The sequence below is a fragment of the Bdellovibrio bacteriovorus str. Tiberius genome (assembly GCF_000317895.1).
Taxonomy (GTDB): domain Bacteria; phylum Bdellovibrionota; class Bdellovibrionia; order Bdellovibrionales; family Bdellovibrionaceae; genus Bdellovibrio; species Bdellovibrio bacteriovorus_F.
Window position 1 is genome coordinate 2,583,127 of the sequence record NC_019567.1, and the last position, 57,012, is coordinate 2,640,138.

At 50.5% G+C, this 57,012-nt stretch carries 55 protein-coding genes (2 of these 55 cut by a window edge); 30 read left to right on the forward strand and 25 right to left on the reverse strand.

Going from position 1 to position 57,012, the window contains the following annotated elements; all coding sequences use genetic code 11:
- Nucleotides 1–604, forward strand: the end of a protein-coding gene (locus BDT_RS12270) for a hypothetical protein (RefSeq protein ID WP_015091566.1). The gene continues 1,046 nt to the left of window position 1, outside the view; only the last 604 of its 1,650 coding nucleotides appear in the window; its start codon lies off the left edge, out of view; its stop codon occupies nt 602–604.
- Here BDT_RS12270 and BDT_RS12275 read toward each other — a convergent pair.
- Nucleotides 601–969 (reverse strand): DUF1304 domain-containing protein, encoded by a 369-nt coding sequence (locus BDT_RS12275; RefSeq protein WP_041577776.1) that lies wholly within the window; start codon nt 967–969, stop codon nt 601–603. The genes BDT_RS12270 and BDT_RS12275 overlap by 4 nt on opposite strands.
- A 186-nt stretch (nt 970–1,155) precedes the next feature.
- On the opposite strand from BDT_RS12275, the gene BDT_RS12280 reads away from it, so the two are divergent.
- Nucleotides 1,156–2,322, forward strand: coding sequence for a bifunctional 2-methylcitrate synthase/citrate synthase (locus BDT_RS12280; RefSeq protein WP_015091568.1), 1,167 nt, complete (start codon nt 1,156–1,158; stop codon nt 2,320–2,322).
- Nucleotides 2,323–2,518: 196 nt separating this feature from the next.
- On the opposite strand, the gene BDT_RS12290 is transcribed toward BDT_RS12280, so the two are convergent.
- The gene (locus tag BDT_RS12290; RefSeq protein WP_015091569.1) at nt 2,519–3,091 is read right to left on the reverse strand and encodes a hypothetical protein; all 573 of its coding nucleotides are present in this window, start codon (nt 3,089–3,091) and stop codon (nt 2,519–2,521) included.
- Between the two features lie 120 nt (nt 3,092–3,211).
- Here BDT_RS12290 and BDT_RS12295 point away from each other — a divergent pair, with 120 nt between their 5' ends.
- Nucleotides 3,212–4,294, forward strand: coding sequence for an alkaline phosphatase D family protein (locus BDT_RS12295; RefSeq protein WP_015091570.1), 1,083 nt, complete (start codon nt 3,212–3,214; stop codon nt 4,292–4,294).
- Here the strand turns inward: BDT_RS12295 and BDT_RS12300 are convergent, their stop codons facing one another.
- The 3 genes from BDT_RS12300 to BDT_RS12310 form a co-directional block, all read right to left on the reverse strand.
- Nucleotides 4,295–4,879: an alpha/beta hydrolase gene (locus tag BDT_RS12300; RefSeq protein WP_015091571.1), complete on the reverse strand. Its 585-nt coding sequence runs from the start codon at nt 4,877–4,879 to the stop codon at nt 4,295–4,297. It abuts the gene before it with no gap.
- Between the two features lie 103 nt (nt 4,880–4,982).
- Nucleotides 4,983–5,372, reverse strand: coding sequence for a group III truncated hemoglobin (locus BDT_RS12305; protein WP_015091572.1), 390 nt, complete (start codon nt 5,370–5,372; stop codon nt 4,983–4,985).
- Between the two features lie 69 nt (nt 5,373–5,441).
- Nucleotides 5,442–6,401 (reverse strand): hydrogen peroxide-inducible genes activator, encoded by a 960-nt coding sequence (locus tag BDT_RS12310; RefSeq protein ID WP_015091573.1) that lies wholly within the window; start codon nt 6,399–6,401, stop codon nt 5,442–5,444.
- A gap of 199 nt (nt 6,402–6,600) precedes the next feature.
- Here BDT_RS12310 and ahpC point away from each other — a divergent pair, with 199 nt between their 5' ends.
- The 3 genes from ahpC to BDT_RS12325 all read left to right on the forward strand — a co-directional run bounded on the left by ahpC (nt 6,601) and on the right by BDT_RS12325 (nt 11,029).
- Complete coding sequence (gene ahpC, locus BDT_RS12315) at nt 6,601–7,167, forward strand: alkyl hydroperoxide reductase subunit C (protein ID WP_015091574.1); 567 nt, start codon at nt 6,601–6,603, stop codon at nt 7,165–7,167.
- A 181-nt stretch (nt 7,168–7,348) separates the two neighbouring features.
- Complete coding sequence (ahpF, locus tag BDT_RS12320) at nt 7,349–8,914, forward strand: alkyl hydroperoxide reductase subunit F (RefSeq protein WP_015091575.1); 1,566 nt, start codon at nt 7,349–7,351, stop codon at nt 8,912–8,914.
- 135 nt (nt 8,915–9,049) lie between these two features.
- On the forward strand, nt 9,050–11,029 hold the full coding sequence (locus tag BDT_RS12325) for an alpha/beta hydrolase family protein (RefSeq protein WP_015091576.1): 1,980 nt from the start codon (nt 9,050–9,052) through the stop codon (nt 11,027–11,029).
- 56 nt (nt 11,030–11,085) lie between these two features.
- Here BDT_RS12325 and BDT_RS12330 read toward each other — a convergent pair whose 3' ends face one another.
- Nucleotides 11,086–11,442, reverse strand: coding sequence for a VOC family protein (locus BDT_RS12330; RefSeq protein WP_041577782.1), 357 nt, complete (start codon nt 11,440–11,442; stop codon nt 11,086–11,088).
- A gap of 26 nt (nt 11,443–11,468) precedes the next feature.
- Between BDT_RS12330 and pepN the strand changes: the two genes are divergently transcribed.
- Complete coding sequence (gene pepN / locus BDT_RS12335) at nt 11,469–14,087, forward strand: aminopeptidase N (protein WP_015091578.1); 2,619 nt, start codon at nt 11,469–11,471, stop codon at nt 14,085–14,087.
- A gap of 391 nt (nt 14,088–14,478) precedes the next feature.
- On the opposite strand, the gene folE is transcribed toward pepN, so the two are convergent.
- Both folE and BDT_RS12345 read right to left on the reverse strand, forming a co-directional pair.
- Nucleotides 14,479–15,207 (reverse strand): GTP cyclohydrolase I FolE, encoded by a 729-nt coding sequence (gene folE / locus BDT_RS12340; RefSeq protein ID WP_015091579.1) that lies wholly within the window; start codon nt 15,205–15,207, stop codon nt 14,479–14,481.
- 65 nt (nt 15,208–15,272) lie between these two features.
- Entirely contained in the window at nt 15,273–15,950 is a 678-nt protein-coding gene (locus BDT_RS12345) for a PilZ domain-containing protein (protein ID WP_041577784.1), read from the reverse strand.
- A gap of 79 nt (nt 15,951–16,029) precedes the next feature.
- Here BDT_RS12345 and BDT_RS12350 point away from each other — a divergent pair, with 79 nt between their 5' ends.
- Nucleotides 16,030–17,193: a hypothetical protein gene (locus tag BDT_RS12350; protein WP_235046113.1), complete on the forward strand. Its 1,164-nt coding sequence runs from the start codon at nt 16,030–16,032 to the stop codon at nt 17,191–17,193.
- 9 nt (nt 17,194–17,202) lie between these two features.
- On the forward strand, nt 17,203–17,844 hold the full coding sequence (locus BDT_RS12355; RefSeq protein WP_015091582.1) for a hypothetical protein: 642 nt from the start codon (nt 17,203–17,205) through the stop codon (nt 17,842–17,844).
- 35 nt (nt 17,845–17,879) lie between these two features.
- On the opposite strand, the gene BDT_RS12360 is transcribed toward BDT_RS12355, so the two are convergent.
- From BDT_RS12360 to BDT_RS12385, 6 genes are all read right to left on the reverse strand, one after another.
- Nucleotides 17,880–18,359 carry a YceI family protein gene (locus BDT_RS12360; RefSeq protein ID WP_015091583.1) on the reverse strand — a complete coding sequence of 160 codons (480 nt, stop codon included), beginning with the start codon at nt 18,357–18,359 and terminating at the stop codon, nt 17,880–17,882.
- Nucleotides 18,360–18,411: 52 nt separating this feature from the next.
- A complete protein-coding gene (locus BDT_RS12365) occupies nt 18,412–19,425 on the reverse strand; it encodes a hypothetical protein (protein ID WP_015091584.1) in 1,014 nt (337 codons plus the stop codon).
- A gap of 92 nt (nt 19,426–19,517) precedes the next feature.
- On the reverse strand, nt 19,518–20,777 hold the full coding sequence (locus BDT_RS12370) for a hypothetical protein (protein WP_015091585.1): 1,260 nt from the start codon (nt 20,775–20,777) through the stop codon (nt 19,518–19,520).
- A 10-nt stretch (nt 20,778–20,787) separates the two neighbouring features.
- Nucleotides 20,788–22,200, reverse strand: coding sequence for a hypothetical protein (locus BDT_RS12375; RefSeq protein WP_015091586.1), 1,413 nt, complete (start codon nt 22,198–22,200; stop codon nt 20,788–20,790).
- Between the two features lie 25 nt (nt 22,201–22,225).
- On the reverse strand, nt 22,226–22,903 hold the full coding sequence (locus tag BDT_RS12380; protein ID WP_015091587.1) for a hypothetical protein: 678 nt from the start codon (nt 22,901–22,903) through the stop codon (nt 22,226–22,228).
- Nucleotides 22,904–22,906: 3 nt separating this feature from the next.
- Nucleotides 22,907–24,652 (reverse strand): hypothetical protein, encoded by a 1,746-nt coding sequence (locus tag BDT_RS12385; protein WP_235046114.1) that lies wholly within the window; start codon nt 24,650–24,652, stop codon nt 22,907–22,909.
- Nucleotides 24,653–25,157: 505 nt separating this feature from the next.
- Here BDT_RS12385 and BDT_RS12390 point away from each other — a divergent pair.
- Together BDT_RS12390 and BDT_RS12395 are read left to right on the forward strand one after the other, a co-directional pair.
- Nucleotides 25,158–26,000, forward strand: coding sequence for an outer membrane beta-barrel protein (locus BDT_RS12390; RefSeq protein ID WP_148278822.1), 843 nt, complete (start codon nt 25,158–25,160; stop codon nt 25,998–26,000).
- Nucleotides 26,000–27,643: a BNR-4 repeat-containing protein gene (locus BDT_RS12395; protein WP_015091590.1), complete on the forward strand. Its 1,644-nt coding sequence runs from the start codon at nt 26,000–26,002 to the stop codon at nt 27,641–27,643. The genes BDT_RS12390 and BDT_RS12395 overlap by 1 nt, the downstream gene beginning before the upstream one ends.
- 51 nt (nt 27,644–27,694) lie before the next feature.
- Here the strand turns inward: BDT_RS12395 and BDT_RS12400 are convergent, their stop codons facing one another.
- Nucleotides 27,695–28,495 (reverse strand): S1 family peptidase, encoded by an 801-nt coding sequence (locus BDT_RS12400; RefSeq protein WP_015091591.1) that lies wholly within the window; start codon nt 28,493–28,495, stop codon nt 27,695–27,697.
- A 226-nt stretch (nt 28,496–28,721) separates the two neighbouring features.
- Here BDT_RS12400 and BDT_RS12405 point away from each other — a divergent pair, with 226 nt between their 5' ends.
- From BDT_RS12405 to BDT_RS12415, 3 genes are all read left to right on the forward strand, one after another.
- Complete coding sequence (locus BDT_RS12405) at nt 28,722–29,390, forward strand: hypothetical protein (RefSeq protein ID WP_015091592.1); 669 nt, start codon at nt 28,722–28,724, stop codon at nt 29,388–29,390.
- Nucleotides 29,391–29,547: 157 nt separating this feature from the next.
- Nucleotides 29,548–31,263, forward strand: coding sequence for a DUF2785 domain-containing protein (locus BDT_RS12410; RefSeq protein ID WP_041577788.1), 1,716 nt, complete (start codon nt 29,548–29,550; stop codon nt 31,261–31,263).
- A complete protein-coding gene (locus BDT_RS12415) occupies nt 31,263–31,778 on the forward strand; it encodes a hypothetical protein (protein ID WP_015091594.1) in 516 nt (171 codons plus the stop codon). Before BDT_RS12410 ends, BDT_RS12415 begins: the two co-directional genes overlap by 1 nt.
- A gap of 52 nt (nt 31,779–31,830) precedes the next feature.
- On the opposite strand, the gene BDT_RS12420 is transcribed toward BDT_RS12415, so the two are convergent.
- Entirely contained in the window at nt 31,831–33,339 is a 1,509-nt protein-coding gene (locus BDT_RS12420; protein WP_235046115.1) for a flavin monoamine oxidase family protein, read from the reverse strand.
- Between the two features lie 31 nt (nt 33,340–33,370).
- Here BDT_RS12420 and BDT_RS12425 point away from each other — a divergent pair, with 31 nt between their 5' ends.
- The 4 genes from BDT_RS12425 (at nt 33,371) to mgtE (ending at nt 39,064) form a co-directional block, all read left to right on the forward strand.
- On the forward strand, nt 33,371–34,000 hold the full coding sequence (locus tag BDT_RS12425; protein ID WP_041577790.1) for a 2OG-Fe(II) oxygenase: 630 nt from the start codon (nt 33,371–33,373) through the stop codon (nt 33,998–34,000).
- The gene (locus tag BDT_RS12430; protein ID WP_015091597.1) at nt 33,997–35,790 is read left to right on the forward strand and encodes an ABC transporter ATP-binding protein; all 1,794 of its coding nucleotides are present in this window, start codon (nt 33,997–33,999) and stop codon (nt 35,788–35,790) included. Before BDT_RS12425 ends, BDT_RS12430 begins: the two co-directional genes overlap by 4 nt.
- Nucleotides 35,783–37,645, forward strand: a complete 1,863-nt coding sequence (locus tag BDT_RS12435; RefSeq protein ID WP_015091598.1) for an ABC transporter ATP-binding protein — start codon at nt 35,783–35,785, stop codon at nt 37,643–37,645. The genes BDT_RS12430 and BDT_RS12435 overlap by 8 nt, the downstream gene beginning before the upstream one ends.
- 75 nt (nt 37,646–37,720) lie before the next feature.
- Nucleotides 37,721–39,064 (forward strand): magnesium transporter, encoded by a 1,344-nt coding sequence (gene mgtE / locus BDT_RS12440; RefSeq protein ID WP_015091599.1) that lies wholly within the window; start codon nt 37,721–37,723, stop codon nt 39,062–39,064.
- A 93-nt stretch (nt 39,065–39,157) separates the two neighbouring features.
- On the opposite strand, the gene BDT_RS12445 is transcribed toward mgtE, so the two are convergent.
- Nucleotides 39,158–41,032 carry a S8 family serine peptidase gene (locus tag BDT_RS12445; RefSeq protein ID WP_015091600.1) on the reverse strand — a complete coding sequence of 625 codons (1,875 nt, stop codon included), beginning with the start codon at nt 41,030–41,032 and terminating at the stop codon, nt 39,158–39,160.
- A gap of 169 nt (nt 41,033–41,201) precedes the next feature.
- Between BDT_RS12445 and BDT_RS12450 the strand changes: the two genes are divergently transcribed.
- Together BDT_RS12450 and BDT_RS12455 are read left to right on the forward strand one after the other, a co-directional pair.
- Entirely contained in the window at nt 41,202–41,813 is a 612-nt protein-coding gene (locus tag BDT_RS12450; RefSeq protein WP_015091601.1) for a DUF502 domain-containing protein, read from the forward strand.
- A complete protein-coding gene (locus tag BDT_RS12455; protein ID WP_015091602.1) occupies nt 41,813–43,219 on the forward strand; it encodes a hypothetical protein in 1,407 nt (468 codons plus the stop codon). The genes BDT_RS12450 and BDT_RS12455 overlap by 1 nt, the downstream gene beginning before the upstream one ends.
- Nucleotides 43,220–43,254: 35 nt before the next feature.
- Here BDT_RS12455 and BDT_RS12460 read toward each other — a convergent pair whose 3' ends face one another.
- Nucleotides 43,255–43,800 (reverse strand): hypothetical protein, encoded by a 546-nt coding sequence (locus BDT_RS12460; protein WP_015091603.1) that lies wholly within the window; start codon nt 43,798–43,800, stop codon nt 43,255–43,257.
- Nucleotides 43,801–43,876: 76 nt separating this feature from the next.
- Nucleotides 43,877–44,641 carry a YoaK family protein gene (locus tag BDT_RS12465; RefSeq protein ID WP_015091604.1) on the reverse strand — a complete coding sequence of 255 codons (765 nt, stop codon included), beginning with the start codon at nt 44,639–44,641 and terminating at the stop codon, nt 43,877–43,879.
- An 81-nt stretch (nt 44,642–44,722) separates the two neighbouring features.
- Here BDT_RS12465 and gcvH point away from each other — a divergent pair, with 81 nt between their 5' ends.
- Nucleotides 44,723–45,109 carry a glycine cleavage system protein GcvH gene (gcvH, locus tag BDT_RS12470; RefSeq protein WP_015091605.1) on the forward strand — a complete coding sequence of 129 codons (387 nt, stop codon included), beginning with the start codon at nt 44,723–44,725 and terminating at the stop codon, nt 45,107–45,109.
- Nucleotides 45,106–45,531, forward strand: a complete 426-nt coding sequence (locus tag BDT_RS12475; protein ID WP_015091606.1) for a Fur family transcriptional regulator — start codon at nt 45,106–45,108, stop codon at nt 45,529–45,531. Before gcvH ends, BDT_RS12475 begins: the two co-directional genes overlap by 4 nt.
- Nucleotides 45,532–45,583: 52 nt before the next feature.
- Here BDT_RS12475 and BDT_RS12480 read toward each other — a convergent pair whose 3' ends face one another.
- The gene (locus tag BDT_RS12480; RefSeq protein ID WP_015091607.1) at nt 45,584–47,125 is read right to left on the reverse strand and encodes a M17 family metallopeptidase; all 1,542 of its coding nucleotides are present in this window, start codon (nt 47,123–47,125) and stop codon (nt 45,584–45,586) included.
- Between the two features lie 117 nt (nt 47,126–47,242).
- Between BDT_RS12480 and BDT_RS12485 the strand changes: the two genes are divergently transcribed.
- The 5 genes from BDT_RS12485 to BDT_RS12505 all read left to right on the forward strand — a co-directional run bounded on the left by BDT_RS12485 (nt 47,243) and on the right by BDT_RS12505 (nt 50,215).
- Nucleotides 47,243–48,211 (forward strand): endonuclease/exonuclease/phosphatase family protein, encoded by a 969-nt coding sequence (locus BDT_RS12485; protein ID WP_015091608.1) that lies wholly within the window; start codon nt 47,243–47,245, stop codon nt 48,209–48,211.
- A gap of 51 nt (nt 48,212–48,262) precedes the next feature.
- Nucleotides 48,263–48,652: a Co2+/Mg2+ efflux protein ApaG gene (gene apaG, locus BDT_RS12490; RefSeq protein ID WP_015091609.1), complete on the forward strand. Its 390-nt coding sequence runs from the start codon at nt 48,263–48,265 to the stop codon at nt 48,650–48,652.
- 115 nt (nt 48,653–48,767) lie between these two features.
- Nucleotides 48,768–49,076, forward strand: a complete 309-nt coding sequence (locus tag BDT_RS12495) for a hypothetical protein (RefSeq protein WP_015091610.1) — start codon at nt 48,768–48,770, stop codon at nt 49,074–49,076.
- Nucleotides 49,048–49,614, forward strand: coding sequence for a GNAT family N-acetyltransferase (locus BDT_RS12500; protein WP_015091611.1), 567 nt, complete (start codon nt 49,048–49,050; stop codon nt 49,612–49,614). Before BDT_RS12495 ends, BDT_RS12500 begins: the two co-directional genes overlap by 29 nt.
- A gap of 160 nt (nt 49,615–49,774) precedes the next feature.
- The gene (locus BDT_RS12505) at nt 49,775–50,215 is read left to right on the forward strand and encodes a pseudoazurin (protein ID WP_015091612.1); all 441 of its coding nucleotides are present in this window, start codon (nt 49,775–49,777) and stop codon (nt 50,213–50,215) included.
- A 231-nt stretch (nt 50,216–50,446) separates the two neighbouring features.
- Here BDT_RS12505 and pdxH read toward each other — a convergent pair whose 3' ends face one another.
- The 5 genes from pdxH to BDT_RS12530 form a co-directional block, all read right to left on the reverse strand.
- Nucleotides 50,447–51,037, reverse strand: coding sequence for a pyridoxamine 5'-phosphate oxidase (gene pdxH / locus BDT_RS12510; protein ID WP_015091613.1), 591 nt, complete (start codon nt 51,035–51,037; stop codon nt 50,447–50,449).
- Between the two features lie 3 nt (nt 51,038–51,040).
- Nucleotides 51,041–51,736, reverse strand: a complete 696-nt coding sequence (locus BDT_RS12515) for an FKBP-type peptidyl-prolyl cis-trans isomerase (RefSeq protein WP_041577794.1) — start codon at nt 51,734–51,736, stop codon at nt 51,041–51,043.
- 103 nt (nt 51,737–51,839) lie between these two features.
- A complete protein-coding gene (gene mnmH, locus BDT_RS12520) occupies nt 51,840–52,979 on the reverse strand; it encodes a tRNA 2-selenouridine(34) synthase MnmH (protein WP_015091615.1) in 1,140 nt (379 codons plus the stop codon).
- Nucleotides 52,969–54,021, reverse strand: a complete 1,053-nt coding sequence (gene selD, locus BDT_RS12525) for a selenide, water dikinase SelD (RefSeq protein WP_015091616.1) — start codon at nt 54,019–54,021, stop codon at nt 52,969–52,971. Before selD ends, mnmH begins: the two co-directional genes overlap by 11 nt.
- Nucleotides 54,018–54,263: a twin-arginine translocase TatA/TatE family subunit gene (locus tag BDT_RS12530; RefSeq protein WP_015091617.1), complete on the reverse strand. Its 246-nt coding sequence runs from the start codon at nt 54,261–54,263 to the stop codon at nt 54,018–54,020. Before BDT_RS12530 ends, selD begins: the two co-directional genes overlap by 4 nt.
- 92 nt (nt 54,264–54,355) lie before the next feature.
- Between BDT_RS12530 and BDT_RS12535 the strand changes: the two genes are divergently transcribed.
- The 3 genes in view from BDT_RS12535 to BDT_RS12545 are tightly spaced (at most 35 nt apart) and all read left to right on the forward strand, a layout consistent with a single transcriptional unit that may run on beyond the window.
- Entirely contained in the window at nt 54,356–54,766 is a 411-nt protein-coding gene (locus tag BDT_RS12535) for a hypothetical protein (protein ID WP_015091618.1), read from the forward strand.
- 35 nt (nt 54,767–54,801) lie between these two features.
- Entirely contained in the window at nt 54,802–56,919 is a 2,118-nt protein-coding gene (locus BDT_RS12540) for an LTA synthase family protein (RefSeq protein WP_015091619.1), read from the forward strand.
- Nucleotides 56,900–57,012, forward strand: the start of a protein-coding gene (locus tag BDT_RS12545) for a response regulator transcription factor (protein ID WP_015091620.1). The gene runs 574 nt beyond the window's last position; 113 of the gene's 687 nt are visible here — the first part of the coding sequence; it begins with the start codon at nt 56,900–56,902; its stop codon lies beyond the right edge, outside the window. Before BDT_RS12540 ends, BDT_RS12545 begins: the two co-directional genes overlap by 20 nt.

Genomic DNA, 57,012 nt, shown 5'->3' on the forward strand with positions numbered 1-57,012 from the left:
CGGCAACATCCACTACAAGCGCCGTCAGTTCTTCAAAACCGCACAAGGGAAAGTGGATGATATCTCTGACAAAAAATACAAAGAACTTCTGGCGAAGCCTGCGAATACGTTGACCCCGGCCGAGCAGGAAGTCCTTAGCGCCATCAGACAAAGTGGAGTTTCTTTGAAAGTCATGCTTTTGAAGGACAACGACGGCGGCTTTGACATGAACACGGCGAAAAAATACGCCCTTATTGCCGATGTCAAAAAAACGTCTGCGACCTATGATTCCTGGAAGGACAACGCGGATCTGTTCCTGAATGCGACTATGGTGGTGCGCCACTTCAGTCCGAAAACTTATAAAGGTGTGATGCATCTTTATGGACAGGTCTTTGGAACACCGGAATCCCAAGTTGCGATGGAAACGTATTTCCGCAACTCCCTGCAGTTCACGGCGGCGGAATACAAGATCTTCAAAAACAATTTACTCAGCTTGTACCGCGCTCTTTACAAGAACTGCAAAAGCGGAAACCTGTTCCTGGATTTGGATATGAAGGATTACTTCTCAAATAATCCGAATCCGGTGCTGACGACAACACCGGGTGTGTGTGAAGGGCAATTCTAGATAAGGAACGGCCCCAAGGCGATGGCCGCTGGTACGATCTGCACCAGCGCTGCCCGCCACAACCGACGTGACGACAGAATCAGCACAAAACCCGCAGCAATGATGGACACCAAGCCGTAAATCACCAGTGTGGTGCCTGCGGCCTGGGTGACCTCCCCTGTTCGCAAATGCAAACCGAGCAAAATCGCCACCGCCAAAAACAAGTTATAAAAGCCCTGATTAAAGGCCATCAATTTGGTGGTCGCAGCTTCCGCTTCTGTGACGCCGAAAGTCTTATTGGTCCTTTTACGCCCCCAAAGCAGGCTTTCTAAAGCAAAAATGTACACATGAATAAGTGCCGGAACGAGAGCAAATGATATTTCCATACTTAAAGTGTGCTTAACCCCGGTGGACTTCGTCAATCCCGCCGCTGCGCAAAGTAGAGTCCCTGCACCAACTCTTGACCGGCTTCGGGCGCCGCGCTAGCTTTGGTCGTTAATCATTAGCAATATAACGCACCGATTCCTGAATACTTTAGGACGTCGCCTGCGCGGATTTCGCCGGAGGAAAAAATGGCTGAGTATATCAATCCAGATTATGTTCCAGAACCAGAGAAAATGAACGTTAAAAAGGGTCTTGATGGCGTTGTTATGGATACGTCTTCTGTATCCAAAGTAAACCCTCACACCAACTCTTTGATCTATCGCGGTTACCCGGTTCAAGACCTGGCTGAAAACTGCTCTTTCGAAGAAGTGGCTTTCTTGATGTACAATGGCGAGCTGCCAAATGCAGGTCAACTTGCTGAGTTCTCCAAAAAAGAACGCGCTTCCCGTGAAATCTCCACAACTTTGTTGAACGTGATCAAAGCACTTCCACAAAAATGTCATCCAATGGATTCCATCCGTACAGCGGTTTCCTTCCTGGGCGCTGAAGATGCACGTATCTGGGATGCTTCCCCTGCAACGAACATGGACAAAGCCATGATGTTGCTTGCGAAAATCCCGACAATGGTTGCAGCGGACTACCGCTTCAAAAAAGGTTTGGATTTCATTCCACCTAAATCTGATTTGTCCATCGCTGAAAACTTCTTCCACATGTGCTTCGGTAAAGTTCCACAAAAAGAAGTTGTTAAAGCTTTCGACGTTTCATTGATCCTTTACGCTGAACACAGCTTCAATGCTTCCACGTTCACTGCACGTGTTGTGACTTCCACTCAGTCTGACATCTACTCTGCAACTGTTGCAGGCATCGGTGCCCTGAAAGGTCCTTTGCACGGTGGCGCGAACGAAATGGTTATGCACATGATGAAAGAAATCGCTGATCCTGCAAAAGCAGAACAGTGGATGCTGGATGCTTTGGCTCAGAAGAAAAAAGTCATGGGCTTCGGTCACCGCGTTTACCGCTCTGGCGATTCCCGCGTTCCAACCATGAAAAAGTACGCTCAAGTTATGGCTGACGTGACTGGCGAACAAAAATGGATGCAGATGTACACGGCTTTGGAAAAAGTCATGGTAGACAAGAAAAAGATCTACCCGAACCTGGATTTCCCAGCGGGTCCTGCTTATTACATGATGGGCTTTGAGATCGACTTCTTCACACCGATCTTCGTAATGGCTCGTACCACTGGCTGGTCTGCACACATCATGGAGCAAACTGCTGACAACCGCATCATCCGTCCTCTTTCCGAGTACGTGGGTGCTGAACAGCGCAAAGTGACTCCAATCAGCGAGCGCAAATAGTTTTTAACCACAAGTTAAAACGAAAAAGGGAGCCTTCTGGCTCCCTTTTTTTTATTCCCAAGCATAACATAAAGGATGGTCAAAAAGGTCCTTATGCAAGGCGGAGGGGGTTCTCTGAAACGGAGGCGTGCTTCTAGCACGTCGGAGAGAAAGAGGTCCCCCGACAACGCAGTCAGAAGGGCCTTTTTCACCATCCTTAATTCAGAGCGATCATTTTGGAATCGTAGCGCATTCTTTCTTCATTATAGTCCGCCAGCGTTCGCTCGGCTTGGGCCGCGAAAGCCGGATCTTCACTGGAATGTTCCAGCGTTGTGCGGGTCGTATTCACGGACAGTACATAGTCACTTTTTCGAATCAGATTCTGGAAATCAAATTCATACAGTTTTTTGAACTGCCCGTGACTGGAGCGACGAAGCTTCATCAGCTCGGTCATGGCCTGCAGATGGCCCAGTACGCGTTGCGAGTATTCGTCCTTCACCATATCGAAATCGATATTCTTCTGCCAGCGCTGGAACGCACCCATCGAGGCAATCTGCAGATAGCGGCCGATTTGCAAATCAAGGCCTTCAGCGGATGTTTTGGCTTTATTCAAACCCAGCAGCAGCTTTTGTTTGGATGCCAATCCATGTACAGCGGCGCCCTTTGTCGGCTGTCTCACGGTGAGACTTTTGCGCTGAAGTGAAGCTAATGACAGTTCACCTGCCAGAAGGGTCAGCCCCACAAAGAAAATCGCCAGAGTTCTGCTGTAAAGTTTCATTTTATTCGTCATACCAAAGAATCAATACAAGGCCCGTGCCGTGTCTGAAATTGAGACAAAAGAAGGTTGCCAAAAACGCCGGGGTTTATTGAAATACCCCTGAACTGTTTCAAGGAGACTCAAGTGAAACGAATGCTGCTGCTGACCCCCGCTTTGACGCTGATTCTTTGCGCCTGCGCCCATACAAACAACGAAAAGAAAACTTCCCTCCATGGCACCGTGGTGCAGTCCTCCAGCAGCTATGTTTCCAACCTTCCTGCACGCGGGATTGATTATTCCGCCAAAATTGAACGTGTGGCTTTTGGTTCCTGCGCGAACCAGGATGAACCGCAGCCGATCTGGAAAACCATCGCTGCCACTCATCCGGATCTGTTCCTGTTCACAGGTGATAACATCTATGCCAGCTGGTCAGGACAGCAGCCCATCGCCGAACAGTACCGCAAGCTGGATCTGGTCCCGGAATACCGCGCGGTTCGCGAAAAGGTTCCATTCATGGCGACCTGGGATGATCACGATTTTGGCCAGCGCGACGGTGGTGTGGATTGGACCGGCAAAGATGCCGCCCGTCGTGATTTCATGAACTATTGGACCTACACCCGCAACAGCATGCCGCTGGAGCAAGGTGGCGTTTATCACAGCAAAATCATCGGACCGAAAAAACAAACGGTTCAGGTGATCATGCTCGATACTCGTTATTACCGCAGTCCACTGAAAGAACGCCCGGGTTTCGAAGGCAAAGCCATGAATTACATCCCCCAGGATGAGGGCACCATTCTGGGCCAACATCAGTGGGAATGGCTTGAAACCCAGTTGAAACGTCCCGCCGATGTGCGCTTTATCGTCAGCAGCATTCAGCTGATTGCCAACGATCCGCAATTTGAAAAATGGGGGAACTTCCCAAAAGAGCGTCAAAGATTCTTTGATCTGGTAAAATCCACGCGTGCCAAGAACGTGATTGTCATCAGCGGCGACCGTCATATTGCTTCCATCGCAAAAACAGACCTGAACGGTTACGGTCCGATTTACGATGTTACGGCAAGCTCCTTGAATCGCCCGAACAAATACCCGGATTCAGACACTCACTATGTGGGGGCGACCTATAATCAGGAAAACTTCGGCCTGGCCGAAATCGACTGGAAAAAGAAAACCGTCTCCCTGCAGATTCGTGACATGGACAGCAAGGTTGTGAACTCTGTCGAAATCAAATTGAAATAGCTATTTATCCGAAACACTCCAGTCTTGTCTGCCGGCGGATTCCTGCGAAGGGCCGCCGTTAAACAAGGTGCGAGCCCACAGGACAATTTCGTCCACTGCTGAATCCAGATGAGTTTCATCCACCACTTGCGTCGGAATATCCAGATGATCCACGGCCAGATTACGGCTGTCATCCATGGCACTTTCCACAACCACCAGTCCTTTTAGGCTGCAACCTTCCTGACAGACTTGCGCCAGATATTCGGCCCCGACACTGACGCCCACACCGATGATGCGTTCTTTATCGACACTCGCATGGCTTTCCAAAAAATCCAGCGCCGCGCGAATATCCTGCAGGCGTTTACTGGGTGACTCCCACGGCTGCGGAGCCTGTTCATCTTCACTGAAATAGTTGTGATCCATGATCAGGGTGATAAAACCCTCGGCGCTGACTTCTTTGGCCAGCTTTTCGGTCACCTGGGCGGTGGCCCCGGTCATAGAACCTTCAAACAGACAAGCCGCAAAAATTTCGGAAGAATCCTCAGGCAAAAACAGAGTTCCTTCCAGCATGCGACCTTGCGAAGTGAAATTGACAGTGAGCTTCATGGCGAACCTCCCGCTGTCTTTAAAAATAAATCGAGCTTGCGAAAGGCACACAGATATTCAGGCTAAATTGCCGTAAAACAGCAGACGAACCAGACGGAGGTCTTTACTCCAGACTGAGCAACTGCAAATTGATCATAAAATTACGCGCAATACGATAGGCGCGCTCTTTGGCTTCGTTGGCTTTCAGTCCCACGAAATGCTCATCAACGGTTTCAACAAAAAGTCGCAACCACTGCTCAAAGTGCCCGCGCTCCAGATTCAATTTCGTATGCGGAGGAAACGGACGGCCGCGATAGGTGTCTTCGCCTAACAGCAGATCACTCCAGAAATTATATAACTTCGGCAGATGCTCATCCCAGTCTACTTTCGCCACATCCGTAAAAATCGGGCCGATATAACCATCAGCGCGAACCTTCGCATAAAAGCTGTCCACCAGGAGCATGACATCCTCGCGGGTTTCCAGGGGTTTTCGTTCTTGTGTCGGTGTGCTCATATATTTGTTCCTGCAAAAATTCTTTTTAACACAATCTCCTCATGCGGAACATCCACCGAGGGGCTGTAGTTATGCAATCGGAAGAACATCCAGATCCTTGGGACGGATCTTGCGCAGTTCTTCCGGAATCGATTTTAAGATCGCTTCGCCCAAAGCCTCAATCAGTTCGTTTTTATAATGTTCGCGCCTGTACACCAGACCGATTTCGCGCGCCGGGATCGGGCGTTCAAAGGGCACCAGCTGACTGCGGTCGCCCAGATGCTCGGTCGCCAGATGCGGCAGCAGCGTATAGCCGCCATACAAGTCGACCAGATTTTTCAAAGTTTCCAGACTGCCGCTTTCAAATTTGTAGCGACGCCCCTGCCCTTTGCCTTTTCTTACCGAACAAATATCCAGCACTTGATTGCGCAGACAGTGGCCTTCCTCCAGCAGCCAGATGTCGTCCATCCCCAGGCTCTGGTATTTGATCTTTTTCATGTGCGCATATTCGTGATTCTTTTCACACAGAACATAGAAGGGTTCATAGTACAAAGGAAATTCAAACATCTTCGGCATCTGGGTCGGAGTCGCCAAAACACCGACGTCGATTTCATCCCCGTTTAAAGCCTCAAGAATCTGGTCCGTCTGCATCTCGCGGATATTCAGATCCACTTCCGGGAACATTTCTTCCACCACCGGCAAAAGTCGAGGCAAAAGGTATGGAGCCACCGTCGGAATGACACCAATAGACAAGCTTCCTTGTTTAGCGCCTTTTTGTTCATGCTGAATAATACTCTCAATTTTTCTGGACTCAAAAAGGACCGTCTGAATTTGGGATATCAGTTTTTTACCCATGTGTGTCAGTAAAATGGGTTTTTTGGAGCGGTCAAAGATCACGACGCCCAGATCCTCTTCCAGCTTCTGTATTTGCATGCTGAGCGTAGGCTGAGTAACGTGGCAGGCCTCTGCCGCCTTGGCAAAATGACCGTGCTTATGGACAGCCATGATGTATTCCAGCTGCGTCAAAGAAAAGTTCACTTTTGGGCTCATAAAAGGGCTCCTTGGGGTCCATTATGCCGCAATAGACAAAATCTATCAATGCATATTATTAATCGATTTCCCTAAAAACTGTTGATCACTTAATCTCAAAGACGAAAGATGTCCACTAACAACTAAACCTGCTGGTGGACCTGAATTTTTATTTAGGCCCTAAGGCCACAACCTAACCACTTTATTCGAAGGAGAATAAATGCAAACTATCATCAACACGAAAGTGCCAGATTTCAAAGTTCAAGCTTTCCACCACGGCGATTTCAAAACCGTGACTCAGAACGACCTTAAAGGCAAATGGTCCGTTTTCTTCTTCTACCCTGCGGATTTCACATTCGTATGCCCGACTGAGTTGGGTGACATGGCTGACAAATACGCTGAATTCCAAAAAATCGGCGTGGAAGTTTACGGCGTTTCCACTGACACTCACTTCACTCACAAAGCATGGCATGATGCTTCTGAGACAATCAAAAAAATCAAATACCCAATGTTGGCAGACCCTACCTTCCAATTGACTCGCGCATTCGGCGTGCACATTGAAGAAGAAGGTTTGGCTTACCGTGGTACTTTCCTGGTGAACCCGGAAGGTAAAATCGTATTGGCTGAAGTTCAGGACAACGGTATCGGCCGTAACGCTGATGAATTGTTCCGTAAAACTCAGGCAGCTCAATACATCGCTGCAAACCCAGGCGAAGTTTGCCCTGCGAAATGGACTCCAGGCAAATCCACTCTGAAACCAGGTCTTGATCTGGTTGGTAAAATCTAAATTTTAGATTTTCCAAACGCGAGTCCCCGCCTATGGCGGGGACAAGCCTACAACCGCGAAACAGAAATTAGCTGAAAGTTGTAAATGCAAGGCGGGAGAAGGAAGCCGTACTCCTGTACGGCGACGCCGACCAACGCCGCAGTTGCACCTTTCAGGTAATTTCCCCCCGAACGGAGGTCCCATGCTAGACTCTTCTCTTCTTGAACAACTAAAATCTGTCTTTGGCGCCTTGGAGAATACTGTTGAGCTTGTCTATGAAAACAGCTCTCACGAGGATCAAAAAGATCTTTTGGACATGCTTCAAAGTGTGGCCAGCACATCAGACAAAATCACGCTGACTCAGAATGCGTCTGGCACTTCGCCGATGCCTCAGTTCCGTATTGACTACAAAGGCAAACACACGGGCATCGTGTTCAAAGGCATTCCCGGCGGTCACGAGTTCACTTCGTTGATTCTGGCGATCCTGAATACGGATGGCAAAGGCAAGCTTTTGGACAGCGTGATCGCGGACCGCGTTCGTCGTCTGAATAAAAATATCACTGTTCAATCTTACATTTCTTTGACCTGCGAAAACTGTCCTGAAGTGGTGCAGGCTCTGAATCAGATCGCTTTGATTCACGGAAGTCTTCGTCACGAAATCATCGACGGTGGCTATGTTCAGGACGACATCAAGTCCCTGGGCATTCAAGGCGTGCCAAGTCTGGTGGCGAATGCAAAAATGTTCCACTCCGGCCGTATTCAGCTTTTGGATCTGGTCAGCAAACTGGAATCCACCTTTGGCGTCGACGCCAATGCAGCACCATCCGAGCCTGTGAACAAAAATCTGGGTCACTTTGATGTGCTGGTGATCGGTGGCGGCCCGGCGGGGGCATCCGCTGCGATCTATACAGTTCGCAAAGGTCTGTCCACGGCCATGATCACCGAAAAAATCGGCGGTCAGGTGCAGGAAACCAAAGGCATCGAAAATCTGATTGGTGTGACTTACACTGAAGGCCCGGCTTTGGCGGCTCAACTGAACCAGCACATCGCCAGCTATCCGGTGAAGGTTCTTGAAAACCGTCGCGTGAAAAAGATCCACACTGAAAACAAGGTCAAAGCCATCGAACTTGAAAGTGGCGAACACCTGACTGCAGATTCGATCATCGTCACCACGGGGGCGAAATGGCGCGAACTGGGTGTTGAAGGTGAAAAAGAATACCTGGGCCGTGGCGTGGCTTACTGCCCGCACTGTGATGGCCCCTTCTATAAAGGCAAAAAAGTCGCTGTGATCGGCGGAGGAAACTCGGGCGTGGAAGCGGCGATTGATCTGGCCGGCATTGTTCGCGAAGTCGTGGTGTTTGAATACAACGATCAGCTGAAAGCCGACAAGATCCTGGTTGATAAACTGAAGTCCCTTCCGAATGTGTCTATTGTGACCAGCGCCAAGACTGAAAAAGTCATCGGTGATGGCTCCAAAGTTCAGCAGATCCAGTATCTGGATCGTTCCCTCAACAAAGAGGAGAAAATGGATCTGGACGGCATTTTCGTGCAAATCGGCCTGGTGCCGAACAGCCAGTTCCTGAAAGAAACCGTGGAGCTGACCAAGTTCGGCGAAATCATCGTCGATGAAAAAGGTCGCACTTCAGCCAAAGGCATTTACGCTGCCGGAGACGTCACCACGACGCCCTACAAGCAGATCGTGATTGCCATGGGTGAAGGCGCGAAAGCGGCGCTCGCAGCCTTTGAAGACCGTATGTATCACTCTTAGTTTTAACCAGAACGTTCCTGTAAAATCCATGGGCCCCACCCTCTTGGGGCCCATTTTCCATTTCTGCGCAAAGCATCTCTCTTGACTCCGATGACGCCTGACCTACGATAAGTCTGCAAAACAGGAGTCCATTTAATGAAAACAGCATTGAAAATGCCACTATTAGCAGCTCTGGTTTTTTCCATGAGTGCCTGCCAAACCCTGAACAAGAAGGAAGCCGTGAACGCAGAATACATTCCGCGCGAAGTTCTTTTTGGAAATCCCGACATCACCGGGATCAAGATCAGCCCTGACGGAAAATACGTCACTTATCTTTCCGCCCACAAGGGTGTACTGAATATCTGGGCTCAGGAATTCGGCAAGCCGGAAACGGCAAAGCCTGTCACCCACGACACCAAACGCGGCATTTTCAGATACAATTGGACTTACACTCCGGGAATTCTGACCTTCGCTCAGGACGTTGCCGGTGATGAAAACTTCGGCCTGTACACCCTGAATGTCTCCACTGGCGAAATCACTGAAATCACCAAGCCTGGCAAGGTCACTTCCCAGATTGCTGAAACCAGTCATCTGCGCCCGCAGGAAGTGGTCATCATGACCAACGAGCGTGATCCAAAGTTCTTTGATTACAAGATCCTGAATCTGACAACCAAAGCCACCACGGATCTTTTCACCAATACCGAAAACTATGCCGGGATCATGTTCGACAAGAACTTCCACCCGATCATCGCCAGCCAATCGAACAAAGATGGTTCTTCCACAATCTTCCTGTGGAACGCCGGCAGCAAAAAGTTTGTTAAAAAGACTGTCGTCCCATTCGAAGACAGCATGACTTCTTCCGCAGTGGACGTTTCTCACGATGGCAGCAAAGTCTATTTGCTGGACAGCCGCAAACGGGACAAAGCCGCTTTGATCGAATGGGATATCAAGTCTGACCAAAGCAAAGTGGTTGCCTCGGACGAACGCTCGGATATTCAGGGTTTGCAAATGCATCCCCAGACCGGAAAACTTCTATGGGCGTCCTCTTACTATCTGAAACGTGATATCCAGTTCTTCGACAAGGACTTCCAGAAACACTTTGAAGGGATTGAGAAAAAGCTCAACACCGAAATCAATGTGACCTCCATGAGCCTTGACGGAAATCAGTGGGTTCTGTTTGCAGATTCTACCGACAAACCTGTGGCGTTCTATTTCTATGACGCCAAAACCGGAACTTTAAGTCAGCCTTTGTATCACACCAAAGCCATGATTCCTTACGGCAACCGCCTGAGCGCCATGGAAGCTATTGAGATCCCATCCCGTGATGGCTATCAGCTGGTGTCCTATCTGACTCAAGCCCGCAAGCCGGCTGGCAAATCCCTGGTTTTGCTGGTGCATGGGGGTCCTTGGGGCCGCGATGACTATGGATACAATCCTTATCATCAGTGGCTGGCGGATCGTGGGTATAATGTACTGAGCGTGAACTTCCGCGCCTCGACAGGTTTTGGGAAAAAGTTCCTGAATGCGGGCGACAAACAATGGGGCCGCAAAATGCACGACGACCTGATTGACGCCGTCAACTGGGCTGTTAAAAATGACTATGCCGATCCGAAACAAATCGTGATCATGGGCGGATCCTATGGTGGTTATGCCGCGTTGGCGGGTGTAACCTTCACTCCGGACACTTTTGCTGCCGCGGTGGATATCGTGGGCCCGTCCAATCTGGAAACTTTGCTTGCCACAGTTCCGCCGTACTGGGAAAGCTTCCGCGCGAATCTTTACAAGCGCGTGGGCGATCCGACGACAGCGGCTGGCAAAAAGCTTTTGAAAGAGCGCTCTCCGCTGACTCATGTGGATAAAATCAAAAAACCACTTTTAATCCTTCAAGGGGCCAATGACCCGCGCGTGAAAAAAGCGGAAGCTGATCAGATCTATAACGCCATGGTGGCTAAAAAGATTCCGGTGGAATATGTATTATTCCCTGATGAAGGACACGGTTTTGCCAAGGCTGCCAACAACATGGGGGCTAACGCAATCACCGAGGAATTCCTGCAAAAATACCTGAAAGGACGCCTGGAGCCGATTGAGGCTCAGGTCAAAGCCTCTTCAGCGCAAATGATCACTACGCCTCAGTAATTCCCTGAAGAAGGCCTGAAAGCAAAAGCCCCGGTTTCCGGGGCTTTTTTTTGTTTTTATAATTCGCAAAGTTCTATGGAATGCCCGTCGGGATCCAGCACGATGGCCTTTTTGCCATCAGGCATGTCTGTCGGGTCTAATATGCACATGGCACCGGGAACTTTGACAAGTTCCTGCACGGTTTTCTCCAAATCCGTAATCTTAAAACCCAGCTGCAGGCTTGGAATCTGAGATCTTTGAGGATTTTGGATGTTGTACAGTGAAAATTCGACGCCGTTATGAACGGCTCTGTGAACTTCACTCCCTTTATCAACTTTTGACGCTGTAAATTGAAAGCCGATAATTCGATAAAAACCCAGCATGCCCTGTAGCTGCGTGGTGTTTATTGTGATAGAAGTGAATAGCAAACTCATCCGTCTATTATCTGAACCGAGGCCGTATGAAACAAGAAAAAATTTATCTTAAAGACTATAAATCCCCTGCCTTCACGGTAGATTCCATTAACCTCGACTTCAATCTGAACGAAGACTTTTGTCGAGTCGTGGCAAAATCCCAGGTTCGCCGCACCCACCTCGGTGAGATGCGCCTGAATGGCGAGGAACTGAAACTGGTTTCCATCAAAATAAACGGCCAGCAGTTAAATGCCGACCAGTATCAGATCACGGAAGAAGAACTGATTGTTCCGTCAGTTCCCGACAGCTTCACTTTGGAAATCGAAACTGAGCTGCAACCGCAGAACAACACATCCCTGGAAGGACTTTACAAATCCAACGGCATCTTCTGCACCCAGTGCGAAGCACAAGGATTCAGAAAGATCACTTACTTCTTTGACCGTCCGGATGTGATGACTTCTTATTCCGTGACTATCGAAGCTGACAAAAAGAGATACCCGGTTCTGCTTTCCAACGGCGATCGCATCAAAATGGAAGACCTGGGTAACGGCCGCCAAAAGGCTTACTGGCAGGATCCGCACAAAAAGCCATGCTATCTGTTCGCACTGGTTGCGGGTGACTTGGGTGTGATCCGTGACACCTTCACAACAGTGAATGGTCGCAAAGTGAATCTTGAAGTCTACGCGGCTCACGGCAAACAAGAGCGCTGCCAGCATGCGATGGAATCCCTGCACAAATCCATGAAGTGGGACGAAGAGGTCTTTGGCCTTGAATACGACCTGAACGACTACATGATTGTGGCGATTGATGATTTCAATGCCGGCGCGATGGAAAACAAAGGTCTGAATATCTTCAACTCCCGCCTGGTGCTGGCTGATTCCAACTCGGCAACCGATGTGGACTTCCATAACATCGAATCCGTTGTGGCTCACGAATACTTCCACAACTATACCGGCAACCGCGTGACGTTGCGTGACTGGTTCCAGTTGTCCCTGAAAGAGGGTCTGACCGTATTCCGCGATCAGGAGTTCTCTGCTGACATGACGGATCGTGGGGTTCAGCGTATCGAGGACGTGGATGCTTTGCGCGCCGGCCAGTTTGCTGAAGACGCTGGTCCAAACTCCCACCCGGTTCGCCCGGAATCCTGCATGGCGGTGGATAACTTCTTCACCATGACGATCTATGAAAAAGGGTCTGAAGTGATCCGCATGATGCAAACCATTGTGGGCCGCAAGGGCTTCCGCAAAGGGATGGATGAATACTTCAAACGTCATGATGGTCAGGCTGTCACGACGGAAGATTTTGCAGCCGCGATCTCGAACCCTAACAACAAGGACTTCACTCAGTTCCGTCGCTGGTACAACCAGTCCGGCACTCCGGTGGTTGCGGTTCAGGAAAAATTCGATGCTGACAAAGGCGAGTTCCATGTGGCTTTGGAACAGAGCTGCCCGCCGACTCCGGGCCAGCCGACGAAAGAACCATTCCACATTCCATTGATGATGGGTCTTTTGGACAAATCCGGCAAAGAGTTGTCTTTGAACTGTGACAAAATCACCGTAAACACTGACGGCAAAAATCTGATGGAGCTGAAAGAGCAAAAAGAGACCTTCGTGTTCAAAGGCCTGAAAGAGCGTCCGGTTCTTTCCATCCTGCGTGAATTCTCTGCTCCGGTAAACTTGCGCTGGGAAGCTTCTGAAAACGATCTTTACTTCCTGATGGAAAAAGACACGGATTCCTTCAACCGTCGTGAGATGGCTCAGAAACTGGGGCTTCGTCTGTTCAAAAAGATGATCCAGCAGGCTCGCGCCAAAGAAACCATGACTTTGGATCCTCGTTTCATCAGCACCATGACTTCCATTTTGGAAGATCAGGCGATGGATCCAGCGTTCAAAGCGAAGATGTTGCAATTGCCAAGCTATGCTGTTCTGGCACAGGAAGAGGCGGTATTGGATGCGGAAGCATTCTATAAAGCCCGTACAGCTTTGCGCAAAGAGATCGCAACCGCCAACCGCAATCAGTTGCTGAACATCTACAAGAAATTCCATGGCGTGGAACCAAAAAGCCGTGATCCAAAAGTCTTCGGTCACCGCTCTTTGAAAAACCAGGCTTTGGCTTATCTGGCAGAACTGCACGATCCGGAAATCATGGACATCGTGAACAAGCAATACTGGGAAGCTCAGAACATGACCGATCGTATGACGGCAATGTCTTTGCTGGCGGATTCAGACTCTGCTCACCGTGAAAAGGTTTTGGCGGACTTCTATGCAAACTGGAAAGACGATTCCGTGGTGATCAACAAGTGGTTCACGGCGCAAGCGACCACTCACCGTCAACAGACATTGGAAGACGTCAAAGCATTGACGAAGCATCCGGCGTTCAACATCACGAACCCGAACAATGTGTATTCATTGCTTCGTGCTTTCGGGGCGAACCTTGTGCGCTTCAACGACCCGAACACCAACGCTTACGAGTTCTATGCTGACAAGATCCTTGAGATCGATCCAAAGAACCCGCAAGTCGCGGCCCGTTTGTGCGCGGCCTTCAACTTTGTTTCCAAGCTGGAACCAGCCATGAAGGAAAAGGCCCTGACTCAAATCAAACGCATGGTTGCTGTAGAGTCTTTGTCCAAAAACTCCCGCGAACTTTTGCAATCGGCTTTGACCTAGGGTAAACGCGCGGGCCCGGGCGAACCTCTGGGAGCCTGCCGCTACAGAGGGCACGCATCCGTGCTCAGTCGGTGCCGGGGCGTTGCCCCGGTTCGCGCATCCTGCGCCACCGAAGGCCCTCTTCCGGGCAGCCTCCCAGAGGCTCTCCCGGTCCCTCAATCCACACTTGATCAAGCAAATCCAAAAATGCGCATAAAAAAAAGGGAGTCCAAAGACTCCCTTTCGCTTTTTCAATTTTTATTTCCCCATCCCCCTACCCAAGACCAAGGCTGGTCAAAAGGGTCGCAGCGCAAGGCGGAGGGGTTTCTCCGAAACGGAGGCGTGCTCCAAGCACGTCGGAGAGAAGGAGAAGCCCCGACAACGCAGTCGATGGGGCCCTTTTCACCAGCCGCTAGTATTTAGTACGGCAGTGCTCGAGGAACTCTTCTCTTGTTTCCATGCGGCTCTTGAAGTGACCGCGCAGGTCGGATGTGGATGTTGTGCTGGAGGTGTCTTCGATACCTCTCATCATTACGCAGTAGTGTTTTGCGTTGATGTGGACGGCGATGTGTTCGGTGCCCAGGATGTATTGAAGGCAGTCGGCGATTTGTTTTGTCAGACGTTCCTGCACCTGAGGGCGGCGGGAGAAATACTGGACAATGCGGTTGATCTTGGACAGACCGATTACTTTTTTATTGGGGATATAGGCCACTGTTGCGAACCCGTCGATTGGCAGGAAGTGGTGTTCGCAGAAAGACAGGCAACCGATGTTTTGCACCACGATCATTTGATCGTAGTTCATTTTATTTTCGATCACGGTCATTTTTGGGAACTTCTTGGGATCCAATCCTCCGAAGACTTCGTTCACGTACATTTTAGCTACGCGCTTTGGTGTTTCGCGCAAAGAATCATCATCCAGGTCCAAACCCAGAGTGTTCATGATGTCGGTGAATTTTTCGGTGATGCGTTCGATCTTTTCTTCGTTGGTCAGACCGTTGTGGATCATCGGTGTTGGACGGACGTTTTCCAGAATCTGTTTCACCGACGCTGACACGTCCGAGTATTGAGCTTCTGCTTTAGCTTTTACACTCTTTTTGCTGGTTTTCTGGGTGGTCTTCTTTGTTGTTTTTGCCATCGTCATTCCCTGCTCGAAAAGCCCACTTATGCCCTAAAATCGGCAGGTTCGCAAAGCTCAAAGCCCGTAAATTAGGTTTTTTGTAGATTTTGGCTGTTCAACCATTGGCGCAGCAGGTCTTTCTCTGACGAAGACAGCCCCTCAAAATGCACTCTGAGGACGTTGCCTTTCACGTCAATGACCTTGGCTTTGCACTGAACATCGTTGATCTCTGACAGAACCATGGTGAAAACCTGATCCTTTTTGAAGGCCTCAACCTCCTCAGGGACGGAAATACGAGCTCCCGTATAAGACAGATCCACGGTTTCACCATTTACTTTGCCATTCAAAACAACCGGGGTCACAACGACAAAACGATCCCCTGTCGGGGCAAACCAGTTCTGACGGCGATCCAGATAAGGATAACGGAAGAATGAAAACACCGTGCCCACGATAAAGAGCACCAACAGACAATCCAGCACCCTGGCCGTGCTGATCGCCGGGTCCACCACGCCAAAGCCCTTAAACAGGCTGACCAGCGTGCTGATCACAAAGATCCCGCAAAGGATCATCCCCATAACCCAGGACAGTTTGTGGCGGATCATCAGCGTCAATCCGGCGCCAAAGACAGACACCCAACCCACCCAATTCAGCACCGCAACTCCGGTTCTTTGCATCATGATGAGGTCAAGCACAGGTGTGAACATAAGCACAGCAGCAGCCATTTCCACTGCACGAGGACGTTCTAGAGCTGGTGATTTTGTTTCCATAGGAAACTTATCGGCTAGAGCAGAGTCAGGGTATAGATTTTTATTGATTATCTCGCTTCAATCCTTAGAATTTCTCATTGTGAGACATATAAATTTTCAGCACGTCCTAATTGTCATTGCGTCCCTTATTTTGACCAGCCAGGCTCAAGCCTATCCTGATTTTATCGGGTACAGCTATTCCTCCTGCATCACCTGCCATTACAACGGTCTTGGCGGCGGAGCCCTGAATGATTACGGTCGCGCCCTGTTTGCCACCGAGATCACCTCCCGCTCTGTCTTCCCCAAGAACATGGAAGAGGAAGAAATCGCGGAAATGTCCGGCTTCCTGGGTAAAAAGAAGCTGCCTTGGTGGGTTCGTCCGGGTCTGAAATATCGCGGCCTGTGGCTGAAGATGGAGCCAGGCTCCACTGCCACCACTGAGCGCTACATCAACATGCAAAATGATGTGAATTTGAACTTCTTCCTGGACAAGAAACAGACTTATTCCATCATCACGACAGTTTCCTACACCGGTATTGAGCCCTACTACGGCAAAACCAACACCTGGTTCATGCGCGAATACTATCTGCGCTGGAAACAAAGCAACAACTTCTGGCTGTACGTCGGCCAGATGGACAAAGCTTATGGCATCCGCAACGTCGATCACTCGGCCGTCAGCCGTAAAGCCATCACACTGGGGCAGTTTGACCAGTCCCAAGGGGTGATCGGTCATTTCACTTATCCGGACTGGGATGTGGCTGTGAATGCCTTCTTCGGAAATGCCGCTCAGGAAGACCCGCAAAAACAAAAAGGCTTCTCTGTGGCGGGGGAATACCAGGTCTATGAAAAGTTCAAAGTCGGTGCTTCTGTACTGACGTCACAAAGTGATTTGCAACAGTGGAACCTGGCAGCCCTGACCACGCGTATGGGCCTGTCCAAGGGTTCTGCGATCATGGGTGAATTCGGTCTGCGCCAAAAGAAAGACAAAATCGCTGACTCAGAGGCCGAACTGGGCACCTATGCGATTGTTCAGACCATGGTTGAAATCCAGCGCGGTTACAACTTCCTGTCGATCCTTGAGCACACCAAAGGTGACATCAACAAATCCTCCGCCGAAGCAATGAAGTGGAGCATGGGCGCGATGATGTTCCCTCTGCCGCGCACCGAGCTTCGTGCGATGGCAACCAATGGAAAAACTTATTCTGACACTGGTGGCGTGGACGATGCCTGGGCTCTGCAAGGGCAGATCCATATTTCCTACTAAGGGACACATATGAAAAAATGGATGTTTGTACTATTTGTCACCCTTCTAAGTCAGAACGTTCTGGCCCAGGAAGAAACTGATTCTGAAGAAACGCCGGCGGCAGAAGCCCCTGCGGCGGCACCGGCCACAACAACGGCAAAAAAACCGGCGCGGTCCCGCCAGGACTGGGGCTTGAGCCTTTCCACTTTGCAGTGGGATGAAACCCTGCGCGTTCAAGACGGCATCACCAACACCAAGGTGCCAGCCAACTACAACGCCATCACGATCACCATCATGAAAGAAATCACCTACTATCGCTGGGGCTGGAGTGCCGGGGCCTTTATCGGTGCCGGTCGCGCCAACGGCGGATCCGATGCGGATCCTTACTTGAGCGACAAAGTGGCCTTCACCACTTACGGGATTTCCCCGCGCGTATTCTATCGCCTGTCCGGTCGAATCAATGCCGGCGTGACGGGAATGCTGTTTTATAAAAATATCGACTGGCCAAAAGAAACCACCACCCAAACCATTGATTCAGGCCGCAGCCTGAACGTCACAGGTATTGCCGACTTGAATATTCGCATGTTTCAAAAGTGGGATTTCTATACCGGGATTGGTCCTTTGACTGAAGGATCCACGCTTTGGAAAATCGGTGTGAACTACCGATTCTAAAAGACAAAGGCCCCTTTTCAGGGGCCTTTTTTTATTTATTTTACTGGAACCGTCACTGCCAAAGTCACTTCGTCTTCAACACCGACACCCATATAGTTGATGTCCTCGATGCCAAAGTCGCTCAGCTTCAACTTGAATTTCGCTTTCAAGGTCTTGCCTTCGACTTTGTAAACTCCGGAAATGTCTTTTTCAATGCCACGGATTTTGATTTTGCCCGTGCCCTTGCCGCCTTTACCTTTTGCGGAAAGCAAAATGGCCTCTGGGAACTTTTCAGTCTCCAGATGTTTTTGCGTGTGCTTGTCACGCAGCTCTACGCCGGTTTTCAAAGTTTTCAGATTCACAACGATGTTTTCCGCGGAAACTTCATCACCGCTCACCACGGCCTGACCTTTAACGTCAGAAGTTTTACCTTTGAAATCCCCCATCGGATTCAAAACCACATCCAGAACCACACTTTGCGCCATCGCTGCTGTGGAAATACCCATTGTGACAATCAATGCTGCAACAAATTTCATTTGCCCTACCCCTTTTACTTTTGGTGATTGTTTTAAAAACATATTAAATGACTTATTCAATGCTGTTGATCCAGTCAGCCACGGCTTGAACCTCTGCCGCTGACATAGAACCCGACGTCGGCATATTGCGGGTTCCCGGACCCACTGTTGCCCCTGACAGGCGATAGTAAAGTTTTGAACCCACCAGATCCTTGGCTTTCGCCAGGCCGCGGGAAAGAGCTTTGGTCTCTGTCAGATTGCGGAAGTCACCGTAAGTCGAGCTGTTATGACAGCTCAGACACTTGGAATCGATGACCGCTTTGGCCGCCAGGAATTTTGGATTTTCCACAGTGACTTCTTTGCCGTCGTTGATCAACGCCGGATCATAAATCACGTTTTCAATCAGATTGTTGGTCGCCACATAGCGGGACATCACATTCAGTTCACCCTTGCTCAGCGCAAGACCGTCAGTGTCCGAACCACCATAGACAACATATTCATAGATCTGACCGTTCGCTCCGCCCGTCGCCACACTTTTCACGGTGAAGGCAAATTCACCCGGAGTTCCGGTCTTTTGAATTTCTGCCGTCTGCACCACTCCATTCACCTGCAAGGTCATTTCGGTGGGTTTCACACCAAAGCCTGCAGCCAGTACCATCTTGCTGCCACTGCTTGGAAGATTCACTTCCATGAAGGCGATGTTACTGGAATCCGGAGCCGCACGCACCACGCGGATCTTACCCGCAGCGATGTTGATATAGGCGTCTTCTTGATTGGCGCCCGAAGACACCGAGAACACTTTGCCGGTCATGCTTGTATCCAAAGCCACCACGAAGGACAGCTGATTGGCCATGAAAAGGGCTTTGTTCACATAGGAAGGATTGCCAGGCTTGGACCAGAAAGAAAGTTCGGTAGAGGACAGAAGTTTTGGCAGGGATTTTTGATCCAGGGCTTCGCGGGAATCAAAGATCCCCTGTTCGTAAAGAACCTGATCCTGCAAAGCAAAGTCGCTGCAATTCTGGAACGCCAGAATCATTGCAAGCCCCGCACTGCCGACCACAACGGTCTTTAAAACCCCTAACTTCATTCGAAATCCCCCAAAAACATACAGAACTCTTATCGGCACCAAACACAAAGAACCCAAGGCCTTCGTGTTTGGTCCACTGTCTCAATATGAGACTATTGCGGCATCCCCAGGTCCACCCATTTCTGAACGATGGCCTTCATCTGCGAAGACATCAATCCAGAACGTGGCATCGGAGAGTTCGCATCATTGATACGCTTGATAATCACACCGGCCTTGGCCTTGGAAGCTGCATAGTTGCTAAGGTCCAGACCCCCGTCTGCTCCAGCACCCGAGTGACAGCTTAAACACTGTGTTTTAAACACATTCACCTTTGCATCGGAACCAACCAGCATCGCGAATGTCACATTCGGCGGAGCCTCATCAACTGGCGCCACTTCGGTGGAACCGGTTCCGCAAGTCGCCGTGCTTTCAGCCTTTTCAATGGACGTGAACTGCAAAGCGAACTTGTCCGTTGTTTTGGTTGTCGACATCACCAAAAGCTGGGCATTTCCGACCGGAGCCAGTGCCAGCGGAGTGCCCGGGCAAACCACCGCATTGATATTGCGATAGACCGTGGCAGAATCCAGCATCTTGTCATTCACATAGAAGAACAGACCTTTTACACGGTACTTGGCTGTGCCCGAAGTGATGGACATGGTCGGTGCGCGCGCGGCATATCCGACTTCAACCCCACCGACTTTTGCCACTTGGAATTCCACCGACATTTTCAAAGGGAATGTCGTGGCTTTTGCCGGCAGGTCCGCAGCCGTGCTGTAGTTCCATTCAATTTTCGTCCACGTGGCCGAATTGGCTTTGCTGTTCACAATCGTCGCGTTGGTTTTATTGGCTGTCACCACGGACTTATCAACGCCGTCATCACCCTTACAAGTCAAATAAGCGGCCTGGGCAGAAACCCATTCGGCTTTCAGACTGGACACAGCCCCATTATGATGGGCCCCAGTGTATGGCGGGTTGTGCGCTGGATTGATCGCATTGTCAGAAATAGCCTGATAGCCTTTGTCTTTGAAGACCTGATAGGACATCAAAGAGTTCTTCGAGGCAAAAGCCGGCGCTTCGTGATCACCGTTATGGCAACCCGCGCAGTTGTTTTTCAGAAATGTGTAATAGCCGGAGCCGAACTTGGCATAAAGCTGATCTTCACACAGGTCCCCTGTGCTCTGCTCACCTTCGTCCACTTCTTCTTCCGTGGATCCACCCGACAAATCCGAGCTGCCCTGATTGATCAGCTTCACGGTTTGCGTGTCGATCTGAAAACCTTCGCCCAGACTTTGAGCGCAGTTTTGGAATGCCACAACCAGGATCAGTCCCCCGGATACGGCCCCCAGAATCTTCAAAGATTGAAGTTTCTTCATTCGCTTCCCCTTAAGCTACGTGAAGTTTAACAACTTTTTCCACGTCGTCCGCCTGTAAGGTGGCCGGCGCAAGTTGTTTGAACAGCCCCATCTTGTAATTCAAATTCAAATAGTTCGCCAGAATCGCCGCCGCCACATAGTCCGGACGGGATCCCACCAGCGTGGATGTATCCACACTCTGATCCGTCAGGTAATGACCGATCTGAGTACCACTGGAAGTCACTTTGCCCTTTGGATCAAAAGCAATAATGAACTGCAACGAAGACGAATAGTCACTGGACCAGATGCTGGAAGAAGTGTCAGACACTTCCGAAGAACAAGCTCCATCAGTGGTCACCATAATGAACAATGGTTTTTTCATCTGACTGGCAAGTTCCAGCATGTTACCGATCTGCACACCCGCAGCGAAGTCTTTCGCATCGGCAGCAGTACGCACACCCGGAGAATGATAGTCATAACCACCCAGCGTGATACGACCGTGGGCGATATTGCCATTCAATGCATTGTACACCACACCCGCCGTCACCGCTGTTGCGTTGTTGGCTGCTGTTGCCGTATTGATTTTATAAACATTTTGCACAATGGTGTCTTTGCGTGGATCCACGCCGGAAGCACCACCGGCCGCGATAATATCACCGGACTTCACACCGGCTTCCTGCAAGGCCAGCTTCAAACCGTCATTTTTGGAATTCAGTTTTGCAACCTGGGACTTGGTCATTTTAGCAACGAAAGAAGCCAGAGTTCTTTTTTGTTTGGCATTCAAAATACCGTTGTCTGCCAAAGTACTGGAATAATTCAAAGCACCGAACATGTTGTCCAGACTTGCCAGCTCCAGGGAAGAATTGGGAGCTGAAAACACCGGACGGATATTTTCAGCGGTAGAGCCCTGATGCACACCCGGCAAAACCTTGCCGATCAGACCTGCTCTTTCCAATGGACCGGAAAGATCATAGAACGGACGAAGAGCGGCCTGACCGTTGGTGTCGTTGGCCGTGTCCGTGCAAAGAGCCACAAGACGGGCTTTACCCAAAGTCGCAGCACTGGCCACAGACTTGATACCTTTATGCAATTGGGAGCTGGAGGCAAAGTCTGCGCCCATCACTTTTTCAGTGGCAAAGCCGGATTTACCCAGACCCAGCTTGGTGTAAGCACCCAGCAGATTGTTGCCTTTGTCTTTCACGACAAAGTTTCCGTGCAGGGCTGCGCCACCACTCAGACTTAATGTGACAAACGGAATCATCGGGTCGCCTTCGGCCGCTACGGCCTTACTTCCCATGGTCAGAATAGAAGTCACCGCCCCGGGCACCGCCATGCGGGCCGCGAAGGAGATCACACCTGTTTCAAGCAATTCACGGCGTGAAAGCTTCAGGCTGGAAACGTCGGTTTTTTCATCCAGGACTTTTTGCAGTTTATCGTTTTTCATTTTCCCCCCAAATCCCCATTGTCCGTTACAGAAGGTAAGATTCCGGCACGGACAACATGCCTGAACAGATAAAGACCGCCAGTTTGTCAGACTCTGTAGCTTTCCCCAAAGCCGCAGAATCCAAAGTGCTGTAGTACTCGTCCACAGCTTGCGTGATGAAGGACAACTCTTCACTGGATGGTTTGCGCATCCAGAAACGGTCAATCATCAGAATATACGTATTGATGGCGCCCATTTTTCCATAAGTGCCAGGACCTTTTGCAAAATCCAGATACTTAAAGATGTCACGAGTGCCTTTTTTCTCTTTATTCACGGCTTGCTGACAGACCACACCCGCCAGGGACGTCGTGGCGATGATGCTTGGTGAGTTCACCAAAGTCAGATCATTCTGCGGAACCAGCAAGTTGCGGCGATAGTTGATCTCGGCGTTCACCGTACCCATATTGATGTCAGCACTTTTCAGATTCAAAAGCGACATCATGGATTCCAGGGTTTGCTTCGCATCCACCGGAGCCCCGTCAATATCCGACTGGGTCTTGCTGCTCACGCTGCTGTTGCTGCCATCAACGCTGCCACCATTCAAGGTGACTTCCTCAAGGCTGGCAAAATCAGTCTGCTGCGCACAGTTTTGAAAGCCCATTGTCACAAACAGGAAAGAGAAGCTCACACCGATTACTGCGCCAATTTTTTTCTTAGCATTCATGGTCTACTCCTCTTTCACCACGCCACAGACCGGGTCCAGGGCGACTTCTGTATAAAGGCTTTTCAAATTATAATTTACTGCTTCGAAACGGTCGCCCAGACGAACCAGCGTCGTGTACTGGGTGGATTCAAGCTTCTTCAGGCACACGCTTTCATAAACGCGTTTGGCCATGCACTGGCTGAAACGACGGCTTTGAGAAAGCATTTTACCGAAGTCCTTCACGCCCTGACCGCCGCCGGCGTTACCGCCTCTCCAGCCAAAGAATGTGGATTTGCTGCCCAGGACCGCGTTATTCACGAAGTTATCACCCGTAACAACGAAACCGTAAGGATAAGAACCCTTGTTCATTTTCGCCGCGACACCCGTGCTGGAATCAAATGCATTTCGTGGGAACAGACGCAGTTCCTCGCGGGCTTCCAGATATGGAGTCACCAAATTGATATTGGCTGGACGGCCTTTGTTAATCAGCTTGCCTAAAAGGCGGGTTTTCTCAGCATCGGTGGCTTTTGCCGCCGTCAAAGACGCGCCATAGTACTCATAAAGCACTGACATTTCTTTCTTATTGTCCAGATTGCAAATCAGGAACAGGCGACGCTGCTCTGCCACCGCTGTATTGGCCTTGACCAGATTATTCAGGCAACCTGCCACATACTCTGTTTTATAGGTATCGACCGCACGATTTGCTTTCAAGTCTTCCAGGAAGGCCGCTTTCTTCGCACTGAAATCAGCTGCAATCGCATTGGCAGCAGCCGGATCACGAATCGTGTTCAGGGTCCCCATCAAAGTATTGCGGGCCGACGCTTCTGCCGTACCACGTTTGATCAGGTAAGCCAGACGTGTCGTGAACCATGTGGAGTTTTCCTGCCTGTTCACCAGGTCCGGAAGAATCTCGTTGGTCACTTTGGTGATATAGTTGGTGCTGTAAGTGCTGTATTCAGCCTGGATACCATGCTGATTGAAGAAGTCCCCGTTCATCTGGGAATAAGTGCCTGTCGCACCACCCGTCGTGAAATTCGTATAGTCCATTTTGGCAAAGGCTCCACGCATACCATCCATCACCGAGTGGCAGCTTTTACAGCTGGTCAGGTATTTATTGTGGTCCCCGGCCGGGAAACGTTCCACGTCGCGGCCCACATATTGATCTGAAGCAGAAGAATCTGCCGCTTCAGCCATGGACACACACAGAAACTGTTTTAAAGAAAACTCAACGGCACGACGGTTTGTACCACCGCTCAGGTTTCTTTCCGCAAATGTGCGGGTCGAGAAAACACCGGCTGGTTCCGGATTGTCAGCCAGATTCACCAGGTCAAAGCTTTTGTCTGTTTGCTGATACGGAGTGCTCCATGCGGATTTCACCAGCTTTTGGCGGGATTGAAGCTGCAAAGAGGTCTGCAGGTCCATATAAGCTGTTTCAACCGGAGTGAAGTTTTCCTGCGTGAAATAGCGCGTTCTGTTGTCCGTTACCTTCGGTACATTCTTCACATCATAGAAATAGTCAGCCGTCAGAATTTCACGGAAGTCCTTGCCGTCACGAACAACCCCGGCAATCAACGCCGAGAAATCATTGAAAGGAACTTTCACGGATTCATCTTTGTTTGAAAGCTTCAAAGACAGATTCTTGATCTGTACATTCAAAAAGTCCGAAGTGCCGGTAATATAATTGGCTGCACCACGGGTGTCCCCGTTTGCAATGAGCTCCGCCACTTTCTTAAGTTCGGGCTTGGTGGACGACACCTTAACGCCTGTCATTCTCTCGTAGAGTTTCTTGGCCTTAAGCATGTCTGACTCTGCAGCATGAGCGTTTATAATAGAAAACGCTGACGCCACGACAACAAGATATTTGTAGCCCCTCATACTCAATTCCCCCTTGAGTGATTACATTATCGTCTAATTTGGGAAAAATTGTGATGCTCCGACAAAGAATTTTTGACCACTCGTCCCTGTAGAAGACATTGACGATGTTTCGCAGTGAAACGTTTTTCACCTTGTAAATGACTTAACCCCTTGAAGTCAGGTGCGCCCTTTCCCGGTATGAAACAGCCTCGGACGAAAACAAAATGAAAACTAACTGTTCCCCACGGTCAAAAAAACACGATATCCCCGGAAAAATTGGTTCAGAGCGAGACATCACTCACTGGACCTCTTGCCTTCCCATTGAATTTCAGAGTTTTCTTCCACATTTAGACAGTCGCCAACCCGAACCTGGGGAACATCTTTTCCTTTAGTTCCGTTTCAAATTGTCGATAAAGTCATTATGAGATTTTTGATTGCAACACTATTGATATCATCTTTGGTTTCACCAGCTTGGGCACTTAAGGCCGTTGTGGTTAAAGGCGATCGCGCCTTGATCGACATGGAAGGTGAAGACCTTCAGGTGGGCGACAAGCTCGGAGCCCGCAATGCCGAGGGCAAAGCCCGCGCCCTGCTTGAAGTAAAGCAAATCAAAAATGGAAAGGCCGTAGCCGCCGTCCTTAAAGGACAGATGACTGCGGATCTTAGCGTTGCAAAGATCGGCGGAGGCAAAGCGGCCTCCACCGCCAAAGCTGCGGCACCGGAAAAAGCCGGCAAAAGCAAATCATCCTGGGGTGTGACAGCAGGTTACGCCATGAACAACATGACAGTGAAACCAAGCTCCAGCTCTTCCGTGGCGTTGAGTGGCAGCAGCATCAATGCTTCTGCCTTTTATCAGATGCCGCTGGACGGAAACATCAGCGCACGCATTCTGGGCGGCTATGAAACCCTGAGCGCCAAAGGCAGCTCTTCGACAGTCAGCTGTTCTGGTTCTGACTGTACCGTGGACATCAGCTATCTGGGCGTTGAAGCCCTGGTTCGCTATTCTTATCTTCGCAGTGCCAAGTTTGATGCCTGGGTGGGCGGCGGTCTGGGCTTCCTGTTTGCGATTGGCAAATCCAGTAACGTTCTGGACACCAGCAAAATCAGCACGAACCAAACGATCGTGGGTTCTTTGGGCCTGGATTATCATCTGGACCGCAAGAGCTTCATCCCAGTGCAATTGGATTATGCCATGTTCCCGGATAACAACACGTCTTCGGCAAATCAAATCATCATCCGGGCTGGATGGGGTTGGCAGTTCTAATGAAGAAGGTCGTCTTCTTTCTTTTGATCGCCTTCATCGCGGTGTCGGCCTATTACAAAGACAAAGAAGGCCAGGCCGACTTTGCTTCCACCAGTCGTACATTCACTCCAATTAAACTTCCGGCATTGCCTAAAAGCGGTTTGAACAACTTCAACACCGCCGCAGAAGCTTATAACTTTCAGGAATCCCAGCACGAAAGAAACGTCTTTCACTGGACACCGGGCTTCCCCGTTTATATTCCCACTTTTGACAGCCAGAACCGCCCTTACCTGCGCCAGCATGAGCGCAGTCAGACCACAGCCCTTACCAGCGGCTTTGTTCGCTATGACGGTGGTGGCTGGACCGAGTTGTCTTTGGGGTCTGACTTTCTAAAAGATCTCTTTCCAAAATCAAATATCGAAGAACTGACCCGCGCCAATCGCCAGGACCTTTTGTGGGATCCAAAGATGGCGGTATTTGACCGGGACGACATCATGTACACGCCTTTGCGAATCAAAGACGGCTTGGACAAAAGCTATGTCGTGGCCTATTCCAAAGATTATGGTCGCAGTTGGAAAGCTTTGAATCTGCTGACTGAAACCGCTTTGCCTGAATGGTATGACCTGGAAAGACCCACTTCGGTGGACGCCCTGCCCGGTCCTCCGGCATTCTTGTACTATCAAGCCACGGGCAAAGCCCCGGGTTACGAACGCGGCTTTGAATACTGGCAAGGCACCGTCGGCAAATTGACTTTCCAGATGACTCATTTCGAAAAAGACGAACTGGTCAGGGATCTGCCCGTGGTGCTTTCTGAAAATGCCCAGCCCATAGGTTATCGCAGCGGCAGCGGCGTTAAAATCCTGCGTTCCAAGGACAAGTATTTCATCACTTGGCTGGAAGCGACGCTGGATCATAAAATGGAAAAGAACGAGCGTGGCCGTGTGACAAACTCCAAGCCTGACAAGGCTGGCAATCCCTATTCTGCCATCTGGATTGCGGAAGTGGACGTGAAAACCCGCAACTTCAAAAAAACCGAGATTCTGAAAACCTGGCCACTGAACGACAGTCACAATCAGCCGGCCATCGTGCGCAGTCAGGATGGGACTTTGCATGTGATTGGCGGTGCCCATGGGGCCCACTTCACTTACACCCGCAGTTTGAAGCCGGACTCGATCGACAGCTGGAGTCCGGCAGAATTTGTGAACACCACGGACAGCGGCTATTCAGCAAACTTCAACATCCCAGGCGTTCAAGGTGGCAGTCAGACTTATGCCTCTTTGGTGATCGATTCCCAGAACCGTCTGCATCTGGCTTACCGCCTGTGGGCCCATGACAAGTCTGTATTTGATTTTGAATACTTCGGTGCCCTGGCGTATCAGAGCGCAGAACCTGACAGCAGCGAAAAAAAATGGAAGTGGTCTGAACCCAAGATTCTGGTGTATCCGAATGCTCAGGAATACACGCACTATTACCAAGTGCTGACCATCGACCGCAAAGGCAGCCTGTATCTGGAATACAGTCAGATGCGGCCCTATGCGCCTTATTACTTTAAATCCCCCAGTGGCGAGGCCATCAACACCTCCCCGATGCTGAACTCAGCCTTGTTGAAATCAGAAGATCAGGGCAAAAACTGGTTCCTGGTCAATGACAAGGACTTCAAATAAAAAAAGCTCCCCTTCGGGAGCTTTTTCTTTTTCAAACTTTTAAAATTTGAATTATTTGATCGCCATCAACAGGTCAGATGTTTCTGCGATCCATGGAGTGTAGGAATCCACACGAGTGAAGATCGACATCATGAAGCAGTCTGGAGTCAAAGGAATCGGCAAAGAGTCACCACGGCTGGCAACACCCATCAGATAAAGACGTCCGTCTTTCTGAACATAAGCCGGGCCACCGGAATCACCACTGCAGATACCTTTACGAATGGACTGATCCAGCATGATTTCAGTCGTCCCATACAAGGAACGTTTTACTTTCAGCTCAGTCGTGCGCAAAGTGCCTGCACCTTTTTTAACACCCCAAGCCCAGTTCAAACCAAAGCCCGCCACCACAACGTTAGAGCCTTTTTGCAACTGGTTGAAGTCAGTATACAATGGAGCTGGGGCATAACCTGCCGGAGCTGCACCTTCAAATCTTACCAAAGCCACGTCAGCGGTGTCTTCCACGCGCTCAGGATTGTAGTCTTTGTGCTGAAGAGCTTTCACCGTCTTACGAACCTTCGCAGGATCAAGACCCTTCATTTCCTGACCGAAGAAGACAATCAGCTTGTCAGAGTTCGGATCCACGCAGTGAGCAGCCGTCAGAACCAATTGTGGGGCAATCAAAGTCCCAGAGCACAAAGCACCGGCTTTTTCATCGTAAAGACCCACTGTAGAGCGAGCAATGATATCGTTGGCAGAAACCTTATCACCACCAATAACATCCTGACCTTGCGTTTGAATTTGCGCAGCATTTTGATCCGCACAAGCAGCCAACATCGCAGCAGAAACCATCATCAAAGAAATCTTTTTGAGCATTTGAGCACTCCTTTAAAAGCGCTCCCCTTCTATCAAAGAAAGTCCCGCAACGCCTCTAATTAAAAGTGTTCCCAGATGTTTTTACCCTACCGTCCTGATTTTTGACAATTTTGGGCCCACCGCCACAACCACAACAGCCCAGATCGCAATGGCTCATAAACCGCGGTGGTCCCCACTTTGAAGTATTTCAATCCGTTCAAAGATTTACCCTCCAAAGGATAAGAAAATGAAAATGACTAAGATTGCGGTGCTTTGTCTGATGTTCGGCTCTTCCCTGTCCCAGGCGGCGGGCCTTGATGTATCCCAGATCCAAAACTGTCTGCATCAGGAACAGTCCCTGTACAGCTCCCAGCATCCCCTGAAAGCCCAGTACCTGCTTCAGGAGGTGGAAGGTTCGGTTCGCGATCTTATCCTGACGACAGCGTCCCACAAAGAGCACACCGCGGCCGTGCAAGAGATCCTGAAAACCTCCGGGTCTTGCGCCGAAGCCCGCACGCGTGCCCTGAACTTTGCGAAGGCCCAAGACCTTGCGGCACTGCCAATGCTGCAAGCCCTGGTCGACACCAAAAAATCTGATATGGAAGAACTGAAACTGTGGGATGCCGAAGCCCGCAAGGCTTTGAAAGAGGCCTCTTATGTTCAAGCGGAAAGCTCTTTCCAGGCCGACCGTCACCCATCCTTGGCGCTGTTCATGGCTTCCGGTGAAACGACCTCCATTCTGGAAGAACAGTTTGAATTTGCCGCGGGCAGCACAATGAAAAACTCCTTGGAAACTTTGGCCGGGGCTGATGCCAACGCGGATCTGCTGGAAGCGCGTCTGTCTGAAAGAATCCGCACTGAAGCCGACCAGAAAATGGAAAAGGCCTTGGCTCTTAGCGCAGGCCTTCTGAAATAAGTTTAAAAGTGCGCCGCTAAAAGGCGCCTGTATCAATTTTGGACACGTCAAGAAGCTTCTGCCCCCTATAGATTGCTTCTGAGGACGTCTCAAATTGGAATCCGCTTTGCAACTATTGGCTGAGGCCCCCAGAGCCCCTAACCATGAGGACGAAAAAATGGTACGTCGGTTTCATACATCCAAGGTGCTGATCCCACTTCTGCTGACTTTGCAGAGTTTGAATGCCCATGCTGTCACGGACGCCAATCCGCAGATTGCAAACAAGCATCTGATGCCCAATGCCGTGCGCGTGCAAATCACTCCGCGCGGGATGAAATATTTCGACAACCGTCTGAGCGACATCCTTGGAAACGTGGGTGTGAAGCTGGATGAGGGTTACTTCCCTGCCATGAGCTACACCGCTGAAAAACCCATCAATATGGACGAGTTCATGGATGCAAATCCAGAGATGGTCAAAATGTACCAGCAGGTGCGCGGTCTTTTGACTCGCTGGCTGGTGGGCTTCTCTATGAATGATCACCAACCGACTATTGAGATCGGTGAATCCGGTTACGTTGCAAAATTCTCGCGCTTTGGTCTGGTCACCGACGAAATTCTGATGGAGGCTCTGGGGAAACGTGATGGCGCCATTTTGGCGATTGAACTTGAAGTCAAAAAACTGACGATCTCCACCAAATCCGTGGTGGCGTGGGATACACAAAACGAATTCCTGGGTAAAGCCGGTTTTGAAGACGTGACGTTGCAGGCGGCTGACGAGGAAATGCCTCTGAAAATCCGTCTGCCATTCTATCTGCGCATGAACAACATGGGCGGACTTGAATTTGAAGCGCTTGAAATTTCCAATAACTTCGACTCCATCCCACTGGGCTTGAAATACGGTCGCCTGATCGTTCCTCAGTTTGCAGTGGAAGTGAATGGCAAGAAATTCTATGTAAACAACGAGGAACTGGAAAGACTGTTCCAGTCCCAGGCTCCGATGATTCTTGAAAAAGTTCGCGGCAGCATCGGGGACTTTGCGCGCACGCAACTGCCGGCCATGCTGAATCAGAAAGCCAAGGAATTCCTGGGTGGATCTTTGGAACAGGTTCAGGACATGGCAGCTCCGGGTCAGGAACCCACTGACACCCGTCCCGCTTTCAAGTGGGGCTTGCAGCTGCAAAGCCTGAATCTTAAGAAATCCTTGAATGTTGATCTGACCACTTATGTGGAAGACCCGATCAACTCGCAGAGTGCTCCGGTGAAGTCGCACGCTTCCCGTGGGGCTCCCTCCTTCACCGCGGTGACTCAGGAAAACTATGACATCGGGTTGAGCGTGGACCGCGCCCTGATCAACCGCGTGTTGCAATTGGCTTTCGAGCGCAAAAATTTCGAACAGATCAAACAAAGTGATGGTTCCGTTTTGAAACTGGTCGCGACTCCTTTGATCGACTATGTAAAAACTCCAGCAGGTGTGGCGGTTAAGCCTACGGAAACCTTCGTTAAACTGAGAGTTTCAGTCGAAATTCAGCCCGGCAGCATGTTCTTGAAAAAGACCATCGTGGTGGACTTCGATATCATTGCAAAATTGCGCCAATTGAGTGATAAGACCGGCATGCAGTTGCTGATGTATTCCATCGACACTGACAGCATGTACCTGGATGACAAGTACATCTCGACAGCCGGCAAGCTGTTCAAAGGCAAAGTCCGTGAAGGTGTAAAGGACGAGCTGAAAAAACGCAGTGCCAACTGGGCCAAAACGGAAGAATCCCTTCCGGGTGGGCTGCCACTGCCACCGCAGATTTTGGGAATTAAACTGGATATCAATCGCGTGATGATGGATCCAAATGGTCACCTGATCATGTATCTGGATTACGCGAAAACAGGAGCAAACTAATGAGATCCCTCAAACTTATCATCATCAATGCTTTGACTCTGATCATCGGTCTGGGCCTTATGAGTGGTTCGGTTTCACAAAGAAGTGCGGAAGCTGCACGCTTTGAAACGATCCCGTCCCTTCAGGTGAACAAACTGGGTAACTATCGCGGTCAGTACCTGACAGTTCTTTACGCTGTGGGTTCCCGCCCATTCATCTCCACCGACAATTCCTCTATCTCTATTTCTCAGGTGAAAGAGGCGCGCACGGTTTACATCTCTGCTGATGCCATGAGCCTGCCATCCGTACAGGTTGAAAAAGAGGGCTTCCGCCCTTCTTACAACATCGTGGTGTTTGTGGTTTCCCCGCAGGCCAATTACAGCTGGGTGAACGCGGACGGTTCTGTGCCTCAGGGCATGACTTCCACGGGCAACCGCCTGAGCTCTTTGATCAATGCGATCAATAAGACAGATGTTGATGGCTTCATCACCTCTCAGGGTGAAAACGGAACTCTGCAAATCAATCTGGTGAAATAGTTCAGAACTGAAAAATCAAAAAAAGAAAAAGGCCCTGAATCAGGGCCTTTTTTTATCCCAAGGACACAGAGGCCGCAGCTTTCTGCCCGGTTTCAATCGCCCCCTGCAGGGTTCCGGCAAAACGCAGGCTGGTGTGTTCGCCGGCGAACAGCAACTGCCCGTTCAACTCCGGATCGGCGGCGGCTCCGCGGAACTTCATATACTGACCAGGCTTAAACACCGCCATGGATCCCAAAGACCACTTGCGCTGCTTCCAGTTCACCATCTGGTCCCGGCCGTGAAGTTTCGCCGGCACTTCGCCATAGAACAAGCCCAGATCTTTCAAGGTGTCTTCAGTGGCGGAGGCCCCGGCCTTCAAACCGGAACTGCCTGCGCGCTGCCACGTCAGCAAGCCTTGCGTGCCGGCTTGTGAACGCCCGGAATCCCAGATTTTTTCCGTCAGGAAATCACCCGTGAAATTCCCCAGGTTCGCCGGGGTGGAACCGCTGCGCGTGCTCCAGAATGGGTTCGCAAACGGAATCAGACCTTTCGAGTGAGTCGCGTATTCCTGAGTGCGCACGGCTTCTTTTTTAAGATTGGAAATTTCCAGATCCATAAAGCCCTTCACTTCACGCAACTTCGAGAACGGAATTGTGCAGATCACGCTGCGCGTGCGGAAGGTTTCTTTGCCTTGCGCCCCCTGGAAAGTCAGTTCGAAGGTTTCATTTTCAAACGACATTTCCACCAGCGCCATGTTCATCTTCACCGAATAATCCGGGATGACCCCGGCCACTCGCGAAGCCAGCGTCTGCATCAGATTCGACAGCCCGCCTTCCATGCGGTATGTGGTGCGCGCACCCAGCAGCGAGCTGCCTTCGGCGTCGACAGTGGAAAGGAAATGCAAAGACGACTGATCGGCGGCATCCACACCAAAACGGCTAACCGCCTGGGTTTCGATCAACTGACGCAGCACCGGGTCCACTTCCGAAGACCAGGATTCCAAAAGATCCTTCAACGACAAGGTGTCATAGTAAGCAGCGCGCTCGTACTGGAATGAATTTTTGTAACTTAGCACCACATCCTGATCACGATACAGATCCAGACGCACACGGCGCAATGGCGCTTGCAGGGTCTTCATTCGCGGCAGCAGGTCTTTCACGCGGTACTGTTTACCATCAAAGGAAAACAGGTGTGCTTCCACATCCGTCGGGGTTTTGATCTCGCGCACCGGCAGATTCAGCTCTTTGGCAAGGCTCAGCAGCTGCACGTGGGAGTTGTCAAAAAACTCGGCCCCCAGCTCGCCCACGGGGCCGGTTTCACCGAACACGGGAACGCTTTGCACGCGGCCGCCCACACGTGAGGATGCCTCAAAGATACGGAAAGGGATTTTCTTCTTTTTCAGCTCAAAAGCCGCCGCCAGGCCGGCAGCGCCAGCCCCCAGAATGACAACTTCACTGCGCAGATCGCGGGCATCACCCATGAAGAATCGCTCGGCACTGGCGCAGCCGCCCCATGCCAAAGCCGAAGACCCCAGGGCCGAGATTTTTAAAAACTCGCGACGAGTAAAAGAACTTTTTGCCATCAATCCCTCACCTGCATAGAATGGCAACACTTTGAAGCAGAATCAAATCAATCTCACAAATCTCGATAGAATGTTTGATGTCCTCGAGGACCATCACTGGTCCGTTGCAACTGAGGTTTTCTCAGAGGATTTCTGTCGGGCACTCGCCCAAGAGTGTCAAAATCTTCATGCTGCCGGGGCCCTGAACAAAGCCTCTATCGGACATTCAAACACGAAGACCGTGAATACCGGGATTCGGGGTGATTTCACTCTGTGGCTGGAGCAGGACACGGGCTCGGATTTGCAAAAGCAGTTCCTTGCCGAGCTTGAAATTCTGCGCCAGAAACTGAATAAGAATTTTTATTTGGGTCTCCAAAGATTTGAATCTCACTTTGCTCTGTATCCTCCCGGCGGAGGATATGATAAGCATATCGACAACCACCGCGGTTCCGGCGCAAGACGGATCACTTTCATCCTCTACCTCAATGCCCACTGGCAAAAAGGCGACGGAGGAGAACTGAGTTTGTACAGCCCCGAAGATGAAAACCTTCTGCTGGCGCAAGTGCAGCCCCGCCTTGGAACATTTGTCCTTTTCCGCAGCGATCTCTTTCCCCATCAGGTGGAAAAGAGTCATTCACCCCGGCTCAGTCTGACTGGCTGGTTTAGGAACGACGCATCATGAAGTCATTGTTTGCAGAAGTTGTTTTCACTCGTATCCACGCCCGCCTCACCGTTCTGTTATGTTCTTTGGTAGCGGCGGTTCTGGGCTTGATGGGTCCTTTCTTTCAGAAGGAATTCATCGACCAATTGACCGGAGTCGAAAGCAAGCTGCACTTCATCCAGTTTGATCACACCCTGTCTTACATCATTGGCGCCTTCTTCTGTGTTTTGCTGGCCCAGGCTTTCTCGCAACTGACAAACTTTCTGAGCGTTCGCGAAGCCCTGCACATGCAAAAGGTCTTTGCCAAACGTCTTTACAATAAAACCTTGCATCTGCGTGTCGACACCATGAGCGGCCGCCCGGTGGGGGAAATTGTTTCCCTGTACGCCACCGACGTTCAAGGGGCCACCGTGTTTTTGGATCAGACGCTGCCGGCCGGCGCTTCCACGATCTTCCCCCTGATTCTGGCACCCTTTGCAATTTCGCTGCTGTTTGATATTCCGCTGTGGCCGACCGTGCTGGTGATGCTGGGAATTTCCTGTTTGAACACTTTCATGGCGTTTCGTCAGTCGAAGTTCTTTTTCAATTTCAAGCAACTGGCAGCAGAACGCATTGGTCTGGTGAATGAGTGGATTCAGAACATTCGCACCATCCGCATCTTAAGCTGGACCCATCACTTTGAAAGCAACATCTTCGCCAAACGTGAAATCGAAACCAGCAACCGTGTTTCCATGGTCACCAACGGTCAGATGATGAACTCGATTTCCACTTCCATCACGTTCTTCCTGAATGTGGTGGCATTGGCAACTTTGGTGTTTTACTCCAAACACACCCTGACCAGCGGTGAACTTTTGGCGTTGCTTTGGATTGTGGCGGTGTTCCTGACCCGTCCCTTCCGTCAGATGCCGTGGTTCTTTACTTTTGCCTTTGATTCCTGGACATCGCTGCGCCGTCTGGAAGAATTCTTCTCGACCCAAAACAATGAAACCGCGGAAAACTCCCTGGAACGTCGTCAAGCCGAACTGGTTGACAAATATGCCCTGCAGGTGCGCGGCTTAAATCTAACGGTAGCACAAAGAAAAATTCTTAGAAATGTGGATCTGGATATTGCCCACGGGGAATTTGTCGCCGTGGTCGGCGAAGTGGGCGCCGGTAAATCCATGCTGCTTTTATCATTGCTGAAAGAAACTGGAGCCCACTTTGACTTCTATCACCTGGGTGGCAAAAACGCCCTGAATGTTCCAGTTGATGAAGTTCGTGCGCACTTTGCCTATGTCCCGCAGGAAGGCTTTATCATGAACGCCACCTTGCGCGAAAACGTGGCCTTCTTATACGACATTGAAGCGGAGCGGGACCCGATGGTGGAAGAATCCTTGCGTCTGGCGCAGTTTGATCTGGACACCGAGCGTGTGGAAAAAGGCCTTAACACCGAGATCGGTGAGCGCGGCGTGAATCTTTCCGGCGGCCAAAAACAGCGTGTGGGACTGGCGCGTGTGCACTATCACGAAGCGCCGATCATGCTGCTGGATGACTGCCTCAGTGCCGTGGATGTCGACACTGAACATAAATTATTTGAACAACTTCTGCTGGGTGCCTGGGCGGACCGCACCCGTCTATTGGTGACTCACCGTCTCAGCGCGCTTCATCGAGTGGACCGTATTTTGTTCATGGAAGACGGTCAGATAATTGATTCGGGCACTTATGAAGAACTGCTGTCGCGCAACGAAAAATTCCGCGAATACACGACCAGCGTTGCCAAAGAAGCCACTGAAAAAGAATCCGCAAAGAAGGCGGAGGTGTCTCATGTCTAGTGCTCCAATCAAAGCCAAATACCTCAGCGATGGCGACACCAAAAAAGACGGCGGCTATAACAAGACCATTTTCGAAACCCTGAAGTTTGCCTACAGCCCGTTCTTCACCCGCATCATTCTTTGTCTGATTCTGGGGATCACAGGGCGCGGCTTGCTTTTGGCCAACACCAACGTGATCGGCTATTGGGTTGATACCATTGTCGGCAAAGAAAACATTCTGTCAGGCTTAAGCTCCGCCCAGTTGATCACCCTGCTGGCGGTGATGGCGGTGACGGGCTTCGTTCTGACCATGACCTTCCGGGTGAGCTTCTCGCGCCTGTCGGCCCAGGCGATTTCTTCATTCTATGATGAAGTGACCCTGCGCACGTCCCGCCTGCCGATGAGTTTCTTTGACAACACTCCGGCCGGAAGAATCATCACACGTTTTTCCAGTGACTATGGCAACGTCTTCCGTTTGTTTGGCGGACCTTTGGCCGAATTTATTTCCATCATTTTTGATCTGACCATGATGATCATTCTGATCACCGTGGCAAATCCGGTGTATCTGATCTTTGTGGTCTTTATCGCGTTGATGAACTATCTGATTTACAAACTGAATCAGGAAAAACTGCGCACGGCTCGTCGTGAACTGTCAGCCAGCCGTTCTCCAAGCATCGCGCATTTTGCCGAAACCACCCAAGGGGCCAGCACGATTCGCTCGTTCCGCCGTCAGCAGTCATTCAGTGAACGTTTTGAACGCCTGGACAGCCACTTCCTGACGCAAAAGATGGACACCACAAAAAGTCTGCTCAGCTTCTCGTTGCAGATGAACAGTCTGACGGCCTTACTGCTGTTGGTAACCGGCGTGTCGGCTTATTTTATGGTTGAAAAAGGCTGGGCGACGGTCGGATCTGTCGGTGTGGCCTTTGCATTTATCGCGCTTTCCGGCAACACCGTGCAGATGTTCTTTGAATGGTTGACCCAGTTTGAAGAAGCCATGATCGGCGTTGAAAGACTGGATCAGTACATGCGCATGAACATCGAACAAGGCAGCTTGCTGCCTTCAACGGCCACCTTTGCCACGGGACACCCGACTTATTCTCCGAGTGTGGAAAAGTACCTGTCCACGCGCCGTCTGACCGAAGAACGCAATGCCTCTGTCCAAGTACAAGACGTGTGGTTCCGTTATCGCGAAGACCTGCCATGGGTTCTTAAAGGCGTCAACTTTGACGTGAAGGCCGGCGAACGCCTGGGTATCGTGGGACGCACGGGTTCAGGCAAATCCAGCCTGATTCAGGCTTTGTTCTATTTGTACCCGATCGACAAAGGCCAGATTGCCATCAACACCCACCAACCGAAACTGACCGCGGCGACCAACGGCGTGGATCTGAACCTGTACCGCAAATCCATGGCCTTTATTTCCCAGGAACCGATTCTGTTCCAGGGAACATTGCGCTTTAATCTGGATATTGAAGGCACCCTGACGGAAGAAAAACTGCTTTCCGTTTTGGCACAGGTGGGCTTGCGCGAATGGGTGCTGGCTCAGCCCGGTGGCCTGGATATGCGCATTGAGGAACGCGGTAAAAACCTGTCCCTGGGGGAACGTCAGCTTCTGTGCATGGCGCGCTGCCTGCTGCAACAAGCCCCGATTGTCATTATGGACGAAGCCACCAGCTCGGTCGATCCCCAGTCTGAAGAAATCATGGTCCGCGCGACTGAAGAATTCTTCTCGGACCGCACCCAGATTATTATTGCCCACCGTCTGTCCACGCTTGCAAAGTGTGATCGAATCTTATGGTTACAGAATGGCGAGATCAAAGCTTTGGGGCCGACATCGGAAGTGCTGCCTCGCTTTAAAAATACAGAACTGGTCTAACAATTAGGGTTGCCCCTGCCGATGATAAGGGGTATTTCATCGGGCAAAGCATAAATTTTCAACTGGTGGGGCGAGATGGACAGCAACAACAACCAGAACAACATCGAAGTCCAGGATCAAGACACAGTTCTCATTCTATCCGAGAGCTGGTCTGCCCTTAGTCCGGCCGAGCGCCGTGAAAAATTCAAAGACCTGCCCCGCACCGATGCTGAAGAGCTTTTCCTAAGCCTTAAGACCCACGATCAGGCCGAACTGATCGAAGAAGCGACTCATCTTGAAAAGAGATCCTGGATCCGCCTGCTGGCCCCCGATGACGTGGCCGATTTGATCCAGGAAATGGGCGGCGACCACAAAGAAGACATCCTGTCTTTGCTGGACCCGCAGACCAAACGTGAAGTCACGGCCCTGCTGGCTTACGCGGAAGACGCCGCCGGGGGCTTGATGAGCTCCCGTTTCGTGCGCCTGCGTCCTGACATGAGTGTGGATGAAGCCATCAGCTACATCCGCATTCAGGCCAAAACCCACGTTGAAACGATTTATTACGCTTACGTGCTGGATTCCGACCAGAAGCTTCTGGGCGTGGTTTCCTTCCGCGAGTTGTTCCAGTCTTCACCTGAAAAAAAGATCGCAGAGATCATGCACACCGATGTTCTGAAAGTTCCTGTTGAAATGGACCAGGAGCAAATCGGTCGCATCTTCTCGCAACAGGATCTGATGGCCGTCCCGGTTGTCGATGAAAACGGTATCATGAAAGGTATCGTTACGTTCGATGACGTGGCCACGGCCATTCAGGAAGAAGCGACCGAAGATATTCATAAAATCGGGGGTGTTGAATCCCTGGATGCCCCGTACCTGAAGATCTCGATGCTCGAGATGTTAAAAAAGCGCGGTGGCTGGCTGATGATCCTCTTCCTGGGGGAAATGTTCACAGCAACGGCCATGGCATTCTTCGAGGATGAATTGTCCAAAGCCGTGGTGCTTTCCATGTTCATCCCGCTGATTATCAGCTCGGGTGGTAACTCGGGTTCTCAGGCTTCCACTTTGATTATTCGTGCGATTGCTCTGCGCGAGGTGCGCTTGCGTGACTGGTGGCGTGTGCTGGGTCGAGAGATCATGACCGGGGCCTGCCTGGGTCTGGTGCTGGGTGCGATCGGTTTTATCCGAATCATGCTGTGGCCGAATCGTGAAACACTGTACACCGCTCACTACATGCAAGTGGGTCTGACAGTTGCCGCCAGCGTCGTGGGTGTCGTGTTGTGGGGAACTATTTCCGGATCGATGCTTCCCTTCATCCTGAAAAAAGTCGGCTTTGACCCCGCTTCTGCTTCGGCCCCGGCCGTCGCCACTTTGGTCGACGTCACAGGCTTGGTGATCTACTTCTCGGCCGCATCCTTCTTCCTGTCAGGAATTCTGCTCTAGAAAAAGGTTCCCGGTTCTTTTCCGGGTCTACACCGCAGCAATAAAAAAAAGGGAGTCTTTCGACTCCCTTTTTTATTTCTTAACTTCAGTACTCTAAGTCTTAATAAGTCCCGATGTCCAGTCGCGGATCATCGCCAGGGTTCCGGTTCGAGCGTTCTCGAAGGCGACCCCGTAGGCTTTGTTTTCTTCGCACCAGACCACTTGACCCTGCACCTCGATGACTTCGTGGCCATCCGGGCTTTGGATGCGCATGGTGACGATACCGCCTTTTTCCAGAGCCTGATCTGTATTGAATGACAAACCACCCTGAGAGATCGTGTTCACAGAACCCACCAGTTCACGCTCACCGACCTGAACGCGGATTTCTGAACTCATCTTGAAGCGATCATGCTTACGGCGCGCTTTCGGATCACGAGCACGCAGAACCTGCCACAAGATCAAAGGCACCATCAGCAATCCGAAAACAACACCCGCAGCACTGCCGCCGGATCCACCGCCCGCTCCCGGGCCCTGGTTGACAACGGATCGAACCAGGCCACAACCGCCGCCGCCAGCAGCAGCATCAGAAGCCACACCTCGTTCAGACAAATAAGATGGCTTGTACGACGGCTGAGAAGCCATCGTCGACGACATGCTTTGCGCCCCATTCAGCAGACTTAAAGCATCAATACGCGCACTGGAAGAAACAATGCCGTTCAGGGAGTACACCTGATCCGCGGACTGCAACACCAGTTGTTTGATCTGATATCCGGAAAGACTGGTCGCTTCGCGCAAGGCCAAAGCCGCCATCCCCGCCACAAACGGAGCCGCCATACTGGTGCCGGACATTTTCATTGTGTCGTTACCAGGAACGGTACTTTCAATATATTCACCCGGACTGCCCACATGAACGGTGTAACTGCCATAGTTCGAGAAGCCCGAGCGGTCATCCCACTTGGAAGTCGAAGCCACAGCGATATTGCTTGGAACATCATAGTTGGCCGGATACATCGGAGCCGAGTCATTGTTACTGCCATAGTTGCCGGCAGCCGAAACCACCAGCACGTGATGGTCGTAAGCGTATGTGATCGCATCATGCAAAGAGCGGCTGTAAGTCGAACCACCCCAGGAATTATTGATCACGCGCGCGCCATTGTTCACGGCATAATAAATAGCTTTAATCGCATTGGCTGTGGAACCGGAACCACCCGCCCCCAGGAATTTCAAAGGCATCACCTGGATTTTGGATTCTGCCAAAGGACGGGCAAAGATATTCTGGCCCGCACCCACCACGATCCCCGCCACGTGGGTTCCGTGGTCGTCGTCGTCATAGAAGTTTCCGGTATTGGAAATAAAGTTCCAGCCGTTGATGTCATCAACATATCCGTTTTGATCGTCATCAACCCCCGGAGTTCCGTTGGCCTCGATCTGGTTGATCCAAAGCGCGCCCGTACCGCCCGAGCTGTAAGGCTTGAAAACATCATGGGCTTTGTCCAGCCCGGTATCCACCACCGCGACAATCACTTTGCCATGGGATGAATCCAGCGCTGATTGCTGAGACCAGGATTCAGCAACACGCGTGTCGGCCGTGGACTGGGAATAAACGGAAGGATTTGAGGACACATAACCTGACGCCACGACGTCTTCATAAGACAGACGTTCGACAGGACCGTTGGGCTCCACTTCGTTCTTTTTCAAAATGAAGTTGGGCTCAATATATTCAACATCCGGGTCATTCTTTAAAGCCTCGTACATGGCTTTTTCGTCCATGTCAGACTTCATAGACACCTGGAACACACCCAAGCCCGGAAAGGCGGACTTAAAGTTGGCTTTCCCCTGCAATTTGGTCTGAGCCAGCCCGGATCCTCCAGCGGAGGCCTTGAACTTGATCAGATACTCGCCAGGAACAGCTTCAGGAGCTGACTGCGCCCCCGCATTCCACCCAATCAGAATCAATGAAATAAAAAGACCTCTTAGAATCGGCGTCACCGGTTCTCCTTTTCCACTCAGTTACTATTCGGCCGGAAGTCGAGGAGGATTTAGACAAATTATTTTTATTCTGCGTCTCACAGTGAGACAGCGTCAGAACTTGAAGCCCGCGGGCTTAGCTGATATCTATTTAATGCCGATAGGTCATCAGAGAACAGGACATCTAGCTATGAAACAACTTCAGAAGATCTTCTTGCAGGGCCTCGTTACATTTTTGCCGATCGCACTGACAATCTATATCATTTACGCCGGCGTCGCGATTGTAGACAGCTTCCTTGGGGACGCTCTTCGCCAGATTCTGCCAATCTATATCCCGGGATTGGGGTTCCTGATCACGATTGTGCTGATTCTTCTTTTGGGTCTGATGCTGAACAACCTTCTGGCGGGCGGTATCTTCCAAAAGCTGGAACAAAAGCTGACCAAAGTTCCCTTCATCAAAGCCATCTACAGTCCCCTGCGCGACCTGATGAATCTGTTTTCCAAGGGTGGAGGCCCGGGCGGTCTGCAAAAAGTTGTCTTGGTGGATATTGGTGAGGGCGAAACCCCGATCCGCGCCATGGGCCTTGTGACCCGTGAAAGCTTCAAAGACGTTCCTGCCATTGAACAAAATGCCGGGGACCGCGTCGCAGTTTATATTCCAATGAGCTATGGTTTGGGTGGATTCACTTTGATGATTCCAAGAAATCGCATCACTCCGCTGGATATGCCGATTGAAAAAGCCATGAGTCTTGCCATCACCGGCTGGGTGAAGGCCGACAAAAACGAAGGCGAGAAAAAGTAATGTCTGATTCTTCTGAAAACACCCTGAGCAAAGCCCGTCGTATCAATCAGGACACCAGTCGTTACGGCGTGTTTGCTGAAATCGGCGCCGGTCAGGAAGTGGCCCGCCACTTCTTCCAGGCTGGTAAAGCGTCTCAGACCATCGCCAAAACCATCTCGGCCTATGACATGGTTGTCAGCGATGACATCTATGGCAAAGAAGCCAACGGCCGATATGTATGTGAACCGCGCCTATACAAGATGCTGGATCACGAATACAGCCTGTTGATCGATCGACTGACAGGCCCGCGCGGTGCCACGTCCCGATTCTTCGCTTTGGCCAACACTGTGGCAACAGCCTCTTCCAGCAGCAATAAACAGTCCCATGGCTGGATGGGTGTGCGCTTCCAGGCGGAACCCGGCGGCCCGGCCAATGAAATCATTCTGCATGTGCGCATGCTGGATCGTCATCGCCTGCAACAACAGGAAGCTCTGGGCATCCTGGGTGTGAATCTTTTGAATTGTGCATTTTATCATCTGGATAAACCCGAAGACTTCATTCCTTTGCTGGCTGAGGGCCTGAAGGACGGCCAGATCATTATTGATGTGATCAAATTCTCGGGCGCAGCCGTGAAGCATTTCGACGTGCGCCTGATGAATCTGGAACTGGTTCGTCGTGGCTTGGCGGAAGCGATCTTGTTCTCGCCTAAAAACGAGATCCTGAATGTGTCTGACGCCATCTATGGCAAATCGCTGCTGATTCAGCGTGGAACCTATCGCCCGGTCACAGTGACCCACATGGATGTTCTGAAAAAAGGCCTTGAGCAGATGAAGGGCGACGTTCTGGCAACCGAGGGCAAAGCCCTGGAAGTTCTGCCGATCATGGAACTGACCATGCACAATCTGACCACTGACGGACACGTCAATGAAAAGGACTTCCTGGAGCGCGTGGAAACCCTGACCAGTCAGGGTGTGCACGTCATGATTTCCAATTTCTTCCTGTTCTATGGACTGAAACGCTTTATCCGTCGCTACAACCCGCACTTTATGGCGCTGGTTGTGGGTGCAAGCCACTTGAACAAGCTCTTCACAGAAGAGCACTACAGCAACCTGCAAGGTGGTCTACTGGAAGGTCTTGGCAAACTGTTAGAGCAAAAAACCAAACTGTATATCTATCCGCACAAGACACCGAATCTGTGCCTGACGGCAAGAAGCTTCTTCCCGTCCCCGCACCTGCGCCATATCTATGCTCATTTCATTGAAAACAAGCAGATCGTGGACATCTCAGGCTGTGACGAGACTGGTGACTATTTGCATTCTGCAGATGTGATGAAGATGATTGAATCCGGTGATTCTCAATGGGAGCAACTGGTCCCGCCAAGTGCTCGTGATCTGATCAAGTCTAAAAAACTATTCGGCCTCAGATAGAGGCCGAAGTTCCTTTCAAATTAAAATTTAAATTCTTAGAAAGTGTCGCAGCGAACGTTCGGCACACAGTAAGATGGGTGCACCTGATCGCCACAGGATTTGCGTGCATTGAATTCAGCCTCTACCAATGATTTCCCCTCCCCTTTGAATGTTTTTCCGTAACCGGAATCAGTTAACATGCAAATAGCCCCGGCAATCGGGCGCTCGGTGCGCGGGTCAGAACACTTCACCGCCCCTTGGCAGTAGCTGGCGTGAACACCCTTGCCACAGGCTTCACGAGCGGACGCTTCCGCCTCTAGTTTGATACGTCCTTTTCCCAGAAAAACTTTGCTGTAGCCGGAATCAGTGATCATGCAGGCCACCTCCAAAGCAGCTGGAGGTGGGTATGGTTCCGGTCTTTGATTGTACTCAAGATTGGAAACGCGCTGATTGATCTGGCTGATGACGCCTTCCAATTGATTCACGCGGGTTTCAAGAATGCGGATGCGTTCAGCCGATCGATCCTGCGCCCCGGCGCTGTGGGCAAAAAGAAAACAGGATGCAGAAAGAACCAGAACCAAAGAACTTCTTATAAGCGACATAATCACAACCCCCGGTGTTTTTCTTCTCCCCCATTGAGAAGACGGAAGTTACAAAAGCAAGATCCAGGCCAAAAAATCAGGAGTCAGAATGGCCCCGGAGAGAGGTTTGGAATTTTTTGGCAAACCGGAAGTAAGTCATCGCCACGAACAAAATCCCAGAGCTGCAAACGGGCAACAGAAAACCCAAATGCCCGTATCTGGAAAAAACATACCCGCCCAACACCGAGCCCAATCCGAAAAACAGAATGATCCCCAAGCGCATCAAGGTGGCCTTTTCTTCATTTTCCACATCATGCAGCTTGTGCCGGTTCAGAATACGCACCAAGCCAATCCCCAAATCAGTGGTAATCCCCGTCAAGTGTGTCGTTCGAATCACAGAGCGGGACACGGTGGTAATGGTGCCATTCTGAACTCCACAGACCAAACACAACAGAGCCAGTAGCACAAAATCCCGACGAGCCCCCAAAGGCTCACCAAATGTGCCAAAAAAGCCCAAGGCTCCCCCGACAAAGACCACCAAAGTCAAAAAGAAGATGAAACCGAAGGCGATATAGTATTTTGGCTTCTTTCGGAGCTTCAGGCGGATATCCACCAGTTGACCGCTCAACATGGCCCCAAACAAAAAGAACAAAGGCACCAGCAACATGCCCCAGGCATATCGCGGTCGCCCCTTCGCCAACTCCAAACCGAAAAACGTGGCAAAACCGGTCACATGAGAAACAAAACGATGGCAGGCCATAAAGCCCCCGATATTGAGAACCCCCGCCTGCAAAGCCATCAGCATCCATACGGAAATATTACTTTTGGTATAGTGGGAAATGGACTCGTTGCCGTAGATCATAACACTCTTTGCTATACTCACTATTGCAACATGATGCAATTACAACTTGACTCTTCGGCACAAAAAAGGCACGAAGACGTCATGCCCTATTTCTTGCCCGAAGAACTGTATTACACGACCAATCACGAGTGGCTGCACGTCGATGAGAATCTCGCGACAATCGGCCTGACCGAATATGCCCTGGAACGCCTGGGCGAAATTCTTTACATGGAGCTTCCTGAAGAGGGTCAGCACACCACCCCGGGCCACACCTTGAGTTCCATTGAAAGCGTGAAGAACATCCATGATCTGATCTCCACCATCAATGGCACAGTGCTGGAGATCAACGCCTCTCTGATTGAGGACCCCACGCCTCTCAATGACGATCCAATGAGCGAAGGCTGGCTATTTCGTATCGAAATGGACAACGAGCGCGACCTTTCCAGTCTGATTCGCTCCCGGGACTACAAAGCCCTGATCAGCAAATGAAAAAGCACCGCGACTTAGTTCTTTTTTTAAAGTCTCACGGCCTGCGCATGACCGCTTCCAAAAAGCTGATGATCCAGTTTTTCCTGGATCATCAGAATCACCCTGTCCGCCCCCAAGATTTGCAAAGCTTCATGACCAAGCATCTGCCCAAAGCGGACCGCACGACGATTTATCGCAATATTGAAAAATTGATTTCTTTGGATGTTATTCAGGAACTGCATATTCCGCAGAAGGGAAAAGTCTTTAAGTACATCTTCGACAAAAAGCCACATCACTACTGCATCTGCAAGTCCTGCGGTAAAGTGATCAAAGGCAATGAGGACCTTTTCAAACGCATCGAAAAGACATTGAAGGAAATCCACGACTTCGCCAAAGCCAATCTGTCCGTCGTCTTTTATGGCCACTGTTCCCAGTGCGAATAAATCCCATCGACTAAAAAAACCCGCACTTATCAGGTGCGGGTTTTTAAAAGAACTATTTCAGACGGGAGTTCAGGAACTCAATCAAGCACTGAACCGGCTGACCGCTGCCGCCGCTGGAAAGCAAAGCCCCCTGAGCCTTGTCCGTCCATGCATACACATCCAAGTGCGCCCATTTTTTTCCACGCACGAATTTTTGCAGGAACAATGCCGCCGTAATAGCGCCACCGAAACCGCCGCCGGAATTTTTGCAATCCGCAAACGGTGAAGACAGATCGCCCCAGTACTTTTCAAACAAAGGCATGCGCCAGTTCAAATCACCGGAACGCTGACCGGCTTTGGTCAAAGCCGCGGCCAGTTCATCATCGTTCGAGAACAGACCGGCAATTTCAGCCCCCAAGCCCACCTTGATAGCACCCGTCAGGGTCGCAACGTCAATCACCAGCTCGGCTTCTTCTGTGCCTTTTTGCGTACAGGCCACATCCAAAACATCCGCCAGAACCAAGCGGCCTTCCGCATCGGTGTTGTCGATTTCAACTTTCATCCCACTGCGGGCCGTGATCACATCCCCCGGACGGAAGGACTTTCCATCCACCGCATTTTCAGCCAAGGCCAGATAGAAATCCAAAGGACCCGGATAGTTGCTTTCCGCAGCCCACTGAGCCAGGGCGATCACGCTGGCCGCGCCACCCATGTCTTTCTTCATCAGACGCATTGCTGAGCTTGGTTTAATATCCAAGCCACCGGTGTCAAAAGTGATCCCTTTACCGACAATAGCCACCGGCTTCAAAGCCGATCTCTTCGCCGGACGGTATTTAAGGTGAACCATGCAAGGACCGTTTTCAGCTCCCTGCCCTACGGCCACATGCAGACCCATTTTTTCGGAAACCAGCTTTTTGGTGTCCCAAACAGTGACTTTGGTGTTTTTCGGGAAGCCCAGGCGTTTGGTTGCCATTTCCGCGAAAGATTTCGGATTCAGATCATTCGGTGGCAAGTTCACCATGTGACGGGCCACGTTAACCGCGCGCGCGCGCAACATTGCATCCTTCACGACCGCTTTATCCCAAGAACCCAGAGATTTTCTCAATGCCACTTTTGGCAGATCGGTCAGTTGCTTGCCGTCAACGAACTGACGGAAGTTATAAACTGCCACATCCAAACCAACCAAAGCACCCAGATCCTGAGCTCCTTCAGTGCCATGGAATTCCATTTGAACTGCTTTCAGGTGGTGAGCTTTCAACTGGCTCACCAAAGTGCCGAACTGATCACGAGCCCAGGAATAAGCTGCTTCATCAATCAGACCGTCATGGCCAACGCTGGCTTTTTTGCGTGGACGAAGAATCCAAACCGGGCCGTTGCTGCCTGCGAAATAAACAACCTCACGGTCGTTCTGTTTCAGGGTCTTTGCCTGCCAAGCCAAACCATGCTCTTCAATCAGGGAAGCGAACTTTGCAGAGTCATCCACCCCTAGGAAATAGACAAAGCCTGTCATTTCATTTTTTACTTTAAGTTCTTTTCCGAAGTCGAAAGTTTCAATCCAGGAATGGAATTGAAGCTTCCCCGCCGCCTTTGCTGCTGGAGTCGCTTTTTTAGCCACTTTAAATCCTCACTTTTAGTTTGTGATTAGGGTGATATTCCGTAGAATCATAATATGACGTGGACAGAGACCACAAACCTAAAATTTTGCTTACTCAATGCAGAGAACCTGTTTTTGATGTTTGATGGAATCCCGTCCAAGGATGCTCTGAACCTGAAAGAAGCTCACTGGCAGCGTCTGTCCACGTCGGTCTATGAAAACAAACCTCTGAAGAAGACTCAGGATATCGCCAAAGCCCTCAAAGAGATCAACGCCGACATCATCATGCTGTGTGAAGTGGGCGGACTTGAATCACTGAATAACTTCAACCTTCTCTTTATGGATGAAGCCTATTCCCCTTGTCTGATTGAGGGAAACTCGGAACGCAACATCGACGTGGGGTTTTTGATCCGCAAAGGGCTGCCGTTCTATTTTGACCTTCAGTCCAACAAGCACCGCCTGATCAACTACCTGTATCCGCACGAGCGCGACAGCTTGGCTCACGGCTATCCGGTCAAGGGCGGTAAGATCACCACCAGCCACAAGTTTTCCCGGGACGTCGTGGAACTGAAGCTTTTCAAAACGGACCGGGACAAACCGTTCATGATCATCCTGCTGACGCACTTAAAGTCCCGGCTGGATCCGGAGCGAATTGACCCCAACGGTTTTGAACGACGTCAGGCCGAGCTGCGCACATTGATCGAAATCTATCAGGAACTGGAAAAAACCCACCCGCAGGTGCCGGTCATGGTCGCGGGCGACTTTAATGGCAACGCCAGCGTCACCGGCACCGATGAAGAGTTCAAAGACATCTATAGCCTCACTTCGCTGCGCGACGTGTTGGAGGTAGCGCAGCTGGAGTTTGAGGAACGTGCGACCTTTTATCAAGTCCGCAATTCTTCACGGGCCGACGGGCGGCAAATTGACTTTGTTTTCATCCCACCCCTGCTGCACCCTTATCTGAAGCCGGTGTCGGCTTATGTGCATCGCTACAAAGATGAGTTCGGAATGGCTCACGACATCCCCCGCAATATGGATGCCAAATTAAGTCTGCCTTCGGATCATTATCCATTGGTGTTCGAAATTGAGAAGCTTCCTTTGAAATAAGAAGCCAACATATTGACGTTTTTCACGGTCAAATTTATTCTAAATGTCACTATGGCAATGCAAAAAACTTCAATCCCTGATTTCCAAATCACCGCGAAAGTCGTCTACGTCCCTACAGAGTCGCGACCCGCTGAAGGCTATCATTTCTTTGCCTATAAAATTGCCATCACCAACACCGGATCAACTCCTGCCCAACTGATGAGCCGTCACTGGGTTATCACCGATGCTTTGGGCAAAAAAGAAGAAGTCCGCGGCCCTGGCGTTGTCGGATTACAGCCCAAAATTCAGCCCGGTCAAACCTTTGAATATGACAGCGCTTGCCCTCTGACAACGTCCACCGGCAGTATGGTGGGACGTTATTTCTTCGTGGGTGAAAGTGGCGAGAGCTTCTCGGTGGAAGTACCGGAGTTTTATCTGATCGCTCCTTTGGCGCTGCATTAATTCCCTGCTGTTCCTAAATCGCTTTTGAACATTACATGGTCCAGTTTTCAGTTTTTGGCTGGAAATTGCGAAGAAAGCCGTGCTAAACCCTCTGGCAATTCGTTGGGGGCGTTTTATGACGTGGTTTAAAAATCTCAAAGAACTTCTGGGCCTTGAAAAACCCGATATGTGCCTGTGCATGGTCGTCTCTGAACAAGAAGGCGCCGAGATCTGGGTTGAAGGTCAAAGAACCAACTATTTCACTCCGAAACTGGTCGCGATCAAAAAAGACCATCCGGTGAAAATCACCGTGAAAATGATCGGTCACGAATCCCATACTGCCGTGGTGAAAAGCTCGCACAATCTGACCTATTATTATTGCAACCTGGAGCGCATCCCGCTTAGACTCGTCAGCAATGAAGTCTATAGATCTGCCCATCGTTAAAAAAACATCCCGCCTGATCCTGCGCCCCCTTGAAGTCACTGATTATGAAAACTGGGTGCAGGCCTATTCCAGCATGCGAGATCCGCAAAATGAATGGGATGAAACCAACTGGGCAGAATCCGAACTGACCCCCAGGAAATTCAAAGAACTTCTGAAATCCGAAAAAGACCAGCGCGCACGTGATCACTTTTATTCTTTCGGTGTATTTTTGAAAGACGACGGCACGCTGATTGGTCTTGTCACCCTGATGGATATTTCCCGCGCGGTCTTCCAAAACGCCTATGTCGGCTATCGTATTTTCAATAACTACTGGGGTTATGGATTTGCTCAGGAAGCAACCCGTGGCTGCATCGACATCGCCTTCAAGAAATTAAAACTTCACCGCGTGGAAGCCGGCATCGCGCCGACAAACAAAAAATCCATCAAAGTCGCCAAGGCTTTAAAGATGCGCAAAGAGGGCTTAAGCAAACGCCGCCTGCTGGTTCATAAAAAGTGGCAGGACATGGAAATCTGGGCCCTGACCAAAGAGGAAGTTTAACCCCTCAAACCCCCGATTATACAAGATCATTTCTGCGAATGAAAACCGGGTGAAAAAGAAGTGAGAAAAGCATGATCAACATCATGCTCTTCTCACAGTTTTTTTGACGAATACGAAATTTAAGAGCGAAATCTCAGTCAAGAAATGAAAGAGGTTTCCCATGCTAAAACAAACCGTACTCGCAACCGCACTGATCCTGGCCGCCGCATTGAATGCAGAAGCCGCCACCCACGAAATCAAAATGCTTAACAACGGCAAAGAAGGCATCATGGTCTTCGAACCGGCTTATCTGAAAGCAGCCAAAGGCGACACCATCAAGTTCGTCCCAACCGACCCGTCCCACGACGTGTCTTCCGTGGTAGTTCCAAAAGGCGCCAAAGCCTTCAGCGCCCCACTGAACAAACCGCTGACAATCAAAGTCACTGAAGAAGGCGTCTACGTCTACGAATGCAAAATCCACCTGCCAATGGCCATGGTCGGCGTCATCCAAGTGGGTACTCCAACAAACTTAAAAGAAGCCCAGGACAAATCAAAAGAAATGTCCAAAACCTTCGCCATGAACAAAGACCGCCTGGACAAATATTTGAACCAAGTAAAGTAACCAACCCTCTGCGCGATGCTACCTAACTAACGCAGCATCGCCAGAAAAAACAACCAGGCACCTTTTCGGGGCGTCGACATAAGCACAAAGGTCGACGCCCTTCTTTTAAATAAAAAGCCCCTACCTGTCCCGTCGGCAAGTTCCGCAGCAGCTCATCCCAACGGGATGGCGTCCGCGAGGACTGTTCGCAGCCGAGGGGGCAGGTAGGGGCTTTTTATTTAAAAGAAGGAGCTAAGGGCTTCGTAGGAATGTCTTCCAGCCACCGTCCTCGGTGCGCTGATAGACATAGCGTTCGTGCAAACGGCCGTTCAGGCCGAACCAGAATTCGATTTCGGTGGGAATGACTCTCCACCCGCCCCAGTGTGGCGGACGTGGCACAACTTGGCCGTCGAATTGTTTTTCGTATTCTTGAACCCGGCGGGACAACCAGTCGATGGCCGGAATCGTTTCACTCTGATGGCTTGCCCAGGCACCGATTTGGCTTAAGCGGGCTCGTGTCGCAAAGTAAGCGTCACTTTCAGCCGCCGAAATTTTTTCAGCTTTGCCGGTAATGCGGATCTGTTGCCAGATCGCGGGCCAGTGAAAATTCAGACAGACAACCGGATTAGTCTCGATGTCTTTGCCTTTATGAGAACTGTAGTTCCCATAAAAAACAAAGCCCCCCTTGCTCACCTCTTTAAGATAGACGATGCGCACGGAGGGCACACCCTTTTCATCCACGGTGGCCACCGACATTGCGTTGGCTTCCGGGATCTGCTTTGTGACCGCCTCTTTCATCAGGCGGTCAAAATGCTCAAAAGGGTCTTTGTTAATGTCGAACATTAATTACTTTTTCTTTTTAGTGTCTTGTTTAACGATGTCGATCAACTCAACATCGAACACAAGAACAGAGTTTGGCGGAATGCCAGGGCGACCGGATGGACCGTAAGCCAACTCAGGTGGAATGAAAAGCTTGGCTTTGCCGCCAACTTTCATCAACTGAAGAGCTTCTGTCCAACCTGGGATCACGCCACCAACTGGGAATTCAGCCGGTTGACCACGATCGTAGGAAGAGTCGAACTGTTCGCCGTTAGTTAAAGTACCTTTGTAGTGAACTTTAACAACGTCTTCTTTTTTCGGAGAAGCGCCAGTGCCTTCTTTTTCAACGATGTATTGCAAACCGGAAGCAGTTGTTTTCACGCCCGCTGCAGATTTGTTTTTCTCCAGGAAGTCTTTACCAGCTTTAGAATTACCTTCAGCTTGTTCCTGTTGTTTTTTCATCGCCATTTCTTGAAGTTTCATCATAGCAGCTTGCATGTCTTCTTTAGACATTTCGTTTTTACCTGCTGCTGCGTCTTTCAAAGCCATCGCCAATGCATCTGCATCGAAGTCGATGTTTTGTTGTTTCAAGTTACCACCGATTTGTTGACCGATAGCATAGCTCGCTTTTTTCATATCAGTGTCGAGCTTAACTTTCTTTTGGCAAGCTGTTGTGAAGGCCATAGCCGCAACAACCAGACCACCAAGGACCAATTTATTCATGCTGTCTCCTCTTAAGGGGTTTTGTTTTAAATACTAAAGGCTTTATCTTGCGCTCGTTTCTTTTATTTTCAAATAGATAACGCGCAGTGAAATGAGCCTTAGTTCAGCGCAAGCCGTGGACGAACTTTTCAGCCTCGATGCGGGTTCCCTTGAACAGAACCGTCACGTGACGACGGTCCAAAGAGCCCAGATACATCGGGTCGTAGTAATATTGCAGCAGCTTTTCTATCCACACTTTATTGCCTGAAAGCTCGGCATGATTCAGGTACTGCAGCTCGGCGTTTTCAAGATCTGCCATGACTTCCTGAGTTCTCAATCCCCCCAGCTTACGGTGGATTGCCTGCAAAGACTGGCGATACCGGGCAAACAATTGCAATGCCTGCCCACGAAGGATGTCGTTTTCCTCGGCACAGCGAGGTGTCGAAGCCAAACTCTGCCCGATCGAGGAATTCAAAATGTAGTCTTCAAAGACATTGTCGGTTCGCACTTCCAAAGGCTCATCAATCCAGATCACTGGTGACGACCGCAACCGAATAAAGAACGTCGCCGGCTGTGAGATTCGCCCGATCAGACGACTTTCATCCTCCACCAGCGGTTTGATTTTTCCTTGAATTTTGTCCTCAAGAAGCAGGATTTCACGGGCCAGATGGTTTTCATAATCCACCTGGGTGGGCTGCGGAACTTCCCAATTGCCAAAGGCCGAGCCTCGGTGCCGAGCCAACGCCTCCAGATCAATTATCGGATGGTCCTTCAGTCCACGCAGAAAATGCGTCTTCCCGCTGCCAGTGGGACCGGACACTGCGATCAGCTCTTGTCTGACGGAAAATTCCTCAATTTGTTTGATCAGATAATTGCGGGCGGCCTTATAGCCTCCGGTCAAAAGCGGACGTTCAATCCCGGCCTCTTTCAACCAGGCCTGAGAAATGCGCGAACGCTGACCGCCCCGGAAACAGTAAAAGACCGCTTCGGGATTGGCCGTGACAAAACTTTTCCAGGCGTTCACGCGCTGCTCTTTCACGGCGCCGGAAACCAGCTCATGCCCCAGCTTGACGGCCGCTTCATTTCCCTGATTTTTGTAAACCGTTCCAACCCGGGCCCGCTCTTCATCCGTCATGATTGGCAGATTGACGGCTCCGGGAATTGAGCCCTGCTGAAACTCCACAGGGGCGCGAACATCCATCAACGGGATGTTTTGCTGGAACAGTCGTTTTAATTCATCGGGCTTGATGTTTTTAAGGCTCAAAGATCACCGCTTTATCCTGGCGAGGCAAAACCTCTCCAATGATTTCAGCAGATTTGAATTTGGCGCGCAAGGCTTGAACCATGTCGGCACTGACCTCGCGGGAAACGGACAACAACAATCCACCGCTGGTCTGCGGATCATGCAACAAATGCTGTTGCAGGGATTCAAGACCCGACACCGAAATGGATTCTTTGGTGTATTCCGCGTTTGAACGATGCGCTTTGGTCAAAAAACCTTTTTCCAGGAATGACAACGCCTTGGCAAAGCGCGGGATTTTACCAAAAGAAATTCGCAGACTGACTTGGCTGGCATTGGCCAGCTGCATGCCATGGCCGGACAAACCAAAACCCGTGATATCAGTCGCCGCATGCACTTCAGCCTTCAACACGTCAGTCATATAGTCCACGGCATTGTTCACGGTAGCCATGCTTTGCAAAGCTTCCATGATGTCAGCTTCCTGAACTTCCTGGCGTTTCAGTCCCGCCGTCAAAGTCCCTGTGCCCAAAGGCTTGGTCAGGATCAGATGATCCCCGGCTTTGGCTCCGGCATTGGTCCACACCCGTTGCGGGTTTACAAAACCTGTTACAGACAGACCGAACTTCAGAGTGTCGTCATCAATGGAATGTCCGCCCACGAAATTGGCGTCAGCTTCAGCGATCTTGTCGCTGGCCCCTTGCATGACATCAACGATCACTTCCTTAGGCAAAGTCGCCAACGGAAATGCCAGAATGCCCATGGCCGTCTTGGGCTTTCCGCCCATGGCATAGACGTCGCTCAGCGCGTTGGCCGCCGCGATTTCGCCAAACAATTTCGGGGTGTCGACAATAGGAGTGAAAAAATCAAGAGTTTGCACGAGGGCGATTTCGTCGTTGATCTTGTAAATCGCCGCATCGTCAAAAAGACCGCCATCCACCATCAAGGCCGGATGAGCCGCCGGGAATTTCACCTGCCTCAGAATTTCGCGCAGTTCGGAGGCCGCCACTTTCGCAGCACACCCCCCTTTTTGCACCGTCTGAGTCAGGGAAATTTTACTGGAAGTCATGAGTTGTGCGTTTCTTTTTTCTCTTCAGTTTGTGGCTGCTGCTCAGTCATCGGTTTTGCCGGATTCTGAGTGATCTGCTGTTTAGCTTCCTTTTCGTCAGCGGCAGGATCTTCATTCAAACCCTTCTTGAAGCCACGGATGGATTCACCCAAAGAACGTCCCAAATTGGGAAGTTTGCTTGGTCCAAAAAGAAGCAAAGCGATACCACCGATAAGCAGGATTTCTGTCCAACCCAAATTCATAAGGTCTCCTCGTTAGAACACCGAAACCCTAGCATAAGGCCTATTGCGCGGCAACAAAAGGAGGTGCATTATATTGAGAAAGGGGAAATACGATGCTGAGTTTCATCATGCTACTGGCCTTAGCTGGTAATGCACAGGCCCAGAACCCACCTAAAGCCAAGAAAATGAACACTTCCATCTATGAACAGGAAGCCGAAGAGGAAAAATCAGAGAGTTTTTCCGCCAAAGTCCGCGTTGTTCGCGAGATTTCCGATGAGGTCGAGGTCTTCTTTGAGGGCGAGAAAGCCAAAGGTGCCTACACCCTGCCGCGCTCCCTGCCGCAATATGGCGCACTGCTAAAGATCCTGGAGAAATCCCGCAAGCCGGGCGGCCCTCCGGTGCAGATCTCTGCTGACGGCGATAAACGCATCAAAACCGTCGAGGCGTCCGCCGCCCCGAAATCCACGGTGATCGTGCCTGACGACCCAAACAAGAAATGGGATTTCGGTAAAATTCCAGATTGATCCTAAGCCCGGGAAGTGAGATTTTCACTTCCTCAATGAAAAACACTCGGGCACTTTGGTTCAATCAATCCTGGCTATACCTTAAGCGCATTCTGATCGTGAATGTCGCTTTTCTGATTATCGGTTCCGTCTGGCGCTGGGCATTTATGGCCACCTTCGGCGATGCCCGCGAACTGTCCCAGCTGGCACCCGCGGTTTTCAAAGCCTTCGTTCTGGGCTTCCGCTTTGACAGCACCGTCCTTTTTTACGTGAATGCCATTCCTTTGCTGATTCTGCTGTTCTTAAGCTTCTTCACTTTCTGGAAGGGTTTTGAATCTTCACTTTCAAAAATCTATTCCCGCTTCACCGCTTTCCTGGTTCCCTACTACACCGTGATGCTGTTTATCGTGATGTTTGTCACGGCCGTGGACTTTGGTTTTTACAGCTTCTATCAGGACCGCATCAACGTTCTGATTTTCGGATACTTTGAAGACGACACCGTCGCCATCACCAAAACAATCTGGCGCAACTATCCGGCCGTGTGGATTTTCCTGGGGCTGGGGCTTTTCACCTATCTTTTGTGGAAGGGTCTTAAGATCAACTTCACTCAAGGTCGTGAGTGGCTTCCGTGGCGCGCGCAAAAAATCTCTTACCCGGTGTTTGTGCTGTTCTTCTTCGTATTGTTTGTCTTAAACGGCATCGGAGCCCGCGGATCTTTGGCGCTGTTTCCACTGAGCGAAATGGACACCGGGATTTCCAAAAGCATCTTCGTGAATCATCTAAGCTTTAACGGTGTGCGCGCTTTCGGTCGCGCGGTGGAACTTAAGGCCCAGCAGATTTCCCAATGGGACAGCAATCTGCGCCACTATGGTTATGGCGGCAATTACCGTCAGGCCTTTGCGGATTTCTATCAGATCTCGGTGGATCAGGTGCCGGCCGACCCGCTGGATCTGATGAAGCGCCAGACACCGAAAAATGCGTGGGCAGAAAAGAACCGCCCCCATGTGCTGTTGCTGGTGATGGAATCGATGGGGGCTTACTGGTTTAACTATAACAACCCGGAATTCAATCTGCTGGGCGACTTCAAAAAACACCTGAACGAAGACACCTATCTGACAAACTTCCTGTCCAGCACCAACGCAACGATTGGCAGCCTTAGCTGTTTGATGATTGGCTCTCCGCAAAGACCTATTGGCGAGTTTTTGACGGAAAGTGATTACCTGCAGGTGCCGTTCCGTTCCAGCACCGCAAGAGTTTTCAAAAGTGCCGGCTACAAAGCCCGCTTCCTGTACGGTGGAAACCCCGGCTGGCGTGAAGTGAACAAGTTTGCGATCAAGCAGGGCTTTGACACCGTCGAGGGCGAAAGCGAAATGGCCGAGGCTCTTGGCGGACTTAAAGAACGCCACGACTGGGGCGTTTATGATGAAGAGCTGTTTGACTATGTCTATAAGACATTAAGCGAAAGCACCCAGCCCCAGTTCATGCTGACCATGACCACCACGAACCATCCGCCCTATCAGCTTCCGCACTCTTATCAGGTGCCGGATCTGAAAACCCCGGATGAACTAAAATCCCGTCTGATCGGTGACGCGGCTTTGGCGGAAAAGCGCTTTAAAACCTATCGCTATTCTTCTGATCAGCTGGCGAAGTTCATGACGAAACTTAAGAACTCGCCGTTGAAAGACAAGGTCATCGTCGCCATCACCGGAGATCACACCTTCTGGATTGTGAACTTCACCGAACAAGAGCTTTTGCAAAAAGGCTCGGTTCCTTTCTATCTTTACCTTCCAGAACCTATCCGCAAAAAAATGGATCCTGAGACCTTTGGCTCCCAGGCGGACATTGCGCCGACACTTTACAATCTGGCACTGTCGGAAGTTCCTTACTCGGCGCTGGGCCGTGATCTGTTTGAAAAGAACGGCGACTTTGCGGTGAATGCTTTCAACCTGATTGCTGATCGCACGGGCGGAGTTCTGACAACCAGCAAACCCGAAAATGACATCTCTTTGGACTGGGAAGGCCACTATGAGCGCCTGGTCCGTGGTGAAAACACCGAGCACAAAAAACAACTCGCCGTGAAATACAAATCCTTGATGAGTGTCCTGGATTATTATTTCATGAAAGAAAAGCAAGATCAGAAAGGGCCCGTGGATCATGCGGATTCTAGTCGTTGAAGATCAGATAAAGATGGCGAACTTTTTGAAAAAAGGCCTCAATGAGGTTGGCTATGCCGTGGACCTGGCTGAAAGCGGATCTGCCGCTGAATC

What these genes read in the sequence shown, in the direction of transcription:
- BDT_RS12540 (WP_015091619.1), top strand. Translation starts at nt 54,802, where the DNA reads ATGAAAAACACTCGGGCACTTTGGTTCAATCAATCCTGGCTATACCTT.
- BDT_RS12275 (WP_041577776.1), bottom strand. Translation starts at nt 969, where the DNA reads ATGGAAATATCATTTGCTCTCGTTCCGGCACTTATTCATGTGTACATT.
- BDT_RS12385 (WP_235046114.1), bottom strand. Translation starts at nt 24,652, where the DNA reads ATGACAGGCGTTAAGGTGTCGTCCACCAAGCCCGAACTTAAGAAAGTG.
- ahpF (WP_015091575.1), top strand. Translation starts at nt 7,349, where the DNA reads ATGCTAGACTCTTCTCTTCTTGAACAACTAAAATCTGTCTTTGGCGCC.
- BDT_RS12305 (WP_015091572.1), bottom strand. Translation starts at nt 5,372, where the DNA reads ATGAGCACACCGACACAAGAACGAAAACCCCTGGAAACCCGCGAGGAT.
- ahpC (WP_015091574.1), top strand. Translation starts at nt 6,601, where the DNA reads ATGCAAACTATCATCAACACGAAAGTGCCAGATTTCAAAGTTCAAGCT.
- BDT_RS12390 (WP_148278822.1), top strand. Translation starts at nt 25,158, where the DNA reads ATGAGATTTTTGATTGCAACACTATTGATATCATCTTTGGTTTCACCA.
- BDT_RS12370 (WP_015091585.1), bottom strand. Translation starts at nt 20,777, where the DNA reads ATGAAGAAACTTCAATCTTTGAAGATTCTGGGGGCCGTATCCGGGGGA.
- BDT_RS12330 (WP_041577782.1), bottom strand. Translation starts at nt 11,442, where the DNA reads ATGAGTTTGCTATTCACTTCTATCACAATAAACACCACGCAGCTACAG.
- BDT_RS12430 (WP_015091597.1), top strand. Translation starts at nt 33,997, where the DNA reads ATGAAGTCATTGTTTGCAGAAGTTGTTTTCACTCGTATCCACGCCCGC.
- BDT_RS12415 (WP_015091594.1), top strand. Translation starts at nt 31,263, where the DNA reads ATGAGATCCCTCAAACTTATCATCATCAATGCTTTGACTCTGATCATC.
- gcvH (WP_015091605.1), top strand. Translation starts at nt 44,723, where the DNA reads ATGCCCTATTTCTTGCCCGAAGAACTGTATTACACGACCAATCACGAG.
- BDT_RS12530 (WP_015091617.1), bottom strand. Translation starts at nt 54,263, where the DNA reads ATGAATTTGGGTTGGACAGAAATCCTGCTTATCGGTGGTATCGCTTTG.
- pepN (WP_015091578.1), top strand. Translation starts at nt 11,469, where the DNA reads ATGAAACAAGAAAAAATTTATCTTAAAGACTATAAATCCCCTGCCTTC.
- BDT_RS12460 (WP_015091603.1), bottom strand. Translation starts at nt 43,800, where the DNA reads ATGTCGCTTATAAGAAGTTCTTTGGTTCTGGTTCTTTCTGCATCCTGT.
- BDT_RS12465 (WP_015091604.1), bottom strand. Translation starts at nt 44,641, where the DNA reads ATGATCTACGGCAACGAGTCCATTTCCCACTATACCAAAAGTAATATT.
- BDT_RS12325 (WP_015091576.1), top strand. Translation starts at nt 9,050, where the DNA reads ATGAAAACAGCATTGAAAATGCCACTATTAGCAGCTCTGGTTTTTTCC.
- BDT_RS12355 (WP_015091582.1), top strand. Translation starts at nt 17,203, where the DNA reads ATGAAAAAATGGATGTTTGTACTATTTGTCACCCTTCTAAGTCAGAAC.
- BDT_RS12300 (WP_015091571.1), bottom strand. Translation starts at nt 4,879, where the DNA reads ATGAAGCTCACTGTCAATTTCACTTCGCAAGGTCGCATGCTGGAAGGA.
- BDT_RS12405 (WP_015091592.1), top strand. Translation starts at nt 28,722, where the DNA reads ATGAAAATGACTAAGATTGCGGTGCTTTGTCTGATGTTCGGCTCTTCC.
- BDT_RS12365 (WP_015091584.1), bottom strand. Translation starts at nt 19,425, where the DNA reads ATGAAGTTAGGGGTTTTAAAGACCGTTGTGGTCGGCAGTGCGGGGCTT.
- BDT_RS12455 (WP_015091602.1), top strand. Translation starts at nt 41,813, where the DNA reads ATGTCTGATTCTTCTGAAAACACCCTGAGCAAAGCCCGTCGTATCAAT.
- BDT_RS12345 (WP_041577784.1), bottom strand. Translation starts at nt 15,950, where the DNA reads ATGGAAACAAAATCACCAGCTCTAGAACGTCCTCGTGCAGTGGAAATG.
- selD (WP_015091616.1), bottom strand. Translation starts at nt 54,021, where the DNA reads ATGACTTCCAGTAAAATTTCCCTGACTCAGACGGTGCAAAAAGGGGGG.
- BDT_RS12485 (WP_015091608.1), top strand. Translation starts at nt 47,243, where the DNA reads ATGTTTGATGGAATCCCGTCCAAGGATGCTCTGAACCTGAAAGAAGCT.
- BDT_RS12495 (WP_015091610.1), top strand. Translation starts at nt 48,768, where the DNA reads ATGACGTGGTTTAAAAATCTCAAAGAACTTCTGGGCCTTGAAAAACCC.
- BDT_RS12450 (WP_015091601.1), top strand. Translation starts at nt 41,202, where the DNA reads ATGAAACAACTTCAGAAGATCTTCTTGCAGGGCCTCGTTACATTTTTG.
- BDT_RS12360 (WP_015091583.1), bottom strand. Translation starts at nt 18,359, where the DNA reads ATGAAATTTGTTGCAGCATTGATTGTCACAATGGGTATTTCCACAGCA.
- BDT_RS12500 (WP_015091611.1), top strand. Translation starts at nt 49,048, where the DNA reads ATGAAGTCTATAGATCTGCCCATCGTTAAAAAAACATCCCGCCTGATC.
- BDT_RS12420 (WP_235046115.1), bottom strand. Translation starts at nt 33,339, where the DNA reads ATGGCAAAAAGTTCTTTTACTCGTCGCGAGTTTTTAAAAATCTCGGCC.
- BDT_RS12475 (WP_015091606.1), top strand. Translation starts at nt 45,106, where the DNA reads ATGAAAAAGCACCGCGACTTAGTTCTTTTTTTAAAGTCTCACGGCCTG.
- BDT_RS12400 (WP_015091591.1), bottom strand. Translation starts at nt 28,495, where the DNA reads ATGCTCAAAAAGATTTCTTTGATGATGGTTTCTGCTGCGATGTTGGCT.
- BDT_RS12505 (WP_015091612.1), top strand. Translation starts at nt 49,775, where the DNA reads ATGCTAAAACAAACCGTACTCGCAACCGCACTGATCCTGGCCGCCGCA.
- BDT_RS12295 (WP_015091570.1), top strand. Translation starts at nt 3,212, where the DNA reads ATGCTGCTGCTGACCCCCGCTTTGACGCTGATTCTTTGCGCCTGCGCC.
- BDT_RS12375 (WP_015091586.1), bottom strand. Translation starts at nt 22,200, where the DNA reads ATGAAAAACGATAAACTGCAAAAAGTCCTGGATGAAAAAACCGACGTT.
- BDT_RS12435 (WP_015091598.1), top strand. Translation starts at nt 35,783, where the DNA reads ATGTCTAGTGCTCCAATCAAAGCCAAATACCTCAGCGATGGCGACACC.
- folE (WP_015091579.1), bottom strand. Translation starts at nt 15,207, where the DNA reads ATGACGATGGCAAAAACAACAAAGAAGACCACCCAGAAAACCAGCAAA.
- BDT_RS12535 (WP_015091618.1), top strand. Translation starts at nt 54,356, where the DNA reads ATGCTGAGTTTCATCATGCTACTGGCCTTAGCTGGTAATGCACAGGCC.
- BDT_RS12410 (WP_041577788.1), top strand. Translation starts at nt 29,548, where the DNA reads ATGGTACGTCGGTTTCATACATCCAAGGTGCTGATCCCACTTCTGCTG.
- BDT_RS12310 (WP_015091573.1), bottom strand. Translation starts at nt 6,401, where the DNA reads ATGAGCCCAAAAGTGAACTTTTCTTTGACGCAGCTGGAATACATCATG.
- BDT_RS12380 (WP_015091587.1), bottom strand. Translation starts at nt 22,903, where the DNA reads ATGAATGCTAAGAAAAAAATTGGCGCAGTAATCGGTGTGAGCTTCTCT.
- mgtE (WP_015091599.1), top strand. Translation starts at nt 37,721, where the DNA reads ATGGACAGCAACAACAACCAGAACAACATCGAAGTCCAGGATCAAGAC.
- BDT_RS12290 (WP_015091569.1), bottom strand. Translation starts at nt 3,091, where the DNA reads ATGACGAATAAAATGAAACTTTACAGCAGAACTCTGGCGATTTTCTTT.
- BDT_RS12515 (WP_041577794.1), bottom strand. Translation starts at nt 51,736, where the DNA reads ATGAATAAATTGGTCCTTGGTGGTCTGGTTGTTGCGGCTATGGCCTTC.
- apaG (WP_015091609.1), top strand. Translation starts at nt 48,263, where the DNA reads ATGGCAATGCAAAAAACTTCAATCCCTGATTTCCAAATCACCGCGAAA.
- pdxH (WP_015091613.1), bottom strand. Translation starts at nt 51,037, where the DNA reads ATGTTCGACATTAACAAAGACCCTTTTGAGCATTTTGACCGCCTGATG.
- BDT_RS12395 (WP_015091590.1), top strand. Translation starts at nt 26,000, where the DNA reads ATGAAGAAGGTCGTCTTCTTTCTTTTGATCGCCTTCATCGCGGTGTCG.
- BDT_RS12280 (WP_015091568.1), top strand. Translation starts at nt 1,156, where the DNA reads ATGGCTGAGTATATCAATCCAGATTATGTTCCAGAACCAGAGAAAATG.